The sequence below is a fragment of the Burkholderia sp. PAMC 26561 genome, assembly GCF_001557535.2.
Classification (GTDB): Bacteria; Pseudomonadota; Gammaproteobacteria; order Burkholderiales; family Burkholderiaceae; genus Caballeronia.
Genome location: NZ_CP014307.1, coordinates 802598 through 860268 on the forward strand (window position 1 = coordinate 802598; position 57671 = coordinate 860268).

The window sequence follows — 57671 nt, forward strand, 5'->3', positions numbered from 1 at the left end:
CAGCACCAGATCGATATCCGGATGACGCGCCAGCGCGTCCAGCGCCTCGCGGCCATTGCGCGCAATTTCAAGCTTGGCGCCGAGCGGCTCGATCACGTGCGACAACGCGAAGATATTGCGGACATCGTCTTCGGCGAGAAGGATCGTGCGGCCTTCGAACACGTCGTCGCGCTGGCGCGCTGCGCGCAGCATGCGCTGCTGCTCGGGCGGCAATGCGCTTTCCACGCTGTGCAGGAACAGCGTGACTTCATCGACCAGGCGTTCCGGCGACTTCGCGCCCTTGATGATGATCGACTTGGAATAGCGGCGCAGACGCTGCTCTTCGTCGGGCGACAACACGCGCCCCGTGTACACGATCACCGGCGGCGATGCATGTTCCTGCGACGTCGATACCCGTTCCAGCAAGTCGTAGCCGGAGCCATCGGGCAGCGCCAGATCCATCACGATGCAATCAAACGTGCCGCGATTGATCTCGTCCATGGCTTCGGCAATCGTTCCCGCTTCGACGATCTCCACGGTCGTGCTTTGCAGCAGTGCGTGGATGCTCTGGCGCAGCGCGGGATCGTCCTCGACCACGAGCACGCGCCGCGTGCCCTGTGCGGACCGCGCTTCGAGCTTGCGGATCGCGCCCGCGAGCGTGTCGCGGGCGCTCGGTTTCAGCGTGTAGCCGATTGCGCCGAGATGCAGCGCGATATCGGCATGATCCGTCGATGAAACCACGTGTATGGGGATATGGCGTGTCAGCGGGTCGTGCTTGAGCCATTCGAGCACGGTCAGGCCCGATTGATCTGGCAGGCCGACATCGAGCAGAATGCCGTTCGGCTGCAACTCGCGGGCGAGTTCCACGCCATGCGTTGCAGTCGTCGCGTGGACGAAGTCGAATTCGAGTTCATGCGCGAGGTCGTGCAGGATTTGCGCGAAACGCAAATCGTCTTCGATCGCGAGGATCACGCGGTCCGGACGCTTGCGGTTGGCGCGGTCATCGGCGATGGGTTGCGGAACATGATGGCTCGCAACCGACGCGCGCCACGACGAAGGCTCGGAGATATTCGATGCCGCCTGCACCGTCAGATGCGCCGGCGCGTGGCTTTGCACGGGCGCTTCCTGATGCTGCGGTTCGGCGAAAGCCTCGGAAGTTTCCACCGGTTCGCCCATGTGCCCGATCACATCCAGCTTTGCAGTAACCGTACCCTCACGCACGCTCAACGGCAGCGTGACCGAAAAGACGCTGCCCTTGCCCGGCTCGCTCGAAACGCTCACCGAGCCGCCCAGCAAACGCGAGAATTCCCTCGAGATCGACAAGCCCAGCCCGCTGCCGCCGTATTTGCGGCTGGTCGTGCCATCGGCTTGCTGGAACGCCTGGAAGATCAGGTCCTGCTTGTCGCGTGCAATGCCAATGCCGGTATCGCGGACATCGAAGCGCAAGGCGTCATCGTCGTCCTCGGCCTTATGCACCGACACCGTCACCTGCCCGCGCTCCGTGAACTTGAAGGCGTTCGAAAGCAGATTGCGCAGCACCTGCTGCAGGCGCTGATTGTCCGTGACGAAATATTCCGGCACGCCTTCGGCGCGCTCCGTCACGAGCTTCAGCCCCTTCAAATCCGCGATCGGCGCGAACGACTGGCGCAGCGATTGCAGCATTCCGTCAATGGCAACCGGCGCAAACTGCACGTCCATCTGCCCCGCTTCCACCTTCGACAAATCCAGGATGTCGTTGATCAGTGACAGCAGATCGCTGTTCGATGAATGAATGGTCGCGGCGTAGCGCACTTGTTCGTCGCTGAGATTGCCGTGCTTGTTGTCCTGAAGGAGCTTCGCGAGGATCAGCGAGCTGTTGAGCGGCGTGCGCAACTCGTGCGACATGTTGGCGAGGAACTCGGACTTGTACTGGCTCGCGCGCTCGAGCGCCAGCGCGTTCGCCTCCAGTTCCTTTTGCGCACGCACGAGTTCCGTTTTCTGCCGCTCGAGACTGTGCGTGTGCTCTTCCAGCCGCACGTTGGTCTGTTCGAGATCCGCCTGCTGCGTTTCGAGCCGCGCCTGCGTTTCCATCAGCGCGCGGCCGCGCTCCTCGAGCTCTTCGTTCGATACCCGCAGCTCTTCCTGCTGTACCTGCAGTTCCTCGCTCTGGCGCTGCGTTTCTTCGAGCAGCTCGACCATGCGCGTGCGGTACTCCGCCGAGCGCAGCGCCATGCCCATCGCTTCGGACGCGTTGTCGAGCAGTTCACGCGTGTCGCTGAAGGCGTTTTCGTCGCCAATGAAACCCAGTTCCAGCACACCGGTCACGTCGCCGTCGGCCATCATGGGTGCAACGACGCTGTGGCTCGCCGCCGCCGATCCGAGCGCTGAACCGATCTTCAGGAATTCCGCCGATGCTCCCGTGACGACGAGGGCCTTTTTCTCATCGAGCACTTGCCCGACGAGTCCCTGTCCTCGTGTGATCCGTTGCGGCACGGCGCTGTCGGCAGGCAGCGCCCACGCCGCGATGCGCTCTAGCACGTCGCCTTTGCGCGCGTACAGCACGCCGACGCGCGCCCCAACGTACGGCACCAGCGAACGAAGGATGCCTTCGCCAATCGCAGCAGGGGTGAGTTCACCGCGAATTTGCAGTCCGACCTCGACTTCGCCCTGCTTGAGCCAGGCGCTGCGTTGCAGGTTCAGCCGCGATTTGATATAGAGATGCCCCACGCCGGCCAGCACGAACATCACGATCACGCCGATCACCCGGTTGATCTGCAGCACGAACGTGGTGACAACGGCGTCGCCGGTTGTGAGGTAAAAACCCAGCACCGTCAGCACGGACGCTGCGCCGGCAGTCATGAACGGCACGTTCGGCCGGTCGACCCACATGCACAGCGCGACCGGCAGCATGTAGAACACCCAGATGGCGATTCTCAGCGGCGTGAGCCAGTCGATGGCGAACACGATCATCAGCATCAAGACGATCGCAAAGTAAAGCCACACGGAGCGGTTTCTGCTGTCTATATGCATTGGCGAGTGAATATTGTTGAGATTTTGTCAGGCGCCGAACAGGCAGCACCGGACCATAGCACGACCCGCCAGCCCTTGTCACATATGGGCCTACGGCCGATTACGACGCTTCGGAAGACGGGCAACTGTTACCTTTCAATACCAATCAGAGGAAAAAATGACTGACGCTGTACATGGTCGCAGTGGGCGCGTGCTGGTTACCGGTGCGTCCGGATTCGTAGGCTCGGCGGTTGCGCGACTGGCGCGGGAACGCGGCCTCGATGTCCGCGTTGTCATACGCAAGACCAGTTCCCGGCAGAACCTGGAAGGTCTCGATGCCGAAGTCGTGTATGGCGACATGCGCGATGAAGCGTCCATGCGCGCCGCCATGAAAGGCGTGCGGTATCTGATGCACGTGGCGGCGGACTACCGGATCTGGGCGCGCGACCCGAGCGAGATCGAGCGCGCGAACCTCGACGGCACCGAAGCCACCATGCGTGCGGCGCTCGCCGAAGGCATCGAACGGATTGTCTACACGAGCAGCGTCGCGACGCTGAAGGTGAACCCGTCGGGTGATATCGCCGATGAAACCAAACCCGCGCAAGCGCATCAGACCATCGGTGCGTACAAGCGCAGCAAGGTGCTGGCGGAGCGCGCCGTCGAGCGCATGGTCGCGAACGACGGCTTGCCGGCCGTGATCGTGAATCCGTCCACCCCGATCGGCCCGCGCGACGTGAAGCCGACGCCGACCGGGCGGATCATCGTGGAGGCGGCGACCGGCAAGATCCCCGCTTTCGTCGATACCGGCCTGAACCTCGTGCATGTGGACGACGTCGCGAACGGTCACTTTCTCGCGCTCGAACGCGGCGTGATCGGCGAGCGCTACATCCTGGGCGGCGAGAATTTGTCGCTGCAACAAATGCTCGCCGATATCGCCGGGCTGGCCGGCCGCAAGCCACCGACCATCAAGTTGCCGCGTGGCCCGCTGTATCCGCTCGCGGCCGGCGCTGAACTCTTCGCCAAGTTCAGCGGCAAGGAGCCGTTCGTCACGATCGATGGATTGCGGATGTCGAAAAACAAGATGTACTTCACGTCGGCAAAAGCGGAACGCGAGCTTGGCTACCGCGCGCGACCCTATGGCGAAGGCCTGAGTCACGCGCTCGACTGGTTTCGTGAAAACGGTTATCTGAACCGCTGATCTGCAGGCGCGCTCAGTGTTTAACGCGCGCCAACACGCATTTTGTTACAACACGTGGCACGACGCAGAGTACGCAGCAGTTAAAATCGCAGGTTCGATGCAAGGCAAGAAAAGGCATACACCGCATGAACTTAACCGACCAGCTCGGCGCGCTGGAATCAAGCCTCGATGAGCTGATTCTGGCCGCTGCCTCCACCCCCGCTGCTGATTCTCCTGTAGCTAGTTCACCCGCAGCCGATGTCGCCGCGACCACCGCGCCCGATCCGGCGCCCACGGCCGATGAAAAACCCACGCTGAATGTCTCGCGTCCCGAGAAAAACGTGATCGAGATGACCATCGGCGGAAAGACCGTGGCGTTGAGTCCCGAAGGCGTGTCGCAATTGATCGAGGAATTGTCGAACGCGCGTGCCTCGATGACCGTCGACCAGCCGAACGGCTTGCCCCCCGGCTGGCGGTATGTCGCGACGAAAAATCCCGTGATGGCGACACAGCGATATCCGAATGGTGACCGCTTGCTGGTGTTGCGCCACACGGGCCACGGCTGGGTGCCGTTCTCGTTTTCGCCGGATATGGTGATCGAGCTGTACGCAATGCTGACGCAACGGTGATGGAAGCAGGCCGTGGTTTTCAGCAACCGTGCCCGCGCAAATCAATGCATCACGGCGCCTGAACCCGCGCCTTCCACTGGCCGCCTTTTCCGCTCCAGAACCTCACTGCCGATCCCACCGTTGCGCTGACATAGAACAGCGCGACGAGCGGCAGCAGCGGCGCCCAGAAAATCGAGCGGCGGTAATACCGCAGCATTGGCGCGTAGGCGCAGCACATGGCGATCCATGCAAGCCACGCCGGCCATCCCTTCGCGCCCATGGATAGCGCAATGACCGGCGGCGCGAGATAGATCACACACATGCCGATCAGCGTGCCCGCCAGCAACAGCGAGGAATAGCGAAGTTGCGTGAAGGCCGTGCGCGCAATCATGTTCCAGACTTCGCGCCAGTCGTCATAGGGACGCAGCGACTCGCTGTCGGCAGCGAGATCCAGACGGATTGGACGCGCCGCATTCACGCCATTGCGAAACTTGATGCGCGAAGCCAGGCTGCAGTCATCGATAAGCTCACCGCGTATCGATTCGATACCCCCCGCCTCCACCAGCGCCGCACGCCTGACCATCATGCAGCCGCCCGCCGCGCCCGCCGTGCGGCTTTGCACGTCGTTGACCCATGAGAACGGATACAGCTTCGCGAAGAAAAATACGAACGCCGGGATCAACGCTTTTTCCCACGTCGAATCGCAGCGCAGACGCACCATCAGCGAGACAAGATCGCGATCCTCCAGAATCGCCCGTGCGACGAGCTGCGACGCGGCATTGGCGGGATGCTGGATATCGGCATCGGTCAGCAACAGGTAATCGGCCGGCAAGCCGAGCTTGTCGATCGCCCCGATTCCCTGCGACTGTGCCCACACCTTGCCCGACCAGCCCGCCGGCAAAGGTGCGGCCGTCAGCACCGTCAGGCGGTCTTCAAGCCCCAGGTCGCGGGCGGCGGCTTGCGCGGCGTCGGCGGTGCCGTCGGTGCTGTGGTCATCGACAACGATCAGATGAAACGATCCTGCGTAATCCTGCGCGAGCAAAGACGCGACCGCTCGGCCGATGACATCGACTTCGTTGCGCGCCGGCACGACCGCGACCACCGCGGGCCAGGCGCCGCGCCGTGCAATTTCGGCCTGTCCGACCGCGTGAACGGTGCTTTCGCTGAGTCGCTCGACAGCTTGCGCACGCCAGAACCCGCCGCGGGCGAACAGCAGGACCATCCAGATGAGAAGGGACAACCAGGCAATCAGGAGCATCGTCAGTTCGGTTCTACAGTTTCGTTGCTAGTTAAACAAACGCAATACCGCCGGGGTTTCGGCGGAACGCTTGGCGGAGCGCAACTTTACGCCCAAACGCTCGAGTAGGCAGGACGAAAGGCTCGCCGACAGGGCACGGCGGGAGGTGTCGCCAGATTGCCGAGGCCCAGTGTCGAGCATGTATCGTGGCAGCGCTTCGTGTCGATATGCCATTCGGCCGACGTAGCAATTCGAGGCACGCACGTCGGTTATATCCGCCAACGAAGCGAACCGCGTGCTGTCCGACGTGGCCAAGAGTGTCAATTTTGTTGGCTAAGCGCAACGACCAACAACCGATAAACCAGACGTCGAAAGTCAAAAGTGCGAATGAAATTCGGCCACTTACGTGCGCGGATACGCGGCTAGCCGTAATAGTCAGGTCGGAACGGACACCGCTGCAACGCCCTCGCACCGCACCATACGGCCCTTTCACGCTGAATTTGCCGCGATCGAAGCGTGATTGAGCGGCATTCGCGCGCTGGCAGCATTCGCCCTGTCCATGAAGACATGCCGAGCACGAGCTTACGGCATCGCCGCCCGGGAAATAATTCGACCCTGCTACATGAAGTGGAACGACCCCGTAACAAGCATCCAAAAAGCGAACGCGTTAGAATACGCGGTCAAGTTCGGCCTTAAAGTTGAAACGAATGATCTGTTTTCAGGCATTTGTTTCGTGAAGCTTTTCGGCGAAGCTTTAATTTTGCTTACAATAAATTGACCGGATTTGATCGAAGCTTATAGCCGGTTCCATTCGAAACCCGCGTCAGTCGGAGTTCGCCCGAATATGCGTATTATCCTTGCTCAACCTCGCGGCTTTTGTGCGGGCGTGGTCCGCGCGATCGAGATTGTCGATCGTGCTCTGGAACGACATGGCGCGCCCGTCTACGTGCGCCATGAGATCGTTCACAATCGGCATGTTGTCGACAATCTGCGAAGCAAGGGCGCGCGTTTCGTCGAGGAACTCGACGAAGTCCCGCACGGCGCCGTCGCCATTTTCAGCGCACACGGCGTCGCGCAAACGGTAGAAGCTGACGCGCTGGCGCGCGGACTGGATGTACTCGATGCAACCTGCCCGCTCGTCACCAAGGTTCACGTGCAAGGGCGGCAATACGTCGCGCAGGGCCGCACGCTGATCCTGATCGGCCACGCCGGGCATCCGGAAGTTGAAGGCACGATCGGCCAGATTCCCGGCACCGTGGTACTGGTGCAGAGCGAGGCCGAAGTTGCAACACTGTCGCTGCCGCTGGACGAACCGGTTGCGTATGTCACGCAAACCACCTTGTCCGTGGACGATACGCGCGGCATTATCGACGCACTGCACCGGCGTTTTAGCGATATTGTCGGGCCGGATACGCGTGATATCTGCTATGCCACGCAAAACCGTCAGGCCGCGGTCCGCGAGCTCAGCACGCAAGTGGACGTACTGCTCGTGGTTGGCGCGACAAACAGTTCGAACTCGAACCGCCTGTGCGAGATCGGCGCCGAAACCGGCGTGCCGAGCTACCTGGTGGCGGACGGTTCGGAAGTGAAGCCTGAATGGTTTGCGGGTGCGCAGGCTGTGGGCATCACGGCTGGCGCGTCGGCGCCGGAAGAAATGGTCAAACACGTAATTGATGCACTGCGCGCGCTGGGCCCTGTCGAAGTGACGACAATGTCCGGCCGCGAAGAAAAAGTTGAATTCAAACTCCCCGCGAAGCTGACAAAACCGCTTGCCGCGGCAACGGCTTCCGCCGGCGCCCTTCGCGAAGATTAAGGAGCACACGCAATTGTCTATTCCGATGCTGCAAAAAGTCCGGGTTGGCGCTTACATCGCGCGCCAGCATTTCATGCGCAACAAGCGGTATCCGCTCGCGTTGATGCTCGAGCCGCTGTTTCGCTGCAACCTGGCGTGTAATGGCTGCGGCAAGATCGACTATCCGGATCCCATCCTGAACCAGCGCATTTCCATGGCGGACTGCCTTGCGGCCGTCGACGAATGCGGTGCGCCGGTTGTTTCCATTGCTGGCGGCGAACCGCTGCTGCACAAGGAAATGCCGCAGATCGTGAAGGGCATCATCGCGCGCAAGAAGTTCGTGTACCTGTGCACGAACGCGTTGCTGATGGAAAAGAAAATGGACGACTACGAGCCGAATCCGTATTTCGTCTGGTCGGTTCACCTCGACGGCGACAAACAGGCGCATGACCATTCGGTCTCGCAAGACGGCGTGTATGAAAAAGCCGTTGCGGCCATCAAGGAAGCGAAGCGCCGTGGTTTTCGCGTAAACATCAACTGCACGTTGTTCAACGACGCCGATCCGGAACGCGTGGCGAATTTCTTCGATACGCTCGGACCGATGGGCGTGGACGGCATCACGGTGTCGCCGGGTTACGCGTACGAACGCGCACCGGATCAGCAGCACTTCCTGAATCGCGAAAAAACGAAGACGTTGTTCCGCGATATCTTCAAGCGCGGCGACAACGGCAAGCGCTGGTCGTTCAGCCAGTCGAGCATGTTCCTCGACTTCCTGGCCGGCAATCAGACGTACGAATGCACGCCCTGGGGCAACCCGGCGCGCACCGTGTTCGGCTGGCAGCGTCCGTGCTATCTGCTCGGCGAAGGTTATGTAAAGACCTTCAAGGAACTGATGGAAACGACCGAGTGGGACAAGTACGGCACGGGCAAGTACGAGAAATGCGCTGACTGCATGGTGCATTGCGGCTTTGAAGCGACTGCCGTGATGGACACGGTTGCGCATCCGTTGAAGGCGGCGCGCGTCGCGTTGCGCGGTCCGCGTACCGAAGGCGCATACGCGAAAGACCTGCCGGTCGACAATCAGCGCCCGGCGGAATTCGTGTTCTCGAAGCATGTCGAGATCAAGCTGGAAGAAATCGGGCGCGCCAAGACTAACAAGGGCGGCAAGCAGACAACGACGGCTGCGGCCTGAGTTTTCAAGCGCGCTTGATTCCTGCGGCAGATCGCAGGGAAGCGAACGGGTGGAAGACGTTGCGTTGAGCGGCGTTTTTCCACCCGTTCTTGTTTTCAAGACGCGCTTCCGGCAAGCCCGTGTAGCATCGCTTGTTTTCAGGCAAACCAAGCAGGACGCTATGGCCGACTTCAACGTAATGATCAACCTCGGCAAGGCCGACCTCGACGACTATCTGCTGCTCGCGAAGACACTGCGCAAATCAGGTTTTAGCGAGACTAAGGCGGCGCAAGTGGCGGCGGATTATCGGCTGCTGCCGGCTTCGTTCCGGTATTCCAGCGCGACCGAAGACATGATCGCAGTGAGGGAGAAGGCGATGAAGTCGGCGAAGAACGTTTCCTCGGCCGCGATGGTGCTTGTGTCAGAGTGCTGATAGCAACAGCCGGAACTTGCTGCGCATAAAGTTTCGCGGGGGGAGTCACTTTGCGTTCCAGTCATCTTCTCCGACAGCGCTCATCGGGGTTTCGTAACGCAATAGCGATCCACGCAACTGGTTGAGCGGGTCTTTACCAATGTCTTCGAGACACGCGCTTTTTTTAAATACAATGGCATCGGGCGCAGCGACTGGTTCAGCTTTCGTTTCTGCTGCAGATTTCAATGGCGTTGACATATCGGTGTGGCCTCGCATTCACGTTCCGTCACGTCGAACCAATATCGGTCCTCATAAAAAACGCAGCCAGCGAAAGCAGGCTGCGTTTTTCTAATCCACTTCGATCGACCTTATTCCGCCGTGCGCGCGTTGTGCGTGGTCAGGAACTTGATCAAGCCATCCACGCCGCCCTTTTGCAACTGGCCGGCAAACTGCGTCTGATACACCTGGATCAGCCACGCGCCCATCATGTCGATGTCGTAGATCTTCCAGCCATCGGGCGTCTTTTCCAGCCGATACCGCACCGGATTATCTCCACCCGTCGAATACACATGCGATTGAACAACAGCGTCTTTGGCGCCGGCGTCGAGCGTGGGGGCATCGAACTTGAACTTGACGTCTTCATCGCGCAGTTGCGAAAGCGACGACGTGTACGTGCGTACCAGCAGCGTCTGGAATTGTTCATAAAGCTGCTTCTGCTGTTCAGGCGTCGCCGTGGTCCACGCCTTGCCGACGGCAATCCGCGTGGTGCGCTGGAAGTCGGTGGCGGGCACGAAACGCGTCTGGACCAGTTGCGTGATCTTGGCCATATCGCCGCCGCGAGCTTGCGGGTCAGCCTTCATCGCGTTGACTGTCCCTTCCACGGCGCTTTTCACCACCGCGTCAGGACTTGTTTGCGCGAACGACGCGCTGGAGAAAAGCGCCGCCGAAAAAGCCAGGGCGACAAGGGCAAAACGAGCGGGCAAATAACGTTTCATACGACCGATAGTTCGAGATTGGAGGGCAATGTCCGGCCGAAAGCAAACGTCACCTGCGTGGCGATCGTTGCATCAGCCTGGACTCGATTCATCGTCAGTATATCGACCGGCGTCCCGGGTGACAGTTCATGGAAGTTTCGAGCCCGCTTCCTGGCGGCGCATCGGCATGGCGTCGATAGTCGATGTCAACTCGCTCGCCGAAATCGGCTTCGGCGAATCGATCTTCACGCCGCCGTCCTTGCCGACCAGCAACGCACGAAAGCTGTGCTGCTTTACGCCGAACCGCTGTCGAAGCGCGTTTGCATTTTCGCTCGCGCCTTTGACCGAGTCGCCGATCACCTCGATCAGCGCCAGATCGCGCTCCTTGAATCCCGAGCCCGTTTTCTCGATGGCCGCGCGCTGGGCGGCAAGCTGCGCCGATTGCGGATCGGCGGCGAAAATCACGAGCAGGCGATCGTGCCACGTGTGTTGATCGATGGAAACAGAGCTTGCGGCGAACCCGAACTGGCTCGCGACGGCCGCGGCGAAAACGGGTGCTAGCAGGGAAAGTTTCATGGCGGCGCCTCCTTGTGCTTCATATTACGGCTCACGAGGAAACTGTGCTGAAGGCCAAGCCACGTCGCCGCGCTATGTCCCCGGCGGCAACTGAGAACGCAATTCCTTGCGCATGACTTTGCCGGTTGGCGTCATCGGCAAGGCATCGACGAAACGAATCTCGCGCGGATATTCATGCGCCGCGAGCCGCGTCCTGACATGTTGCTGAAGCTCGCGCACGAGGGTTTCATCGGCGATAAAACCTCCGTTCAGCACAATGAACGCCATCACGATTTCCGTGCGCGCGGCATCCGGCGCGCCGATGACTGCCGCCATGCTCACCGCCGGATGCCGCAACAGACAATCTTCGATAGGCGCCGGTCCGATCCGATATCCCGCGCTCGTGATCACGTCGTCATTGCGCCCGACGAAGCGGATGAAACCATCGGCATCGTAAAGACCGAGATCGCCGGTCAACAGGAACGGGCCGCGGAATTTATCGCGTGTGGCCGGCTCGTTGTTCCAGTAGCGCAGGAACATGACCGGATCAGGCGATTTGATCGCGATATTGCCAGGCGTGCCGGGCGCGAGTTCCGTGCCGTTATCGTCGACGATTGTCACGCGATGTCCGGGCGCACTGCGTCCGATAGCGCCCGGCCGTGGCTCGAACAACGTCGAGCACGACGACACCACCACGTTGCATTCCGTCTGCCCGTAGAACTCGTTGATGGTCACGCCGAGCGCCGCCCGGCCCCACGCGATCAGCTCCTCCCCAAGCGATTCGCCGCCACTCGCCACCGCGCGCAGGGAAAGCTTCCACTGCTCGGGACGAGCGACCGAGCGCATCATCTTGAGCGCGGTCGGCGGCAGGAACGTATGCGTGACGCCGTGGCGCGCCATCAGGTCGAAGGCGGCGGGGCCATCGAACTTTTCGAAACGCCGCGCCAAAACCGCAACGCCGTGATGCCACGCCGGCAGCAACACATCGAACAATCCGCCGATCCACGCCCAGTCCGCAGGCGTCCACATCAGTTTCGCGTTCGCCGGGAAAAGGCCTTGCGACATCTCGACGCCCGGCAAATGCCCGAGCAATACCCGATGCGCAAGCAATGCGCCCTTGGGTTTTCCCGTCGTGCCGGACGTGTAGATGATGGCGGCGGGGTCATCGGAGGAAGTATCGACTGGCGTGAACGCTTCCGCTTCTGCCCGCAAGGTATCCCAGAACATATGAGCGTATTCCGGCGCACTTTCGTCGTGCTCGCCACCTGCGTAATACGCCGCCTTGAGCTCCGGCAGCGTATCGCGGATCTGCTCGAGTTTCTGGAAGCCCGCGTGATCGGTGATAAGCGCGGCGGCGCCGCTATCGGCGAGCCGATACTGGATTGCATCCACGCCGAAAAGCGCGAACAACGGCACCGCGATGCAACCCGCTTTGTAGATCGCCAGATGCGCGATAGCCGTCTCCGGCGATTGCGGCAGGAAGATCCCGACGCGATCGCCACGTTTCAACCCGGCGCGCATCAACGCATTGGCGAATTGATTGGACAGTGTCTTGAGTTCGTCGAAGGTGAAACGCGTTTGCTCGCCTTCACGCGTTTCGTAGATGAGCGCAAGACGGCCCGAGCCGTCGGCCCATTTATCGCAGACGTCCACGCCGATGTTGTATTGCGCGGGCACCTGCCACTCGAACGCCGCGTTCAGGGCGTCGTATGAATCGGCTGCGGGAAGCATCGTTTCTTCCTTGATTTTGAGTTTTACTCGTCGGCTTGTTGCAAGCCCGAAGGCGGCTGGTATCGCGAAAAACCGTTGAACGCAAGCGTACGCTCAGACGCCGCCAATGGCCACGAATGGCGCGCGTTGGGCACGCCGCCATCGACGCGAATCACCGACCCGCTGATGAAAGCTGACGCCTCCGACAATAAAAATACCGCCGCCGCAGCCAGTTCGGATTCCGTACCAAATCGCTGCAGTGGCACCTTGTGCTTGAGTTCGCGCAGCAACGCACGATACCGCTCGTCGTAGCTGTCCATTCCCGCCGATGCAATCCATCCCGGCGCCACCGCATTCACGCGAACGCCGGCGTAGCCCCATTCGCACGCAGCAGTTTCGGTGAAATTCCACACGCCCGCACGCGCCGCGCCGGAATGTCCCATGCCGGGCATGCCGCCCCAGATGTCCGCGAGCATGTTGACGATCGCGCCGCCGTGATCGCGCATGTGTTGCGTAAAGCATTCGCGCGACATCAGGAAGGTGCCGTGCAGGTTGTTGCGCACGACGGCGTCCCAGCCGTTCAGCGAAATCTTCTCGAGCGGCGCGGGAAACTGACCGCCCGCGCAATTGAAAAGGCCGTCGAGCTGTTTGAACTCCGCAAGCACGGCCGCGACGACTTGCTTGACGCTGGTTTCGTCGCGGATGTCGCAGGGGTGGCAGCCAACGCGGCCCGGGCTTTCCGGATAGTCCGCCGCGAGCTCGTCGCGAACGGCTTCGAGTTTTGCGAGCGTTCGTCCAACCAGCACCACCGATGCACCCAGCGATACCAGTTCATGCGCCGTACATCGGCCGAGTCCGCTGCCGCCGCCGGTGACCATGACGACCTTGTTGGCGAAGAGGCCGGGGCGGAAGACGGAGCGGTATCGATGCGTGGATTCCATGTCGGGTTCGCCGGAAGAAGTGAGGTTGAGTAAAACTCAAATCCTGAGCGCGCGTCAAGTTGGTAGATACCTTTAATATCGACATTCAAGGTCTGTAAGAATTTGAGCTAGACTCAAGATACATCCAGATCTTGCATCGATATGACCCAGCCTAAAGCCCTCCCTGCCCGGCGCGCGCCATCGAGCGTCAAGTCCGAGCAACGCATCAAGGACATCCTCGCCGTCGCGCGGGAAGTGTTCTCGGAGCGCGGGTATTCATCGGCGACGACGATCGAAATGGCGCGGCGTCTGGGGGTATCGGAGGCGACGGTCTTCACGTATTTCGCGGGCAAACGCGATCTGTGCGTGCGCGTGATCTGCGACTGGTACGACGAGATCATCGCGGAGATAGAAGCCACGTTGCCGCATGTCACGGGCACGCGCGCAAAGCTGTTCTTCCTGATCCGCACGCATTTGTACCGGCTGATGATCGACGGGCCGGGACTATGCGCGCTGATTCTCTCGGAGGGACGCGCGAAAGACGACACGTTCGGCAGTGAAATCCTGCAACTCCAGCGCCGTTACACTGCGCCGCTCATGCAGGTGCTGGCGGATGGCGTCGCTGCAGGCGATATTCGCGGCGACATGCCGCTCAGCCTGTTGCGATCGAGCATCTACGGTCCGATGGAACACGTCCTCTGGGACGCGATCAGCAAGAAGACGGTCGATATAGAAGAGACCTCGAACCGGCTGGCACAACTTTTATGGCAAGGCCTTCAGCCGCCGAATCCAGACGCGGCCGCGCTCGAACAATTGCAGCGCGATATGGCCGCCGCCTTGCGGCTTTATGACCAGGCGTCTGCATCGAAAAAATGACGCCCTGCCGTCAGAGCCCGCAGATTTAACGCCCAATCCCTCGTTTTACTCGGAATCCCTCAGCCAGAGCCGCGCTTTTATCAGCGCGGGCCTTGGTGCGTCTGCCATTCGTTAAGTTCATTTTATTCAATTGAAAACCTTTGTTACTTGTGTAATGATATCGATTCGCATTTACACAATCGACAACTTAGGTTGCATCTATCGCTCAAGCGAGGTGCCGGCCGGTCGGCGCTTGTCTGCTCCAAACCCGTCATAACCGCGTCGCGCGTAATCGCGACCCCCCATTTTCGGCTTGCGTCATGCGCGGCCATTAACCATCCAGTATCGGGAACGCCCATGTTGAGGAAGACACCGCTTGCCGCCGCGATCATGAGTTTCGTGGCTGTACCCGTTGCCGCACCGCTTTACGCCTACGCGCAAACCGCGCCGATCGCTCAGGTTCAAACGCCAGCCCCGGCGCAGCCCGAAGCGGCCGCGCCCGCAGAAAACGCGACGTTGCCGCCGGTCCAGGTGAACGGGCAAGCGGATACGTCGAATGATTTCCAACCGGAAAAATCGAGCGTCGGCGCCAAGGTGCCCACCGCATTACGCGATATTCCTCAGGCCGCCGTGGTCGTCCCCAAGTCCGTGCTGCAATCCCAGGCCGCGACGTCTTTCTCCGATGCCCTTCGCAACGTGCCCGGCGTGACCATCGGCGCGGCGGAAGGCGGTCAGATCGGCAACAACATCAACTTGCGCGGGTTCTCGGCTCGTACGGATATTTATCTGGATGGGTTCCGCGATCGCGGCCAGTACTATCGGGACACGTTCGACCTCGAATCCATCGATGTGCTGTACGGCCCGTCATCGCTTTATTTCGGGCGCGGTTCCACAGGCGGCGTGATCAACCAGGTGAGCAAGCAGGCCGGACTCAAGGCGCACGCGTCCGTCTCCGCGATGGTCGGCACGGACGATCGCTACAGGGGCACTTTCGACATCAACCAGCCGCTTTCCAGCACGTCGGCCATCCGGCTGAACGCATTCGGCCAGGATCTGGGCTCGACGCGCGATGTGATGAAAAGCAAGGACTACGGCTTTGCCCCCACGGCGACTTTCGGTATTGGCACGCCGACGGAAATCACGTTGTCCGCGCTGATCCAGCACAACCGCGACCAGCCGGATTACGGCATTCCGCCGGTCAACGGCGCACCGGCGCCGGTCAGCAAAAGCCAGTTCTACGGCTTCGAAGGCGACCGCACGATGCAGGATGTGCAGACGGTGTCGGCGCGTTTCAAACACCGTTTCAGCGATGACCTCACGCTGCGCAACCAGACGCAGTTCAGCCACTACAGCACCGAAGCCCGCGCAACAAATGCCGCGGCCGTGCTGACCGGGCCGCTCGGAACATCGCCGGCGCTGGCAAACGGCAACTTCACGTCGCTGCCACTGTCTTCGCTTTTCGTCAGATTGCAGGGCAAGGACCGCAATATCAACGACCACTCGGTCTACAACACGACCGATATCGACTACAAGTTCAACACCGGCTTCCTCAAGCATGAGGTGATCGCGGGCGTCGACCTGAGCCACGAGACCTACAGCAACCAGTCATTCACCGCAACCACGCCGGGCTTGCCGTCGAACACCATCGCGATCGTGCCGCTGCTCAACCCGCAATACACCGAGCGTCCGGCCAACATGAAGGAAGTCGCGACCAACCTGGTGGAATCGAGCGCGAACGGAATCGGCGTTTATGCCAACGATACGGTGTCCATCGGCCAGTACTGGAAGGTCGTGGGCGGCGTGCGCTGGGACCGTTACGAGGCGTCGATCAAGAACACGATCAATGCGCCGTCGTATGGCACGCAGACCAACTTCTTTACGAGCGTGCGCGCCGGGATCATTTTCCAGCCGACCGACTGGCAGTCGTACTACGTGTCGTACGGCACGTCGTTCAACCCGTCGCTCGAAGCGCTGACGCTCACCAACAACCAGCAGAACATTCCGCCGGAATCGAACCGATCGTATGAAATCGGCTCGAAATGGGATTTGCTCAACGGCGGTTTGTCGGTGACGCAGTCGCTTTTCAACATCGATAAAACCAATGCCCGCACGGCCCAGCCCGACGGCAGCTACACACTCGACGGCGACGTGCGCGTGCGCGGTTATCAACTTGGCGTGGCCGGCCACATCACGAACAAATGGCAGGTCTTCGGCGGCTACACGTACATGGACGGCGAGGTCGTGAAGGCGCTGGACAACACGAACGGCAAGACGCTCGCCAACACGCCGCGCAACATGATCACCATCTGGACGACTTACGACCTCACGCCGCAATGGACGTTTGGCGGCGGGCCGGTGTACACGTCGTCACGGTATGCGGCCAGCACGAACTTCGTGCAGGTGCCGGCGTACACGCGCTGGGACGCGATGGCCGCGTATCACCAGAAGCGTTATGACATCCAGTTGAACGTGCAGAACCTGACCAACAAGCATTACTACGATGCGCTGATTCCGTCGGACGGCGGCCGCGCAGTGCCGGGTTACGGCCGCACGTTCCTGGCAACGCTAAACTACCGGTTCTATTGAACTTATTGGTCAGGCGCGGCGGCGCTGTATAAAAATCATGATTCTTTCCATACCCAACGTCCTCAGTCCCGAGGACGCCGCCGCGATGCGCCAGCGGCTCGATGCATCGGACGCCTGGGTGGACGGGCGCGCGACGGCCGGCTACCAGGGCGCGCCGGTCAAGCGCAACCAGCAGATCGAGCAGGAAGCGCCGATTGCGTTCGAACTGGGCGACGCGATCATCGCGTCGCTCGAGCGGCATCCGCTGTTTATCAGCGCAGTGCTGCCGAACAAGGTGTATCCGCCGCTATTTAACCGGTACGAGGGCGGGATGCACTTCGGCAGTCATGTCGATGGCGCCATCCGGCTCGTGCCGGGGCATGGGACGCGAGTGCGCACGGATGTATCGATAACCGTGTTTCTCACGCCGCCCGACGAATACGACGGTGGGGAACTGGTTATCGAAGATACCTATGGCGTGCAGGAAGTGAAGTTGCCGGCGGGATATGCGATTGTTTATCCGGCGACGAGCTTGCATCAGGTCCGGCCGGTGACGCGGGGAATGCGGGTCGCGAGTTTCTTCTGGGCGCAAAGCCTGGTTCGCGACGACACCCGGCGCAGCCTGCTATTCGATATGGATACGGCAATTCAAAGGCTCAACGCCGAAAACGCCGACGACGCCGCCCGGCGCACGCTCGTGGGGTGTTATCACAACTTGTTGAGGCTTTGGAGCGAGACCTGATTGAGTCCGGAGCTCTACCAGGAAAGCTCCGCATCGCTGGAATTGGCAAATTCGCCAACCAGAAGCGCATCGTCTCCTGCTTCTGCAATGTCCTTGCTCGCTTCAGCCCAGCCTTCCCGCGTGGTTTCGGTCTGCTTGCAGGAAACGGCCGCATCATTTTTCGGTTCCATCGTGCCTCCGTTTTATTCCAGGAACCGGACGTTAATACAATCTGCCGCCGCTTTTTGTCATTAACTGTATCTTCCGGAAACGCGCGCAAATCACTCGCACGGCGCCCTTGCCTGCTGCCCGCTCCTTACGACCGGTATACTCACCCGTCGCCGAAAGTCGCCTGAAACGCGCCTTTCGCACTTTGTCCCACAAGAATTACCGAAAAAGCCCTTCGAGGCATCCGTCTTCATGCTCACGCCTCTCATTGCGCGTCTTGTCACCTTGTCCATCCGCCGGCCGGCGTGGATTATCGTTTTATCGCTGCTGGCCGCCGTTTTCAGCGGTTATTACGTGCTGCATCACTTCAAGATCAGCACCGACATCAGCCAGCTCATCGAGACGGAACCCGAATGGGCGGCGCGCAGCCATGCCATCGACGCAGCTTTCCCCGAGCGCGGTTCCACCGTGCTCGTGGTGGTCGAAGCGCAAGCGCCGGAATTCGCCGATGCCGCCGCCAACGAGCTCGCCGCCGCGTTAGCCAAGGACACGAAGCAGTTCACGGCCGTCTCGCAACCGTCGGGCGGCGATTTCTTCGAGCACAACGGCCTGCTGTACCTCTCCACTGACAAAGTCGCCGATACCACCCAGCAACTCGTCAAGGCGCGTCCGCTGATCAACGCGCTGGCCCACGATCCCACGCTGACGGGTCTGGCCGGCACGCTCAACACCAGCCTGAATATCCCGCTGCAGCTCGGCCAGGTGACGCTCGGCCAGATGTCGAAGCTGCTTGGACAAAGCGCCGACGTGCTCGATAAAGTCATCGCCAATCAGCCGGCCGTGTTCTCGTGGCGCAATCTCGTCGATACCTCGGCCACCCAGCCCGCACGCGCGTTCGTCACGGTCCAGCCGGTGGTCGACTACAACGCGCTCGAGCCCGGCGCGAGCGGTTCGAACGCCATCCGCGCGACCGCAAGCGCGCTGAAGTTATCGGAGAATTATGGTGCGGTCGTGCGTCTCACCGGCGAACAACCGCTTTCCGATGAAGAATTCGCTTCGCTGAAAGATGGCGCCGTGTTGAACGGCATCCTGACGTTCATTGTCGTCCTGGTGATCCTCTGGCTCGCGTTGCGCTCGGGGAAGATGATTGTCGCCGTGTTCATCACGTTGTTCGTCGGACTCGCGATCACGGCGGCGCTCGGCCTGCTGATGGTCCACGCGCTCAACCTGATTTCGGTCGCGTTCATGGTGCTGTTCGTCGGGCTCGGCGTGGATTTCGGGATTCAGTTCGGCGTGCGGTATCGCGAGGAACGCTTCAAGGACGACCGGCTCGATGTCGCGCTCGTCAGCACCGCGCGGCACGTCGGCGTGCCGCTGACGCTCGCCGCCGCCGCGACCGCCGCCAGCTTTTTCTCGTTCCTGCCGACGGCATATCGCGGTGTGTCCGAACTCGGGCAGATCGCGGGCGTCGGCATGCTGGTCGCGTATTTCACGAACATGACGCTATTGCCGGCGCTGATCAAGGTGTTCAGCCCGCCGGGCGAAGCGGGTTCGCCCGGCTTTCCGAAGCTCGCGCCTGTCGACGAATTCCTCGCGCGCAATCGCAAGCCGGTGCTGATCGGCACCCTGATCGTCGTGATCGGCGCGCTGCCGCTCCTGACGCATCTGCGCTTCGACTTCAATCCGCTGAACCTGAAGGACCCGAAAACGGAGTCGATGGCCACGCTGATCTCGCTCAAGGACGCGCCCGAAGCGGCCGTAAACGACGTGAAAGTGCTGGCGCCATCGCTTGAAGAAGCGGACAAAATAGCCGCCAGGCTCGCCAAATTGCCGGAAGTCGAGCGCGCGACGACGCTGTCATCGCTGATTCCCACGGATCAATCCAAAAAGCTCGAACTGATCTCGGCCGCGGCAGCGCAGCTTCTGCCGGCGCTGAACCAGCGCGCCGCCGAACCGGCCAACGACGCCGTGCGGGTGGCATCGCTCAAACGCTTGTCGAACTCGCTGGAACTCGCCGCCGACGAACACCCTGGCCCCGGCGAAAACGAAGCGCGCCGACTTGCCGCGACGCTGAAAAAGCTCGCCGCCGCCGACGCCGCCACGCGCGATCGCGCTGAACACGCGATGTCGGAGCCACTGCGCATCGCGCTCGGCCAGATGCGTGCGCTGCTGCAGCCGTCGCCGGTCACGCAGGACTTGCTGCCCAAGTCCATGACCGAAGGCTGGCTCGCCGCCGACGGCCACGCCCTCGTGGAGGCATCGCCAAAAGCGCTGGAAGGCAAGAATCGCGACGACGACCAGATGCTCGCCCGCTTCGCCAATGCCGTGCAGAAGGCAGAGCCGAACGCCATCGGCGGGCCGATTTCGGTGCTGCATTCGGCCAACACGATCATCAAGGCGTTCGAGCAGGCGGCGGTGTTGTCGCTGATCGCGATCACCGTTTTGCTGTGGATCACCTTGCGTCGAGTGGGCGACGTTTTGAGAACTTTGATACCTTTGCTGGTTTCCGCCGTGGTCACGCTGGAATTGTGCGTTGTCTTCGGCATGCCGCTGAACTTCGCGAACATCATTGCATTGCCGCTGATGCTGGGTATCGGCGTGGCGTTCAAGATCTACTTCGTGATGGCGTGGCGCTCCGGGCAGACCGGTTTGCTGCATTCCAGCCTCACGCACGCGGTGATGTTCAGCGCCGCGACCACGGCAACGGCGTTCGGCAGTTTGTGGTTTTCACACCATCCGGGCACCTCGAGCATGGGCCGCCTGCTGGTTTTGGCGCTATTTACGACATTGATTGGCGCAGTGGTATTTCAGCCGGTTCTAATGGGCAAACCCCGGGTGCAGAAGAAGGCCGCTGACACTCTTTAATTCGTACGATCACCAGCAAGATCCAAGGAAACGACTCATGACGATGGCAATCACGCCACGCGCCGCCCGCAACCTGCGCGCCCTGTCCGGCGGCGCGGCATTCGCCGCCGCATTGATGCTGGCGGGCTGCGCGACCGGTCCCGACCGAAAACCGGGCGATCCGCTCGAGCCGATGAACCGCGAGATTTTCAAGTTCAACGACGCCGCCGACAAATACGTCGCACGCCCGATCGCCGAGGGTTACGTGAAGGTCACGCCGAGTCCGCTGCGCACGGCCATCAGCAATTTCTTCTCGAATATCGGCGATATTGGCAACTTCGCGAACAACCTGCTGCAACTCCGGATCACGGACGCCACTGAAGACTTGATGCGCTTTGCGTTCAATTCGACCTTCGGTATTGGCGGTTTGATCGACTGGGCGACGCTCGCCGGCTTGCCGAAGCACAACCAGGACTTCGGTTTGACGCTCGGGCATTACGGCGTGCCGTCCGGTCCGTACCTGGTGTTGCCGCTGCTCGGACCGAGTTCGGTGCGTGACTCCACGAGCTGGATTGCGGGTTATCCGCTTAATCCGGGTACCTATCTGGCCGCCGGGCCGAATGCCGCGCTGTTCGGCGTGCGTTTCATGAGCGCACGGGCCGACTTGCTGGGCGCAACCGACATCCTGTCGCAAGCGGCGCTGGATAAATACGCGTTCGTGCGTGATGCCTACACGCAGCGCCGCCAGTATCTGCTGACGGGCGCAGCGAACGCCACGCTGCCCGACTACGGCGACGAAAGCGGCGCGACTGCCGTGCCGCCCGAAGGCGCGAGCGCCACGACCGCGCCGGCGCAGCCGGGCGCGGGCGGCAGCAGCAAGTCGCAAGGCTTGCCGGATTATTCGGACCCGGCAGCAAAGTAACGCTGATCTACCGCTGAACTCGCGGTACGGCTATCGGGCTGTATCGCGAGGAATCGGCGCCGGCGAGGGTTCTCCAACCAGCCGCGGCATTCCAAGCTGCGCGCGCAACATCCCTCGATCCAGCTCCTTCTCCCAGGCAGCGACCACGATCGTCGCCACGCCGTTCCCCACAATATTCGTAAGCGCCCGGCATTCCGACATGAACCGGTCGATGCCGAGAATCAATACCATCGCCGTCACCGGCACTGTCGGCACCACCGAAAGACTCGCGGCCAGCGTGATGAATCCGGCGCCGGTCACGCCCGTCGATCCCTTCGATGTCAGCATGGTCACCGCCAGCAGCGTGACTTCCTGCATGACGGTCATGTGCGTGTTCGTAGCCTGCGCGAGGAACAGCACGGCGAGCGTCATGTAGATGTTGGTGCCATCGAGATTGAACGAATAACCGGTCGGCACGACCAGACCGACGATCCCGCGCGAACATCCGAGCCGTTCCAGCTTTTCCATCAGTTGCGGCAACGCAGCTTCTGATGTCGATGTCCCCAGCACGATCAACAACTCGTCCCTGATATACGCCAGGAAGCGAAACAGGCTGAATCCGCACAGCTTCGCGACCAGCCCAAGTCCACACGACACGAACAGGAACGCGGTCAGATAGAACGTGCCGATGAGTTTCATCATCGGCAGGAGGGATTCGATGCCGTACCGGCCGATGGTGAACGCCATCGCCCCGAATGCGCCGATGGGCGCAAGACTCGTGATCACGTGGACGATCTTGAAGAACGCCTTCGACAAGGCCTCGATCAGCCCGATCACCGGCTTCGCCGGTTCGCCCATTACGGCAAGCGCAGAGCCGAACAGCATTGCGATCAGCAGCACCGGCAGGATGTCGCCCTGCGTAAATGCGCCAACGAACGTGTCCGGAATGATGTGCATCAGGAAACCGGCCAGACCTTCGCCGTGCTCGGCCTTGGCCGCATATCCGGCGATCGAGCTGGCATCGAGTGTCGATGGATCGACGTTGAAGCCCTTGCCCGGCTGCAGGATATGCGCGGCGAGCAAGCCGATGGCGAGAGCAATCGTCGATACAACCTCGAAGTAGATCAGCGCCTTCCCGCCCACACGCCCGACTTGGCGCATGTCGTGCATGCTCGCGATTCCCGTCACCACCGTACAGAAGATCACCGGACTGATGATCATGCGCACGAGTTTGATGAAGGCGTCGCCAAGCGGTTTCATCGCGATGCCGTCGGCGGGAAGGAAGTGGCCGAGCAATATGCCCGTAATGATCGCGGCGATCACCTGGACATAAAGCACTTTGTAGAAGGGTTTCCTGGCGCGCTTGAAATGCATGTCTCCTCCGTTGTTGAGGCAAAGCGCGTCCCCGCCGCCTTTGGCAAACGCCGAAAAGCAGTCAGGGTCGCGTCGTTTTGAATGCGGCCGAAGCCGCGCGGGCTACATCACGGCAGCCCAGGGATAGCGCTCGAAGTGGCGCTTTTCGAAGGCCTGAATATCGGCAAGTTGTGTAAGCGTCAGGTCGATCGTGTCCATGCCTTCGATCACCATGCGTTTATGGCGCGCCCCCAGCGGGAAGCTGAAAACCTTGCCGCTCGTGTCCGATGTCACGGTCTGCGCTTCGAGATCGATCTTGAGCCCGGATTCCGGATCATTCAGGGACTCACGCAGTAGGACGTCGACCGCCTCACGGTCCAGTTGCACGAGAAGCAGGCGATTGTTCATCGCGTTCGAGTAGAAGATCTCAGCAAAACTCGGCGCAATGACGGCATCGAAACCATATTGCTGAAGGCCCCACACCGCGTGTTCGCGGCTCGATCCACAACCGAAATTCGATCCGCCAATCAGGATGCGTGCGGCTTTGTACTGCGGCTGGTTCAGTACGCAGGATTGGATCGGATCGCCGTGTTCGTCGAAACGAAGGTCGTAGAGAAGGCCTGCGCTCAAACCGGCTTTGTCGATGATCCGAAGGAATTGCTTCGGCATGATCTGGTCAGTGTCCAGATTTTCGATGGGCAACGGCGCAGCGCTGCTTTCGATCATGGTCAACTTAGCCATGGAGGTTCTCCAGCGTGCGGACATCGGTGATCCTGCCGGTCAGTGCGGCGGCGGCGGCCATCGCGGGGCTCATCAGATGCGTGAGGCCGCCGCGTCCTTGCCGGCCTTCGAAATTGCGATTGGTCGTCGATGCACAGCGTTCGCCCGCTTGCAAAAAGTCGTCGTTCATCGCGAGACACATGGAGCAACCCGGCTCGCGCCATTCAAAACCGGCGCTTTTCAACGTGTCCGCGATGCCTTCCGCTTCGGCCTGACGACGCACGGAGCCCGAGCCCGGCACGACCATCGCGCGCACGCCCTGGGCGACCTTTTGCCCGCGAACGATCGCCGCAACAATACGCAAGTCCTCGATCCGCCCATTCGTGCACGAACCGATAAACACGCGGTCAATCGGCGTTCCGGCTATCGGCTGATTCGATTCGAGCCCGATGTACTCCAGCGCCCGGCGCAATGCCGCAGCGGCTTCCGGCGTGGCCTGGGAAGCGGCGTCGGGCACGAGCGCGTCCACGCGCATCGCCTGGTCGGGGCTCGTGCCCCATGTGACGAACGGCGCAATGTCGCTTGCGTTGAAGCGGTGCTCGGCATCGAAGCTTGCGCCGTCGTCCGACTTGAGCTGCGTCCAGTCGGCGAGCGCGGCTTGCCACGCGGTGTCATCGAGCGACGTTGCATGCGCGCGGACGTAGTCGAACGTGGTTTGATCGGGCGCGATCAATGCCGCTCGCGCGCCCGCTTCCACGGTCATGTTGCACAAGGTCATGCGCGCTTCGGCCGAAAGCGTGGCGATCGTCGAGCCGGCGAATTCAACCGCATAACCCCGCGCGCCCTGAGCGCCGATCTGACTGATGATCCAGATGATCAAGTCCTTCGACGACGTGCCGTATGGCAACGCGCCGTCGATCGTGATGCGCATGGTCTGCGCCACGCGATAAACAAGCGTCTGCGTGGCAAGAACATGCTCGACCTCCGACGTGCCGATACCGAACCCCAGCGCCCCAAGCGCGCCGTAGGTAGTGGTGTGGCTGTCGCCGCACAGCACGGCCATGCCCGGGCGAATCAGGCCCAGCTCCGGCGCGATGATGTGCTCGATGCCCTGCAGCGGATCATTCGCGGCGAACAGGCGAATGCCGGCTTTATCGCAATTGCGCGCGAGGTTGTCGGCTTGCAGCAAGGACGCGGCGTCGCGAATCACGCGCGGCGATTCGGCGTGCGTCGGGATGATGTGGCTCACGACCGCGAGCTGCTGCTTCGGACGGCGCACGGGGCGGTGCTTCTCCGTGAGACCGCTGAACGCTTGCGGACTCGTGTACTCGTTCATCAGATGCAGATCGACGTACAGCAGGACGTTCTGGTCATCGATATGCGAAACCGTGTGCGTATCGACGAGCTTTTTATAGAAGGTTGTGGGGGTCGGCATGGCTCTACTCTTTTAGAAACGGCAACGCACATTCGATCAGCAACTCGGGCGCTTCTTCGGGGATGTAATGGCCGCAGGGCAGCGCGTGGCCGGTGACCTTGTCGGAGAACGCGTTCCACTCGGCGATGGGATCGAAGCACTTTTCAATCACGCCTTCCGCACCCCAAAGCGCCAGGAATCCGCATGCGATTTTCTGGCCATTCGCGAGCGACTCGCGGTCGTGCTCGAGGTCGATCGTCACGCTCGCCCGATAGTCCTCGCAGATGCCATGCGCCGTGCCGGGAATCTGCAGGCATCGCAGATATTCGGCGTATGCCTCCGGCGTGAACGGCTTCAGGCCCGCGCTCCGTGCGCCAATGGTCTGCTTGAGGTAAAGGTCGGCGTCGGCGTTGATCAGCGTTTCGGGGAAAGGCGCTGGACGCACGAGGAAGAACCAGTGCCAGTAGGCGCGCGCGAATTCGAACGAGGTCTTTTCGTACATCGCCAGAGTTGGCGCAACGTCGAGCGTGATGAGCCTTGTGACCACGTCAGGGTGATCCAGCGCCATGCGCACCGCAACACGGCCGCCGCGGTCGTGACCCAGCACCGCGAAGGTTTCATGACCGAGCGAGCGCATCAAGTCGACCTGATCTTGCGCAAGGCGGCGCTTCGAGTAGTTGCTGTGATCGGGCAGACCCTGGGGTTTGTCGCTGTCGCCATAACCGCGCAGATCTGCGGCCACCAGCGTGAAGTGCTGTGCCAGCGCGGGCGCAACCTTGTGCCAGATCGCGTGCGTCTGTGGATGGCCGTGCAGCAGAAGCAATGCCGGGCCGGCGCCGCCGGTAATTGCCTTGATTTTGACGCCATCGACAGTAGCCGATACGTCCTTGAATCGATCGAACATCATTGTCTCCAACAGTTTTATGAAGTTTAATTGATGCGTCAGCCGATACAGTTTCTATTCAGGCAATCCAGACTTAACTTCCAGGAACGAATACGATGGACGGGTTTTCCGATCTGAGCCTCTTCACGCTGGTGGCGCGGCATCGCAATCTGGCGGCGGCGGCGCGGGATCTGGGCGTGACGCCGCCATCTATTAGCAAGCGTCTTGCACAACTCGAGCGGCGTCTGGGCGTAAGGCTTCTGAACCGGACGACACGACGCGTCAGTCTGACGCCCGAAGGCGAGTTGTATCTGGCGGACGGCTCCCGGATCCTCGATGAACTCGCGGAACTCGAGCAGTTGGTCACGAAAAGCCGAGGCGAACCGACCGGGTTGCTGCGCGTGAATGCATCGTTTGGATTTGGACGCAGACGCGTGGCGCCGGCGGTATCGAAGTTCATCGCGCGCTATCCGACGATCAAGATCCAACTCCATTTGTCGGACAGGCCAGTGAACTTGCAGGAGGAAGGGTTTGATCTGGGCATCCGTTTCGGCGATGTTCCCGATGCATGGATCAACGCGCGCTTGCTGGTGAAGAACCGGCGGGTGGTGTGTGCATCGCCGGACTATGTGAAGGCGTTCGGCGCGCCCACGACGCCGCATGATCTGACGCGCCATGCGTGTCTCGTGCTTCGGGAGAATGAATCGGCTTACGGGACGTGGCACTTCACGCGCGGGAAGAAGGCTGAGACGGTCAAGGTCGACGGACCGCTAAGCAGCAATGACGGAAGCGCGGTTCTTGAATGGGCGCTCGATGGACGCGGCATTGCCGTTCGCTCGCAATGGGAAACGCAGACGCTGGTACGGGACGGAAAGCTCGTAGTGTTGCTGAACGACTGGGCGCTGCCTAATGCGGATATTCACGCCGTTTATCTCGAACGGCATCAGTTGTCCGCAAAGCTGAGGACGTTTGTGGAGTTTTTAGGGGAAGAGTTAAGGGCGAATCTGGCTTAGCCATTGTTTAACGGCGCGACGGTATTCAAATGGCAATTGGCGAGCGCTACTAAGCGACTCGCCAATTGCCATTTTGGCTTTGACGCATAAAACTCACGCAGCGCGCTCGAAAGCCGGTTGCGCATGGGCATTCCATTCGTCGACTTTTGCCGGGTCGGGGTAAGCGCGCCAGCGTGCATCGATTTCGGTCATGCCGTAGGCCAGCGCAAACTTCCGGGCATCCAGCGCGCACGCAAAGTGCCCGAGGATGCCACTCGCGCGCTGCATGCCGTCGAGTTCCCTGACGATCAGCATTGCAGCATATGTACCATCGTCGTAAGCAGCCAGGGGAATCAGAGTCACGTCTTTATAACTGATCTCTCCGTCGCGCATGTCAGACTCCTCTCAGCTTACGATTCCATCCGCCCAACGTTCTGGGTGGGTCGGGTGCATATTTACCTGTTTAGGCATTATCGATAAACAAAATAACCGAGTCATCAGGATTTGCCCTATTTCGAAATTTTTTAATAGATTTGGCTGTAATTCATCGTTATTTCATACTGCGTCCGATGCGTTTCCTGATCTGTTCAGGATGTGCTTCGTTAATCGTTCCATGTCTGCTGACATTGAAGACGATTGAGAGATCGGTTTATTGCAGCGCGAGGTGAAGAAGCCGGGTGTTTGCGCAGGACAGGCGAGTCCGGGGTTGAATCTCATGTCCGACCTTTTTATCCTGTCGTATTCTGGCTAGACGTTAACTTGACGAACTGAAGGCGTCGAGGCGAACGTTTATTCTGATCAAACGACTTTGGGGGACGTGTGAAAAGAGAATCGACCGAATGGTTTCCGTTGAGCGACCACGCACCCGTTCGCGACGGCTGGTATGAGGTTCAGCTCGTAAGCGGCAATACAGCGTTTGCGAAGTTTGGCGCGGGCGAGTGGACAGAAAAGCCGTTGCTGGTTTTCACGCACTGGAGAGGGTTGGTCGCCGATCCGGGCGTGGCGCGGGAAACCGGGGACATCAGCGGGGAAGTGGTTGCGGCTGAAGGGATGAGAGCGGTGTGGGACAAGCTCTTCCCGGGGTCCGGCGCCGAAAAGCACAAGCCGTTGGAAGCGGGCTAAGCATATTGAAAGTCGCCGTTGCTGTTCGGCGACTGCTCAAGGCCACCGCCCCCAGAACGCCTCCGAACCGCTGCATTCCGTGCGAATGAAATCCGACAGCAGCTTCACTCTGGCAATGTCGCGAGTATCGGCATGTGACACCAGCCAGTAGGAACGGCTCAACGCGATTTCATCAGGCAATATGCGCACGAGCGCCTCCTCCTTGCGCGCGATAAAACATGGCAGCACGCCGATCCCGGCACCGCCGCTCACAGCCGCCGCCTGGCTGATCACATTCGAGATACGCAAGGCCGGCATGAGCGCCGTCGATATCTGCGATAAATAATCAAGCTCGGTGCTCCACATCAGGTCATCGATATAACCGATCCATCGATGCTTGAAGATGTCCTGGAACATATTGATGGGCGCATGTGACTCAAGATATGCGCCCGATGCATAAACCCCCAGCGCATAGTCATTGAGCCGATGCGCATAAACCCGCCCGCGCGTCGGCCGCGTCATGGTCACCGCAATATCGGCTTCCCGCTTCGACAAGCTGAACATGCGCGGATTGGCAACGAGTTCTATCTCCAGATCCGGATGCGCCGCCGTGAGTTTCGCAAGCCTCGGCGCCAGAAAATAGGTGCCGAAACCCTCCGGCGTTCCCACGCGAACCGTCCCGGTCAAACCACCTGAAGGATCGTCGAGACGCGCGTTGATACGCATCGCCAGGCTCTCCATGGCCTCGGCATCGGTCATCAGCCGTTCGCCTTCGGGCGTCAGTAGAAACCCGACCGAACTGCGCTCGAACAACGTCACCCCAATGCTCGCTTCAAGCGATGCAACCCGTCGGCTCAACGTGGAATGGTCAACGCCCATTTGCTGCGCCGCGATAGTCAGGCGTCCTGCCCGGGCAATTGCAAGGAAGGCTTGAAGCGCATCCCAGTCGAATTTTCGCACAGCGCGGTTGTGGAATTGCCCATTCTATTGCAAAAAGCATGCTGCTATCTTTGGATCAAGGACGCTCTCAACACCCTTCCGATCATCACAACAAAGGAGACAGCATGTCGCTCATAGCGAAACTCGAAGCACGCGCTCAAGCAGGCCGGCCGGTTCGCGTCGGCTTGATTGGCGCAGGAAAATTTGGCTCGATGTATCTGTCGCAAGCCCCGCGCACGCCTGGCATTCATCTGGTTGGTATCGCGGACATTTCTCCTGAGCGGGCGCGCAACGCGATGCGTCGCGTAGGCTGGGAAGAAGCGCGTTATTCCGCTGCTTCGTGGTCCGAAGCATTGCGCAGCGGCTCGACGTTCATCACCGACGACGCCGACGCCATGATCGCGAGTGACCACGTGGATATCGTGATCGATGCCACCGGCAGTCCCGCCGCGGGCATCCATCATGCATTGCTCTGCTGCAAGCACAAGAAGCACATCGTGATGGTGAACGTCGAGGCCGACGTACTCGCAGGTCCGTTGCTGGCAAGACGCGCGGCTGAAGCCGGCATCATCTACTCGATGGCATCGGGCGATCAGCCCGCGCTGATTGCGGAAATGGTGGATTGGGCACGCACCATCGGCTTCAAGGTGATCTGCGCCGGCAAAGGCACGAAGTATCTGCCGGTCTATCACCAGTCCACGCCCGACACAGTATGGAGCTACTACGGTTTCACCGAGGAACAAGTCGGATCGGGAGACTTCAACGCGCAGATGTTCAACTCGTTTCTGGATGGCACGAAATCGGCGCTGGAGATGGCGGCTGTATCGAATGCGTGCGACTTGCGGCCGCCTTCCGACGGACTCACGTTCCCGGCATGCGGCGTCGATGACCTTCCGAACCTGTTGAAGCCCGCGTCCGAAGGCGGAATTCTCCCGCATCGGGGAAGCGTGGAAGTGGTGTCATCGCTCGAACGCGATGGACGGCCTGTGTTCCGCGACTTGCGATGGGGCGTGTATGCGGTTTTCGAAGCGCCATCGGATTATGTACGCGACTGCTTTGCGCAATACGGGCTCAAGACCGACAGCAGCGGACGTTTCGCGGCCATGTACAAGCCGTATCACCTGATCGGGCTGGAACTGGGGATATCGATTGCGAGCATTGCCGTGCGCGGTGAAGCAACCGGCGCAACCACCGGCTTTCATGGCGATGTCGCGGCCACCGCGAAGCGCGACTTGCGCGCGGGCGAGCGGCTCGATGGCGAAGGCGGCCACACCGTCTACGGCAAGCTGATGCCCGCGGTCGACTCGCTGATGCAGGGCGCGTTGCCCATCGGCCTGGCGCACAACATGGTGCTGCAGCGGCCCGTTGCCGCGGGTCAGCCGGTTCGCTGGACCGATGTCGCCTTCGATGCCACCAAGGAAGCCGTAAAAGTTCGCCTCGAAATGGAAGCGATGTTCAGGAAGGAACTTGGCGTGGAGGTGGCAGCGGCCAAGCTCGCATCGTAGGAACCCCTTGATCACGCGGGCCTTGTCCGCGTGATTGTTCTCTATAACGCCCGCCAAAGGGCGACGGAGGAGACATGAGCCATATCAGCGACACAATCGTGGTCACGCCAACGGCGCGTACCGACGTCTACCGCAAGATAAGCTGGCGCATCATGCCGTTTATCGTGCTCTGTTATTTGTGCGGGTATCTCGACCGCGTGAATGTCGGCTTTGCGAAACTGCAGATGCTCAGCGCGCTCAACATGAGCGATGCCGTCTATGGCTTGGGCGCGGGCATTTTCTTCATCGGCTATTTCATCTTCGAAGTGCCGAGCAACCTGATGCTTCACAAGGTCGGCGCGCGGCTGTGGATTGCGCGGATCATGATCACTTGGGCGCTCATTTCCGCGGCGACTCTGTTCGTCAAGACACCGGTGCAGTTCTACACCGCGCGATTTTTCCTGGGCGTGGCCGAAGCCGGATTCTCGCCGGGCATCATGCTGTACCTGACGTACTGGTTTCCCGCGCGCAAGCGCGGCTTTGCGCTTGGCGTGTACTACATTGCAATACCGCTCTCGGGCGTCGTGGGCGGTCCGCTGTCGGGCTGGGTGTTGACGCGCTTCGCGCATTCCACCGTCATGGCGGGATGGCAATGGTTGTTTCTTATCGAAGCATTGCCGGCGCTCTTGTGCGGCATCGCCGTGCTTGCGTTGATGGTCGACAAACCCACTCAGGCGAAGTGGCTCACCGATACCGAAAAGAACCTCGTCACCAGCGAGATCGATCGCGAGGACGCCGAGAAAACGACGCACCACAACCTGCGTGCGATCCTCTCCGATAAACATATCTGGAAGCTTTGCGCAGTCTACTTCTGCCAGATCATCGGGCTGTACGGGATCAGTTTCTGGCTGCCGTCGATCATCAAGGATTCCGGACTTACCGATGTCTCCGTCATCGGGTGGTTATCGGCGATTCCTTATCTTGTCGCCATCCCGGCGATCGTGCTGACGGGCATGAGTTCGGACCGGTTCCGCTCGCGCCGCATGCATTTTTCGGTGCTTGCCGTGATCGGCGCGGTTGGGTTCGCGGCGAGCGGTTATGTGGGGCATCACCCCGTGCTCGCCGTGATCTGGCTCAGCGTCGCAGCCGCCGGGATCTTGTCGGCGCTGTCGCTGTTCTGGAGCATTCCATCGTCGTTTCTTGCGGGGACGTCGGTGGCGGTCGGGATTGCCGGGATCAACTGCGTGGGAAATCTGGCGGGGTTTGTCTCGCCTTATGTGGTGGGCTGGCTCAATGTCACCACGCACGATAACCGGATGGGACTGTACTTCGTAGCCGTGTGCCTGGTGCTCGGGGCGTTGCTGGTCAGGACCATATCGGGGAAGCTGGCGGACCGGTGAGTTGAACGTGGCGTAACCGGTTTGTTGCGAGCCGGTTACGCCACGATCACCAGGGAACGACCCGCCCCAGGTAATCCAGGTAATGCAATCCGGAGTGCCCTTCGTAGGCCTCCATTGTATTCAGCAGGTTCGGAATGCTTTCTTCGATAGTCAGACGCGCGCCCGACCCGCCCATGTCCGTCTTGACCCATCCGGGCGCCATCAACAGAAGGGTTTTCGCGTCGTCTTTGTGGCGCGCGGCAAAGCTGCGCATGAACATGTTGAGCGCCGCCTTACTGCCCCGGTAGACCTCGTAATTGCCGTTCGTATTGTTCGTCACGCTCCCCTGCCCCGACGACATCACGCCGATTGTCCCGCCCGGATTCACACGGTCCTGAAACGCTTCGATAACCCTCATCGGACTCAACGCGTTCGTCACCATGACACGCACGAATTCATCGGTCGATACATCGGCGATCGTTTCGCGATCATCGTTCTTGACGCCCGCGTTCACGAAAAGCACATCCAGTCGCCGGCCTTCGAGACGGTCGTGCAACGTGGCGACCTGATCGGGAATGGTGATATCGACTGTTTCGACTTCAAGCGCGCCCTGAGCGCGGTCCGAGAGTTGGCGCAGCTTTTGTGTCGAGCCGTCCCTGCCGGTGGCGATCACGCGCCGGCCGCGCTTGAGGTATTCCTCGACCATCGCGAATCCGAGGCCGCGCGATGCGCCGATCAAAAGGACGGTTTTCTGTTTAGATGTGTCTTGCATGGTTAGCTCCCTGTGTGTCGATACCACACAGCGACTATATCGATGCATCAGACATGGCGGAAGACGCAGCAATTGCACTTATAACCTGCACCAAACGCCATGCTACGATCAAGGCATGGCAGAACCTGATCTGAATCTACTCGTCGCGCTTGATGTGCTGCTCGCCGATGGCAGCGTGGCCGGGGCTGCGCGTCGACTGGGATTGAGCGCGTCGGCAATGAGCCGGACCCTGACCCGGCTCCGTGAGACGACCGGGGATCCGTTATTGGTGCGCGCGGGGCGTGGGATGGTGTTGACGCCCCATGCAGAGACGCTGCGTCAGCGCACGCAGAACGCGGTTCATGATGCGCGCGCCGTGCTCCGTCCATCGACGATGGAACCGGATTTTTCGACGTTGCAGCGAACCTTCACCATTCGCGCCAACGATGGTTTCGTGGAAGCTTTCGGCGCGTCGCTTATTGCTGCGGCGAGTTCCGCTGCGCCGCGCGTATGTTTGCGTTTTGCGCCCAAGCTTGAGAAGACGGCAGCGTATTTGCGGGACGGGTCCGCTGATCTTGAAATCGGCGTTCTGGGCGCGATGGGACCGGAAGTCCGCGTGCAGGCCTTGTTTCGGGACCGCTTTGTTGGCGTTGTCAGGAAGGAACATTCGCTCGCGACAAAACGCAAAGTAACGGCTGAACGATACTTAGCGTTTGGCCATGTGGTTGCTTCTCGGCACGGCCGCACGAACGGACCGGTGGATGAAGCGCTGGCTGCTTTAGGGCTGGAGCGGACGATTGTCGCGGTGGTTCCGAGCTTTCCTGCAGCGCTCGCCGTGGCACGCGCTTCTGACCTGATTGCGCTCGTGCCCGCTTCACTTGTGAACGGTCAGCCCGAATCCGCCAGCATTCATGCTTTCGAGCTGCCGGTGAAGACCGAGGAGATCACGGTCTCGCAGATGTGGCACCCACGTTTGGAAGTCGATCCGGTTCATCGATGGCTTCGGCAGTTGGCGCTGAGTGTGTGTCGGGGAACGGCTGCGCGGGTGGAAAAGTAGCGGACGGCGGAGCTACGCTTTCAACACCCCCGCCATCCCCATCGCATGCCGCGCCTGCACCAGCGACCCCTTCGCCGCCCTGGCATCCCCCGCAATCCTCAACAGAGCCCCAAGCTGCTTCGGCTCCCGTAAAAGCTCCCGCAGAATCGGCAAGATCGTAGTAGTCCCGTCATCCCGCAGCCCGACCGTCGCGGCCTTCGGCAAGCTCCTCCAGGCCGGATCCACAATCGCCCTGCAAACGGCAAACGGCAACCCCCGCGCTTGGGCAATGGCCCCGGCGATATGCGATTCCATATCCACCGCCAGCGCCCCTGTCGACCGATAAAGCGAGCGCTTCTCCTGCTCCCCCGCCAGCGGCGCCGCAACGCCGGCCATCGTCCCTCGAACAGCCTTCGCCTCGACCGGCGTTCCGGCAAAAGCCGCAAACATCCGCGCAGACCATTCGGGATCCGTATCGATAACCCCAAGCGGCCCCGACACGGCGCTCGCAATGATCACCGTCCCCGGCTCCAGCTCCGGCGCAAGACCACCAGCCGTCCCGAAGCTGACGATACCGGAACACCCCCGTGCCAACGCCTCGCTCAATGCGCGCTCGAGCAAATCCGCCCGAGCCGCAAACACCGCCTCGACGCCGGGCCCGCGCGCGATGCGCGCTTCAAACGCCATCCCCGTTACCGCGATAACGGGCAAGCTCACATCGCCGCCATCACGCGCGTGGCGCCATCGCGCAGCATGTTCCGGTAACGAGCCAGCGCCCAAAGCGGGAAGAATTTTCTATAGCCGTGGTATCGCAGATAAAACACGCGCGGAAAGCCGGTCGCCGTGAACCTTGTTTCGTCCCAAAGCCCGTGCTCGCGCTGCGTGGACGTCAGATACTGGACGCCCTTCGCCACCGCCGGATGACCGACAAACCCCGCCGCCATCAACCCGAGCAACGCCCACGATGTCTGCGACGCCGTGCTCGGCGCCGCTTCATACCCGCGATAATCCAGCTTGTAACTCTCGCCGCCCTCACCCCATCCGCCATCGGCGTTCTGGATGCTGATGAGCCATTGCGCGGCGCGCTGCATCCGCGAATCGGTCAGCGGCAATCCAGCCGCGTTCAACGCGCACAACGCGGTCCACGTCCCGTAGATATAGTTCAGGCCCCAGCGTCCGTACCAGCTTCCATCGCGTTCCTGATCGCGCAGGATGTAATCCAGCGAGCGCTTCGCCGGCTCGCTCGTCGCGGGCAACTCGCCAAGCTGCGCGAGCATCGATAGACATCGTCCCGACACATCCACCGTAGGCGGATCGAGCAACGCGCCGTGGTCGGAGAACGGGATGTTGTTGAGGTAATACTGCGTGTTTTCGGGTTCGAACGCGCCCCATCCGCCGTCGCTGCTTTGCATGCCGACGACCCATTCCCGCCCGCGCGCAATCGCTTCGCCGTACAGCGCGGTGCCGTTTTCGCGGTCGGCGCGATCCATTGCCATGGCGACAACGGCGGTGTCGTCGACGTCCGGATAATGCGGGTTCGCAAACTGGAACGCCCAGCCGCCGGGCCGGATAGTCGGCCGGCGCGAGATCCAGTCGCCGCGGACATCGAGGATCTGCAACGGCACGAGCCAGTCCAGTCCACGCGATACCGCCGCCCGCGCCTTCGGTGTATCGGCTTCGAGCAACGCGTGCGCGACGAGCGACGTGTCCCACACGGGCGATAAACACGGCTGGCAGTACGCCTCGCCACCGGGCGCTTCATCGATGATCAAGAGCTTCTCGATCGACTTGCGCGCAATCGCCCGGTTCGGATGGTCTTCGGGATAGCCCAGCACGTCGTACATCATCACGGAGTTGGCCATCGCGGGGAAAATCGCGCCGAGGCCATCCTCGCCGTTGAGCCGTTCATCGACGAAACGCACGGCCGCTTCTATTGCGCGCTGGCGTGTATGACGCGGGAACAGCGGATCGACGGTGCGCAGCACGGCATCCACGCAGCGGAACAACACGAACCAGCCCTGATGCTGATGCGGCGCGCGTGCGGCCATGCCGGTGTTGACAGGGGCATCGAAAAAAAGCTCGTCTATGCGCACGCCCTTCGGATTGCGCGCCTTCGGCCGCTTCGCGTTGAGCACGAGCAAGGGCACGATAACGGTCCGCGCCCAGTAAGACACCTTCGACAAATGGAACGGAAACCACTCGGGCAAGAGCGTGATTTCAACGGGCATCATGGGTACGGCGCGCCATGAAATCACGCCGAACAGCGCGAGCAGGATGCGCGTGAACACGTTCGATTTTTCCGCGCCGCCGGCCGCGATGATCGCCCGGCGCGCGCGCTGCATGTGCTCGGCTTCGGGCAGGTCGCCAATCATCTTCAGCGCGAAGTACGCCTTGACGGTGGCGCTGACGTCCATGGCGCCGTCGGTGAACAGCGGCCAGCCGCCGTCGTCGCGCTGGATGTGGCGCAAGTACCGGCCGATCTTTGCTTCGAGGTCGGGCTTGGGCGTCTCGCCGAGGTAATGCACGAGCAATACGTACTCGGCGGGAATGGTGGCGTCGGCTTCGAGTTCGTAGAGCCAGTAGCCTTCGGGATGCTGATCGGCGAGCAGCGCGTCGGCCGCGCGGGATACCGATGCCTCCAACGCCGCCGCGCTGACTGGCGCGTTTGAGGCATCGGGTGGCTGGACAAAATCGTTCATCAGAGTTCCGTCGGGGGATTCATGAGGAGGTCCGCGGCCTTCTGGCCGGAGCGGATCGAACCTTCTATGGTTGCAGGCAGCCCGGTGGCCGTCCAGTCGCCCGCCAGCATGAGATTGGGCCAGCGGGTGCGGGTCGCCGGCCGGAGATTTTCCTGGCTCGGCAGCGCGGCGAACGTCGCGCGCTTTTCGGTAACGATCTGCCAGGTCGGCATGCGTTCAACCGGCAAACGCGCGGCTTTCGCTACTTCTTGCCACAGCGTGTGGGCAAGGGTTTCGCGCGGGGTATCGGTGAACCTGTCGGCGTCGTGGATGGTCACGGACAGGCGGTCATCGAAGGCGAAAAGCCAGTCGGCCGTGCCGTTGAGCAGACCGGTCATGGATTCGAATGCAAGCGGCGGATCAATGGCGAAATGCGCATTGATGATCGCGCGAAATTCGGTCGGCGCGGTGAGCCCCGGCACGAGTTCCCGCGCGACCTGTGCGGGCACGGCGAGCACGACGCCCTCGTTCGGGCCGAGATCGACGCGCGTTTCATCGAAATCCAGCGTCACCACGCGCGTCTTCGAATCACTGCCGGCAAAACTGATTGCGCTCAAGCGCGACCCGAGCCGTATCTCCGCGCCGCCGTATTGCAGGAGCCTCAAAGCCGGTTCGATAAACGCATGGCCCAGGCCATTGCGCGCCGTTATTGGCCGGCATGCCTGTCCGCCTTGCAGCACCGTTTCTTTCAGCACGTTGCCGGCGAGCACGGCACTGCCTTCACGCGGATCGACGTTGAGCAACGCGAGCAAGAACGGATCGAGCATTGCGTCCCAGAGCCGGCCGTTCGCGCGCAGTGTTTGCCCGATGCTGCGTCCCGGATTGGCAAACAGCAGTCGCACAAGCGCGAAATAATCGGCGGGAATGGTGCCGGGAACGCGCGTGGCGGAATCGAAGATCCAGCCTGGAAACCTTCCCGGCGACATCTTCAGGGTCCAGCGCGAACCGCTGCGCAGGTCCATGAACGGATAGTCGGGCTGGGTCGGACCGATGAGTTCGTCGGCGGCGCCAATGGCTTTGGCAAACCCGAGCGCGGCGTGGTTGCCGGACAGGATCAGGTGGTTGCCGTTGTCGATCGTGGCGTTGAGCTTGATGTCGAAGTACGAGCGGCACCGGCCGCCGGCATGCGGCGCGGCTTCGTGCAGCACGACCCGCGCGCCGCGCCTTTGCAACTGGACCGCGGCGGCAAGCCCGGATAATCCAGCGCCAATGACATGAACTGTCCGTGACATCAGAACACGTTGCGCGCCACGATCCACAACAGCCGTGAACGTGGCGTACGGACGTGATTGCGCGGGAGATCGAAGCCACGCTTCAGGTTCGCCTCGAGAACGCAGCGATACGCGCCCGACATGATCCGCGGCGCCTTGACCTGGGCACGCGGCGCGTTGGCCATGATGGCGTCGGACTGGGCGTAGTGAATGCGGGCGCGTTCGGCAATGGTCAGGCACACACGCGGCAAGCGGGCGTCGCCGACTATGGATGCAATGTCGGTGGTGGAAATGCCTTCGCGTGACAGCAATTCGCGCGGCAGATAAACCCGGCCGATGGCCGCGTCTTCGTCGATATCCCGAAGGATATTGGTCAACTGCAAGGCGCGGCCGAGATGATGCGCGAGACGCCGTCCGGCATCTTCCTGCATCCCGAATATCCTCACCGACAAACGCCCCACCGCGCTCGCCACGCGATCGCAATAAAGGTCGAGGCTGGCTTCGTCGGGCGCAACGATGTCTTCTGAATCCATTGCCATGCCGTCGATCACGGCGATGAAGTCATCGCGCGAAAGATGGAACGCGTGGATGTGCTGCGTGAGCGCGCTCAGCGACTTGCGCGGCTTGCCGGCGTAGCAGTCGTCTATATCCGTGCGCCATTGCTCGAGCGCGGCAGCGCGTTCGTGGCGCGGCATGGTGCCGTCGTCGGCTATGTCGTCCACCGCGCGGCAAAACGCGTAGACCTGGTACATCGCGTCACGCTGCGCAGCCGGCAGGATGCGCATGGCGAGATAGAACGAGCTGCCCGAGGACGCTTTGGCGGCGTCGGGCGCAGGTTCATCGGCGATAAGATTGGAAACGGCCAAGACGGACTCCGCTGTGGCGCCCCCAAGGGCAGTAGTGTTAGATCGGGCGCCGTGCGTGAAACGCCCGGCCGTGTTGTAAAGGCCAAGCGGACGCTCGTGCAAACCGGCGCGAACCGGCTTCTTGCTGCGTTGGAGCAGTTTAAGGAACACGCTCAAACGACGCCTGAAGCGACGAAAAGTATATCAATGTTTGTGACCGATTGCCCCTAGGCGACTTCTGCGGTTCGGAAAACCGCGTCAACCTTCGTACAAAACATCTACCGTCAGCATGTAACCCTCGTTGCAGATCGTGCGGATCAGCGCGCCGTGTCCTTCGGATCGCGTGCATACCACACGGTGGATCGGCTCGATGACCGCGAGGAAATCCCCAACGATTCAGGTCTGACCGCTGATATCAATCGCCAGTTACCCGCTCCCAGCCAAGCATAAAAGCTTGTCGCACCCGAATTAAGGCACCGGTTTTATAAGCGCAGCAAATCGAGAGGACGCCCCCTGTCCGATGAGGCCGCCGTAAAGGCGACTTTGAGCTATTTGTTTGTGACATTTTTGTGGCATAAATATTACTAATAAATGTCGTCATAGCACCGACGCAAATTACATAAGCCGCATGCAGGGGAACGCTCGATTAATGGCTTGCTGGATAAGCGAGAAAATCCAATATGAACGGCTTCGATGCTTCGATCCTTGGTTTTATCGCTCGACACTCGTTCGTTTCCCCCGGAATCAATTTCGCCATTGGCTCTTTGGCGGGACTTTATATCGCAAAAGGATTACTGCTGGTCGCAGCGCTTTGGTGGCTTTGGTTCAGCCCTGACAATCGTGCACCCTGGCGGCGGGAAGTTGTCATCGCGACATTTGCTTCTGGTCTGGTCGCCTTGATTGTGGGCCGCGGTTTGGCCTATTTCCTCCCGTTTCGTTCGCGGCCACGCTTCAATTCCGATCTGCATTTCACCATGCCGGTTGGCGCCAGGTTTGATGAGGTCCTGAGAAGCTAGAGTTCATTCCCGAGTGACCACGCAATGATCTGGATGGCGGTCTCGATGGGAATTTTCATTGTCTGGAAACGCGCGGGCTTTGCCGCTCTTGCCTATACGCTCGTCTTTATCTGCTTGCCGCGCGTGTACCTGGGACTGCATTATCCGACCGATATCATTGCCGGCGCTTTACTCGGAATGATGATCACGTATTTGTTGACGAGAGATGAAATCCGGCCGGCGGTCACACAGCCCGTCCTGCGATTTATCAACCAATACCCCGGCCCGAGTGGCGCGCGGGCGTTCATTATTTGTTTCAAACTCGTCAGCCAATTCGACGAAGTGCGTCAGATTGCGCAATATCTTCTTAAACCCCATTCGCATTAGCACAAGGGCATGCATTGCGCACGGTTTCCCAACTTCCCGCGCAACTCCTCCAAAAAAACCATCCGATTTCAAATAGAATCGCGTCAGGCGCCGACATGGGATAACGGCATGATTTATGCGCGCCAGGTAATCAGCGCGCATCCCGCGCAGCCGGAACCATCCGCACTCAAGTGAAAACGATCCATGACGCCGCATCGCGAGGACTCAGGCGCTGACCACTGGCAAGACGAGCCGCCGTTCCCGGTCGTGCCCGAGCGCAACTTCGCCGCTCAGCGCGCCACGTTGCGGGTCTTGCTGATCGCAGCCATTGTCCTGCCTTGCCTCTACGTGGCGGTCATGTCGTGGAGCGACCTGAAGGCGCGGGAAGCCGATGCCGCCGAGGTGGCCGAGCGCAACGCCCACGTCGCCGAAGAGCATGCGCTGAAAGTCTTCGATATGAACCAGACGCTCAACGCACGCGTAATCGATCTGATCGACGGCGTTGACGACGTCACGCTGCGCCGCGACGAGGCATCCATCCACGACAAACTCAAGGCGATGGGCGGAGGCTATCCGCAGGTGGCATCGGTGAGCATTTTCGGCGCCGATGGACGGCTGATCGCCACCAGCCGGGTGTTCCCGGCACCCGATATATCCATTGCCACGCGCGAGGACTTCGTTGCCGTGCGCGATCGTCCGGCGGTCGAGAATGTCTCGAGCGTCATGCAGGGCAAGGTAGTGGGCGAAAGCGTTTTCAATACCGCCGTGCCGCGCAAGGCGCCGGACGGCCAGTTCGCCGGGATTGTTTCGATCGCGCTGCGTCCGAGTTACTTCGCAGGGTTCTATGAAGAACTGCTCGGCGATAACACCAGCGTTTCCCTCGGCCTGACAAGGGCCGACGGCGCCGTGCTCGCGTGGTATCCGGTGCGCCCGGCGAATCGCATGGAACTCGCGGCCAGTTCGCCGCTGCGCGAAGCGTATTTGTCGGACCGGCACGCGGGCGTCGTGCGTATGCGCTCCGGGCTCGATAACCAGATGAAAGTGGTCGCGTTCCGGCGCGTGGGCACCTACCCCGTTTATGTATCGAGCGGCTACCCCATCGCAACGATCTGGGCCGGCTGGTACAGGCATGTCAGCGTACTGGTGTTGTCGCTGTTCGCGCCTTGCATCGTTTTGTGGGGCGTGATCTGGCTGTCGCTGCGCCGTCTCGCCAACGAAGAAGACGCGTGGGAACGCTGGCAGGCGGAAGCGTCGATGCGCCGGTCCATCGAATCGGCCTACCGGCAGGCGCGCAAGATGGAAGCGCTCGGCAATCTGGTCGGCAGCGTCGCGCACGATTTCAACAACCTGCTGATGATCCTTTCCACCAATGTGCAGATCGCGCGAAGGCGCGGCGCGCCGGGACTCGACCGCGAATTGTCGGCAATGGAACGCGCGCTCAAAAGCGGCCAGTCGCTGACACGCCAGTTGCTCGGCGTGGCGCGCAAGCAGCCGCTGCGCAATGAGACCATCGCGATCGGCAAATGGCTGCCCGCGTGCCGCGAACTGCTGAAGGCATCGCTTGGGGCGAAGGTCGCGCTGACGCTGGAATCGGATTCGGATGTCTGGCCGATTCGCGTCGATGCCGCCGAACTCGAACTCGCGCTGATCAACGTCGCGGTGAACGCCCGCGACGCCATGCCCAACGGCGGCACGTTCTCCGTGCGCGCCGACAATGTGCAGTTTCGCCACGAAGACGGCTTTCCGATAGTCGGCGAGTTCGTGCAACTGACGCTCGAAGATACCGGCGACGGCATGAGCCCCGAGATTCTCGGCCGCGCGTTCGAGCCGCTTTTCACCACCAAGTCGAAGGGCATGGGCACCGGGCTCGGATTGCCGCAAGTATTCGCGTTCTGCGAGCGCGCGGGCGGCGTTGCGACCATCGACAGCGCTGTGGGTGCGGGCACGTCGGTGCGGCTTTATTTGCCGCGGGCGAGTGCATCGGCGGTGCAGACACCCGACGTTCCCAACGAGACCGCCGCGCCCGGCGACTCGGCGGGTTTGCGCGTGCTGCTGGTGGAGGACAACGAGGAAGTGGCGGCTGGCACGGAAGCGTTGTTAACGATGATGAACCATCAGGTCACGCATATCTTCAACGCCGACGGCGCGATCGCAATGCTGGACCTTGCCCGGCAGAATGCCTCCACGGGAGGCGCCTTGCCGTTCGACGTCGTTCTCTCCGATATCCATATGCCCGGCAAGCTGAACGGCATCGACCTGGCGGAGATCCTGCAGACGTGGACGCCGCGCGTGCCCGTGATCCTCGTCACCGGCTACGCGGAAGAACTCGACCGCGCACGTCATGTGGATGCGCGCGTGCTGTCGAAACCATTCGATATCGGCCTGCTCGACTCCCTTCTTCAAGCCATTCGCGAAGACCTGACGGCACGCGCCGAGCACGGCGAGGCCCCGCACTGAGTTTTTTGGCCCGGGTTTTGTAAAAACGTCCGCACTTTTCATGGGAACGCGGGGAATTGGCACTTCCCGCGCCGCCCTGCTGCGCCTGCCGCGCGACCCGGCACGGGAGTTGCGAACCCTAGCGAGACTTGCGGCAGATACGTACAAACATGTACATCGCGTCGCAACTCACTCCAAGGCCACCCAGGGAGGCAGCCATGCGACACACAGTTATCGGTATCTTCGACACCTACGATCAGGCCGAAGTTGCGCGCAGCGCGCTGGTGGCCTCGGGCTTCGCCCACGCTGACATTGAACTCCAGGCCGCGCCGGAGCCGTCTTCGCTGGCCGATCCCGCGCTCGAACCGACGACCAGCGCAATGCAACCGCCGGAAACGGGCGGCGTGCTGGCAAACATCGAACGGTTCTTTTCAATGCTGTTCGGCGGTCGCGATCAGCCGCCTGAAGTCGCACATTATTCGGAAGCCGTGCGGCGTGGCGGAATTCTGGTGGCGGTCGACACGCCGTCGGAAGAGCGCGCCGATGCAGCCCGTCATACGCTCGCCGAGCAAGGGGCAATTGACATCGATGAACGCGCCGCAAGCTGGGGCGCATTGAATCATCCAGGCGCGGGCTTCGGCACTGTTGCCGCTCCCGATGACCGCGATCATTCGTTGCTCGATGAACTCGGCTTGGGTTCGGGCAGTGCCGTGCCGGGACGCGCTCCCGTCAATCCGGCGGCCGATCCGCTCGCAACAGCCCGTGCCGATACCCGTGCCCGCGCCTATCCGCGTGGCAACCTGAGCGAGCCGGCAGCCGTGGATTCGCTTGATCCGATCAGCCCGGTTGCACGCGACCCGTTCGCCGGCAGCAGCGATTCTACGTACCGCGCGACTGGGGGAGATCCGATGACCAGCGGCTCGGTATGGCCGGCAAAAGATGAAGCCCACGAAACGACGCAGGGCTGGCGCCCCGTTACACCGGTTGATCCGCTCGATGAAACCGAAACGTCTTCGCGACGTGCCAGCTTGGCTACGCCCGTTGCTGGGTCGCTTAGCCAATCCGCTGCGGATCCGCTCCGGCCCGACCTGCCGCTGTCGCGCAACTCCATGCCCGACGAATACATGGAGTACGAGGACGACTTCCGCACCGACTATGAATCGCGTTACGCGGCCACCGGCGCACGCTACGAGGAATACGAAGATGCGTATCGTTACGGCGCAACGTTAGGTAACGATGATCGTTATCGCGGCCGAAGCTGGGATGATTCGATGGAAACCGAGCTGCAGCGCGACTGGCAAAACCGTAATCCGCATGGTGAAGATACGTGGGAGCGCTTCAAGCTCGCAGTGCGTCACGGCTGGGACCGCGTGACGGGGCATCATCACCTGTGATGCGTTGATTGCCTTGGCTGTTGACGGCCCGCTTCGGCGGGCCGTTTTTATGGGCCTCAAGCCGCCGAAATCCGTTTGACCCAGGCCACGTATTTATCGACGAAAGCCTGCAGGAACTTGCGGGTGTCGTCGTTGACGATCTTGCCGGCTGCATCGATACGACTTTCGTCGTGCTTGATGAACATTTCCGGCTGGCCCATCAGCGGCACATCTAGATACGCAAGCACGTTGCGCAGATGCGCCTGCGCGAGCGCCGTGCCTATTGCCCCCACCGACGTCCCGATCAACGCGCCCGGCTTGTTGGCCCATGCGCTTTGCCCCCACGGCCGCGAACCCCAGTCGAGCGCATTCTTGAGCACGCCGGGAATCGAGCGGTTGTACTCGGGCGTGACGAACAGCAAGCCATCCGCCTCCGATATCTTCTGCTTGAGCGTTCGCGCGGCTTCGGGAAAATCGGCGTCGTAGTCCTGGCTATAAAGCGGCAGGCTGGCGATATCGAGAAACTCGAACGAGAAATCCTGCGGCGCCAGGGATATCAGCGCGTGCGCGAGTTGCTTGTTGAACGAATCACGCCGGATGCTGCCAACAACAACCGCAATCCTAAAGGCCATGGTTATTCCCTCCGACTGAGTTGATCGAGTTATGAAATGAAGGACTAAACGCGCGGCTTTGCAACGCATCGTCGCAATATCATAGGCGCGGATACGGCCATCAGGCTATGCGACTCGATGTGCACCGGCGGGATCGAAAAGCGTAATCAGCGAGCACTTTGGCCTTGCATTGGGCAATCCAAGCGAGAGCCGCCTGACATGCCCCTTTCAGCGCGTTTTTGAGATGATTTCCACAAAGTTGTCCACAGAATCTGTGGACAACTTTGTGGATGTTTAATAATTCGCACTAAACCGCCAGATGTTTGGCGGCAAAAAGCTGGTTCCCAGCAAAAGGATAAAGGCGAAGTGACAGAGGAAAAATACCGAACACGGAAACGGGTTCTTACCGAACTCGCAACGATGAAACGTTCAGCGCCCCACCGGCCGACATTCATGCGAAAACTACAACAATATGTTTTCTCAATCGACATTGGTCGCCGATAGCTATGTGAATAGACTGATTCATATCGATGGCGCAAGACGTGCCGTCATCCAAATCAGAGGTTCACATGAAACGCGCGCTTATCGGCAGTTTGCTAATTGGTGCGCTGGCTTCTTCAGCCAGCGTCTTTGCTCAATCTTCGAACGTCGCGCCAAGAACGCGTGCCGAGGTGAAGGCCGAACTCATCGCGGCAAGAAACAGCGGTCAACTCGAGACGATTCATTCGGAAAGTTATCCGCAATTGCTGCCGTATCAAACGGCGAAGGCGCTGGATGCATCGCGTACTGCTTCTGTGATGCAGGCGAACAGCGCGCGTATCAGCGCGCAATAATCCGACACGCTTCAAGCACACTCTTCTCACACCTCGCTCCGATGAGGCTTGCCCGGCATCCATATGCCGGGCTTTTTTATGTGCGTCATCGCGTGATGGCGGCGAGACATAACGTCACCGTAACGAGCGATATCAGCGTCGAGAACAGGATGGTGCTCGACGTCACCGACGCTTCCCGCCTGTAGAACTCCGCCAGCATGAACGGCCCCGTGCCCGTGGGCAGCGCGCTGAGTATGACGGCGGTCTTCGCCCACAAGATGGGCAACGCGAACACATGAAACGCCAGCCACCAGGTTAGCAACGGTTGCGCGATCAGCTTGCCGATGACGAGCATCGATGTCGTTCCTGCAGCGCCACCCTTCGACTTCTCGCCAAGGAACAAGCCAAGCGCGACCAGCGCGCAGGGACTTGCCGCTGCACCCAGCAGCTTGAGAAACGTATCCGCGCCGCCCGAGATGGTGAGGCCGGCGCCGCTCAATAACCATCCGGCAAACGGCGCGAACAACAACGGGTTGGTCACGAGCGACTTGATCACCTTGCCTATAGTCGCGGCGAAGTTCTTCTCGGTCTGCAACCCGAGTTCAATCAATACAATAGCCACCGCGAACAGCACGCATACCGTCATGATCAACGCGATCACCGCGGGTGCGAGGCTCGCGTGACCAAACGCAAGCGCACACAAAGGCAAGCCGATAAACCCTGCATTCGGATAGGCGGCATTGAGTGCATCGAGGCTGGCATCGGCGAGATGTTTTGATCGTTTCAAGCTGATCAGCAAGGTCAGCACGAAGATGGCACCCGATGCAATTCCGAACGCAGCGATAAACGCAGGTTGATCGAGTGAGCGCCAGGGTGTGGTGGCCATGATGTCGAAGAGCAGCGCGGGCAATGCGAGATACACGACAAAGCGATTGAGTTCCGACGATGCATTCGGTCCCAATCGATTCGTCTTGCGGCATGCATAGCCGGCGAAGATGAGACCGAACACAGGAAGGATGATGGTGAAAAGCGGCTTGAAAAGCGACGAGACCAACGACGGCATGAGCAGAGCGCAACTGATTGACGAGGGCGCCAAGCATAGCGGTAGATGCGTGTTGGCGCTGAGCGCCAAAAACCAAAGGTGAGCGATTTCGGGACCTGCGTGGAGGTGAGCTTGGTATCCCGCAAAAACTCACGCTAAGGGTGATTACAAGTATCGCTAACTAGATAGGGGATGCCTGCCGAGTTCATCGAATGGCTCAGGTATCGGCTGGAAAGCCTTTTACCATAAGGGCTTGAGAGCTTTCATCACGCGCCGTCTACTTTGCTTCTCTCCATGAGCGATATACAGCGATCAATGCAGAGTACGAGCCATCGTGCGGCGTCGTGCATCTTGAGGTGAGGCAATACGGGACCCTGGTGTGCGGTGATGAGAAAACACATTAAGACTCACTCGCACGCTGCACCTCAATGTTGAACACACATCACTAAAGCGAGCGTGATCAATGGCTTGCGGCCTGTTGTTAAAACAGTTGATACACACGGATACCTTTGCTAACAGGCTTCTCGGCTACCCTTCAACCATGAATCCGGTCGCTAAAGGTGAGCTTATGCGGGACCTGATCAAGCGCGGCAATCAACGGAACGAAGCTTGCTGAGAGTGCCACGCCACTGCATAAACATAACGAGGACATACATGACATTCAAGAGATCCGTCACCATCGGCGCCGCGGCTTTGCTGGTGATCGGCGGACTGGGCGTGCTGGCTGCCTGTGCATCAGCAGGAAGTGGCAAGAGCGGCAACGACGACGTGCCGGAACCTGCGAAGGCGGTCGATCTCGATCGATACCTCGGCCAATGGTATGAATTTGCACGCTACGAAAACCGTTTCGAACGGGGCTGCGAAGCAGTCACCGCGAACTACGCAAAACGGGAAGACGGATTGATATCGGTGATCAACTCGTGCCGCAAGGGAAGTGTGGACGGCACGCCGAAATCGGTCGAAGGCAAGGCCAAGATCGTCGCTGATTCGAATAACGCGAAGCTGAAGGTTTCGTTCTTCGGACCGTTCTATGTGGGCGATTACTGGGTGCTCGATCACGCCGATGACTACACGTGGTCCATCGTCGGTGAACCAAGCGGGCGATATCTATGGATACTCACGCGTGAAGCGAAGCCATCGGCGCATATGCGTACGGCGTTGATCAATCGTGCGCGCAAGCTTGGTTATGACGTCACGCTCTTGCGCGAGACGCTGCACTGAACGTCAGTCATCGATAGCGTCATAGAGATGACGCTCGAAGACAGCAGCCATTGGAAACGGCACGAGGCCGCGCCGCTGGATCATCAAGATGCCGATCATGTCTTCCACTGGATCGGCGAACCAGTTCGTACCCAATGCGCCCGGCCAGCCGAACGATCCCTTCGACCGATAACTTTCCGTGCGTTGCTGCGCGGGGTCATCGACAATCGCAACGCCCAGACCAAACCCCTGCCCCGCCCAAACGACCTGCCCAAACGCGGGAATGCGACGCTGCTCGCGCGTCAGGAAGTTCGTACGCATCAGATCAACAGAACGATGCGACAACAATCGCGGTCCGTTCGCACGCTCGGTGGCATCGCCTTGAAGGCGGCCTCGGCCGAGCAGCATGCGGGCAAAACGCAGATAGTCATCAGCTGTCGATATCAGTCCTCCGCCACCGCTTTGATACCGCTCGGGCTTGGCAAAGCGGCTCGTCGCGGGATGATCTTCCACCACGTGTTCTTGCGTCGATGGATCGATGGCGTAGGAAACAGAGAGCCTTTCGAGTTTTCCGGCCGGCACGACAAAGCCGGTATCCGTCATGCCCAGCGGATCGAAGATGCGCGTGCGGAAAAACGTTTCGAGCGGCACGCCGCTGACACGCTCGATTAACGAACCGAGCACATCGGTCGAAATGCCGTAGTGCCAACGCGTGCCCGGCTGGAACATCAGCGGCAATCTGGCAACGCGTTCGAGCCACACGCTTGAATCGACCGTCGCGTCGATGCCGTTGAATACTTCGTTGTAAGCATCGGCGAGCGCGCCAAAAGCGGTGAAATGGTAAGCAAAGCCGGCGCGATGCGTAAGCAGGTCGAGCAGGGTGATGGGCGCGCGGGCCGGTTCGGTGCGATCGAGTGGACTGCTCGGATCCAGGAGAACTTGCGGTTTGGCGAGTTCGGGCAGCCAGCGGGAGATGGGATCATCCAGCGCGATCAGGCCGTCTTCCACGAGCATGAGCGCGGCGACACTGGTTACGGGCTTCGTCATGGACGCAATGCGAAACAGCGTATCGCGCGACATGGGTTCCCGCGTTTCACGATCCCGGCAGCCGAGTGCGTCGACCATAGCGATTTCGCCGCGCCGCCATATCAGGGATACGCAGCCCGCGACCTCGTCTCGATCAACGAACTCCTGCATTGCACTTCGGGTTTGTTCCAGGCGCGGCGCGCTGAATCCAGCAGCAGACATTCATATCCTTCAAAACGAGCTGTTCAGTGCTGGTATTTAAGCATGGTCGAATCGGTGACGCCTAGGAAGAGTCACCTGGAATAGGGAAGATGTTGGCACTCCCGGAAACGGATTCCGGAATAATCAATTCGATGCCTCAAGTTGCGTAAGCCGTTCGTGGATTCTCTGCATGCGGCTTTGCTGGGCAGGCACAAGCGCGCTGGAAGCCACCGAGTTGATTCGATTACGCCAGTAAGATAAAGGAATACGGTCTTCGGGAGAAATCCTGCCGATGATGCGTTCAAGGTGAAGAATATCTGTCTCGATCTGCCGGTGATTCATTCGCCACTCCATTAGATACGTTATTTTTGCTTTATTTAAAACGAGATTGCTCTTCATGTGGAACGAATAACCGATCCACACCAGGTATCAAAACGCCGGATTGATACAAATGGGCTGTAGCGCCGCTGTTGCCCCGAACGACGCTGCCGCAAACTCTGATCGCAGCATATCTCAATTTGATGAGTGACGTGTATTGCGCGGAGCCAATGCAGTAAGTATGAAACTATGAGCGTGTTCGAGTCGGAAAAATATTCGTGAATACTTAATACTTCGTTAAACAAATGAGCGCAAAGCGGAAATAATGGCGCTGGTAAAGTTTGGATTTGTTTTCAGCTTCCGCGCCGTGAAACTATTCGTGATTACTGCGTATTTGCATCAGCGATCAAAAAATTCCTGTTGAATCGTTTGCGCGGTTTAAACCAAGTCGCCCTATTGGCGTTTTTTGTTGGAATATCAGTTTGCGCGGATCACGGTTCAGCCTTGATTCATTTGGCGTGGGCGAAGCCAGGGCTGCGCACCCACGTTTACTTCGCGCGGCAGGCGATAAGTAATCCGTTCTGGCCGTTCTCGCTGCTTTGATCCAGCACGTCGTAACTGCCTGCACACATGGCACGCGCGTTTTCCTGACAGTTACTCCAGCCGCCGTTCGAGGGGCAATTGATCATCGAGGTCGGGCGGCCGTCGGATGAAAACAGCGGCGGCGCACTGCTGCATGCGGACAATGCAGAAACAGCCGCGAGAAGCGGCACGAGCGCCAGAGAACGCGCGGCAAATACCCAGGAAAGCTTCATCCCATACCCCTTTTTATCGCTGTTTTTATGATAACGCGAGTATGCCACGCGGCGGTTTCGGGGCGCCTTCCAGGCGTGCGTTTGAAGCTCACACCTGACGCGCCGTATCGACCTCGGCTTCGGGCCACAGGCGGGGAAAAAGGTAGCGAAACAACTTGAGCGGCAACGCAAGCTCGACCGGTCCTTTCGGCGTCTTCGAACTGACGATGCCCAGCTTGAAGAGATCGGCCAACGCGCGGTCCGCGGTTCGGCTTGCAAGCCCCGTCATTCCCTTGAACCGCGTCCTGTCGAGAGATCCGACCGTACCCAGGTACGCAAGCGGTTGCGCAGCCTCGACGCGCAGAAAACGGGTATCGGCCTTGGTCGATTCGGCGGCCAGCATTTGGGCGAGCCTTGCTTCGAACGCCTGCATCTGCAGCATGCTGTCCATGAACCTGATCTGATCCAGATAGACGCTCATGCAGAAGTCTATGAACTCCACCAGACCGCTTTCGCTCAGGACGCCCCTGCCGTCAAGATCGCCTTTGCGGCGCTGATCGGCTGCAATCAGATGCTTGTAGTAATCCGCTTGTTCGCGCGCAAAGCCGCGCATGGGAGACCAGAGCCCTTGCGTCAGCCCAAGCGCAGACAGCCCGATATGCGTATGCAACCGCGCCGTGCGCCCGTTGCCATCCAGAAACGGGTGAATCCATGCAAGCCGGTGATGCGCCGCCGTTAGTGCAATGACAGCCGTTTCGCCAGCCCGCGCGTAGCGATATCCGCGTGTCCACTCTTCCATGAACCGCGGCACAGTGGCCGGATCCGGCGGGATATGCGCGCCGACCTCGACGCCTCGGTCCCGCCAGACGCCCGGCGTGATCTTTTCCTCTTCGCCGTCATCGCCCGTCTGGAGCAAGTCCTGCGCCGACAACTGGTCATGCAAATGCCGATGAATCGCCTGGACGACCGAGCTCTCGAAAAACGCTGTGGAATCGAACGCGGGAAAGGTCTCTTCGCCCCAGCGCTCCGTGCCGATATGCGCCACCGCTATGCGCTGCTTAAGCGCCTCTCCCGGCTTGGCCGAGAAATCCTCCTGCAGCGCGCGCTCGATCAGCAGCGGTTCGGTATGCTGCCCTTCGATCTTGTTCGTATAGTAGGAATTCATGGGACGCAACGCTTCGCGCAACAGATCGCGCAAATGAGGCATGCCATGCGCCGCGAGATCCTTCGCCTGACCGATAACATCCGCCGCCAGTGGACGCAATGTATCCATCTTCAGCTCGGAAGGCAGCATTGGATGCATCTGATGGACCGCGTAGTACGGATATTTCGATTCAGCGAGCGTCATGATTGTTATCTGGCGGATTTAATGGCGAATCTTATGGACACTAAAAAACCATAAAAAACCATTATATTCCAAATAGATATCGACTCCATGGCGAATCTGGTGGCGAATCCTTCGGCAAGAAATTGGTTGGTCAGACCGCGATCCCCAGCGCCACGATCTTCTTGTACATCGTCGCCCGCCCAATGCCGATTCGCTGCGCCGCTTCGGCTACTCGTCCACCACTGGCATGCAGCGCATCGGAGAGAAACTGCTTTTCAAACGACGCCATGGCTTCTGCATATGGCACGACCTCGTCTTCCGCAGATGCCCTTAGCGGTTCCGGCTCCGGCGCGATACTTTCCGCACCCATGAACGACCCCAGCGCGCGGGCATCGATATGCTCGCTGTCCGACAACATCACCGCCCGTTCCAGCGCATTGCGCAATTCACGCACGTTCCCAGGCCACGAATACGCGCACAAGAGGCGCAGCGCGTCGTCGTGAAGAACGAACTGGCCGGCGTGACGCGGGCGGGCATCGGCGGAGAGCTCTTCGAGCATGGCGTACACGAGCGCCTCGATATCCCCTATGCGCTGGCGCAACGGCGGCGCATGGATCGCCAGCACGTTCAGCCGATAAAACAAATCCGCGCGAAACCGTCCGCTCGACACAAGCGCCGGTAAATCCGCCGACGTCGCCGCGATGATCCGCACGTCCGCCCGCACAATGCGGTTCGACCCGAGCGGCTCGAACTCCTTTTCCTGCAACACGCGCAACAACTTGCCCTGCAGCGCGAGCGGCATATCGCCGATTTCATCGAGGAATAACGTGCCGCCGTCGGCGAGTTCGAATTTGCCCACCCGCCCCTTGCGATCCGCGCCGGTATAAGCGCCCGCCGCCGCGCCGAAAAATTCGACTTCGAGGAGGGTGTCGGGAATGGCCGCGACGTTCACCGATACCAGCGGCCGCGCCGATCGCGCCGACGCGCCGTGAATGGCGTGCGCGAGCAACTCCTTGCCGGTGCCCGTCTCACCGGACAACAAAACCGGCGAATCGACCTGCGCGGCGCGCCTCGCCTGGCGCTTGACGTCGAGGCTCGCCGTGCTCGTGCCGACAAAACTTGCAAACGTATATTTCGCGCGCCGCGCCTGTGCCAGCGATTGCCGTGTCGCGATCAGTTCCTGCTGCACGCGTGAATAGTGGGAAAACAGCGGCGTGAGCGCTTTCATTTCATCGAAGAGCGCGAAGCCGATCGCGCCGACCGTTTCGCCGAAATCGTCCTTCAGCGGCAAGCGCGTGACGACCAGCGGTTCGCGATCCGTCTCCAGCAAGTCAAGCAGGATCGGTTTGCCGGTCGTCACGACCTCGCGCATCAGGCTGTTCGGAATCACCGCTTCGCAATCCCGGCCAATTGCGTCTTCCGGATCTGCAAACCCGAAACGCGCGGCGTAGCGCTTGTTGATCCAGACGACGCGCGCATCTTTATCGACGATAAACGTGCCTTCGCTGAAATTCTCGAAGGTCTTGAAGAGCGAATCCATCGCGCGGCGCAAAACGTCGCTGTAATCGACGGGGACGTGCGTCCAGTCGTTGAGCATCAGTGTCTCGTGGGTTTTCTCGATATCGAGACAGGGTATCTCGAAACGTGGAAAACCAGCAAGGCATTACACTACCGGCCGTTCGGCCGCGGTTCAGAGGAAATTCAGCAGAAATTTCGGATAGCTTTCCAACGGTTTTCGTCTCGATTCATGGATTTCCGTCATGAATCCGTCGCCAGGACCGGCGATTATTCCCGGAAAGCCTTGCCGCACAACGATTGGCACGGATGCTGCAATAAAGGCGCGCCCTACCCGGACCGTTCATTGCGCGCCGGGATATACAACAAAGTACGGAGACTCAATGTCGTTCATCATCGTCCTCGCCGCGCTGGCGTTTCTCATGCTGGCCGCGTATCGCGGATACAGCGTGATCCTGGTGGCGCCGCTCGCCGCCCTCGCCGCCGTCCTGCTCACTGAACCCGCGGCTGTCGCGCCGGTGTTTTCCGGCATCTTCATGGAGAAGATGGTCGGCTTCGTCAAGCTGTATTTCCCCGTCTTCCTGCTTGGCGCCGTGTTCGGCAAGGTCGTCGAATTGTCGGGATTCTCGGAATCGATCGTGGCCGCCGCCATTCGATACATCGGCAAGACGCGCGTGAATGCGGTGATCGTGGCGGTGTGCGCGTTGCTCACCTATGGCGGTGTCTCGCTATTCGTGGTCGTGTTCGCCGTCTATCCGTTCGCGGCCGAGATGTATCGGCAAAGCAATATCCCGAAGCGCCTGATGCCCGGCGCCATCGCGCTCGGCGCATTCTCGTTCACGATGGACTCCCTGCCCGGCACGCCGCAGATCCAGAACATCATCCCCACGACCTTTTTCAAGACCACGGGCTGGGCCGCGCCGATTCTTGGAACGGTCGGTTCGCTGTTCATCATCGTGGTCGGGCTGACCTTTCTCGAGTGGCGCCGCCGCTCGGTGATGGCGACCGGCGAGGGTTACGGCACGTCGCTTGTCAATGAGCCGGATCGCGTGGAAAGCGCGCAGTTGCCCAATCCGTTGCTGGCGGTCGCGCCGCTGGTGCTGGTCGGCGTTGCGAACTTCGCGCTGACGAAGCTGATTCCCGTCTGGTACGGCGCGAGTTATTCCGTCGCGCCCGATGTGCTGCCGGGCGTTCATGCGGCGATCGTCACGCCGATCAAATCCGTGGTTGCAATCTGGGCCGTCGAAGGCGCGTTGCTGCTCGGCATCTTGCTGGTCGTGCTGACGGCGTTCGGGCGCGTGCGCGAACGTTTTGCCGTGGGTACGAAAGCGGCTGTGGGCGGTGCGTTGCTCGCCGCGATGAACACCGCCTCCGAGTACGGTTTCGGTGGCGTGATCGCGGCATTGCCGGGGTTTATCGTGGTCAGCAATGCGCTCAAGAGCATCCCGAATCCGCTGGTCAACGCGGCGGTTTCCGTGAGTTCGCTTGCCGGCATCACCGGGTCGGCATCGGGCGGAATGAGCATTGCGCTCGCTGCCATGTCGGACACGTTCATCAAGGGCGCGGAAGCCGCGCATATCCCGCTCGAAGTGCTGCATCGCGTGGTCGCGATGGCCAGCGGCGGCATGGACACGCTGCCGCATAACGGCGCGGTGATCACGCTGCTCGCCGTGACCGGGTTGACGCACCGCGAGGCGTATCGCGATATTTTTGCGGTGACGATCATCAAGACCCTGGCGGTGTTTTTCGTGATCGCCGTGTATTACACGACCGGCCTGGTTTAACCCCCGGCGCGACATCTGGCAAACTTGGCGGCATCGACACCTGATGCCGCCATCCAACATCCTTTTCGACAGGACCCGCCCCATGACTTCATCCGCAGCAACTCCGCTCGCCGGCAAGACCGCACTCGTCACCGGATCGACCAGCGGTATTGGCCTCGGGATCGCCAATGCGCTCGCGCAAGCCGGCGCGAATATCGTGCTGAATGGTTTCGGCGACGCCACCGTGATCCAGAACGCGAAATCGCAGATCGAACAGCACGGCGTGAAGGCCGTGCACCACGGCGCGGATATGTCCAAGGCCACCGAGATCGAAGCGATGATCGCGTTTGCCATCGAGCAATTCGGCGCCGTGGATGTACTCGTGAACAACGCGGGCATCCAGCACGTCGCGACCATCGATACCTTCCCGGTCGAGAAGTGGGACGCCATTATCGCGATCAATCTGACCTCGGCGTTTCACACCATGCGGGTTGCGTTGCCGAAAATGCGCGATAACGGCTGGGGTCGCGTGATCAATATCGCCTCGGCGCACGGGCTGGTGGGCTCGGTGGGGAAATCGGCGTATGTGGCCGCGAAGCACGGCATTGTCGGTTTGACGAAAGTAGCCGCCCTCGAAAATGCGCGCACGGGCGTCACGGTGAACGCGATTTGCCCGGGTTTCGTGCTGACGCCGCTGGTGCAAAAGCAGATCGACGATATCGCCGCGAAGGAAAACATCTCGCCGGACGCGGCGCGCTCGAAGCTGCTCGGCGAGAAACAGCCGTCGGAACAGTTCGTGACGCCGGAGCAGATTGGCAAGCTGGCGGTATTTCTCTGCTCGGAAGCCGCCGATGAAATGCGCGGTTCGGCGCTTCAGATCGATGGCGGCTGGACGTCGCAGTAGGCGTGCCGCCTGTCACATCAATTGGTAATATCGGGGTTCCCAGAACGGAGACTCCGATGACTGCCGAACACAATCGAACAGAAGAAGCGCAGGCGATGCAGCGCATCGTGAACGCCACACAGCAGGTCCAGGCGGCGTTCACGGCATTACAGGGGCAGTTTCCGCCGAACGGCGACGGCCGGCCTACGCAGATCGCATTGCAGACTTTCGACGCTGCGTTGCAGGAACTCGAAGAAGCGCAAGGCGCCTTCGACACCATGCTGAACGATCTCTTCGACGGAAATCGATAAGCGGCATTCAGGCGCCGCGCAAGACGGGAACCACCGCCGGCGCCTTTCCCGAATCTGCAACCGGCACGGGTTCTTCCGGGTTCAGGCCTTCCCAGGAGACGCCATTGGTAGTCTGTAGCCGCGCAGCAGCCACGCACGCCTCGACCAGTTCCTTGAACGAAGTCGCCGCCGATGTCTTCCTGATTACCGCCTCGCCTTCCAGCGCGCTGTCCGGCACGACCAGCCCGACAATCAGATCCGCCGCCCCTGCCCGCTGATGCAATCGGCGCAGCAGATTGCGCAAGTAAGGCGGCGATTCGGCGGCATCGAAAGAAATCACGCAGATCAGCGAAACGCCGGTCAGGTCGACTTCATCGAAACGGGTACGGGAAAAACGCTCGTACGGCGCGAGATCGGCGCCCAGTCCGTGCTTGCGAAACAGTTGCACGGCAATCGTCGCGGCCAGATCGTCCAGCACGCCGCGCCCCGCGATGCACAGCACGGACGACGTATGCCCTTCGCTGGCAGCATCGAAATGAGCAGGCGGCGCTTCGTGGAAAATGCCCGCCTCGCGATCCGACATCTCCAGGCTTGCCGGCGGTTCTTCATCGGGGCGGGCGGCCATCACCACGTCCTCGACCTCTTCCAGCCCTTCGATGATATCCATCGCAGATTCGTTGATGCGCTTCAACTGGTCCGCCGTCACCACGCCGCGCAGCACGTCCTGATGCGCGATCCGCAAACCCTCCAGCGCGACCTCGTCGTAATACGCGCTGAGCGAGCGCTCCTTGAGTAGCGATTCGGCCTGTACGAGCGCTTCGTCGGGATCGTTGGCGAGCAGCCGCTGATAAAAATTCTCCGCCGGCGTCAAGGCTGGACGATCACCGAAAAGCACGTCGAGAAATTCCAGCCGATCCACATGACGCCCGAGAATCACGAGACACAGCGTCAATGGCGTAGATAAAACCAGCCCGATCGGCCCCCAGATCCAGCTCCAGAACACCGCCGCGACAATCACGGCAAAGGGCGAAAGACCCGTGCTGTGGCCATAAAGCATCGGTTCGACGATCTGGCCCGCGACGATGTCGGTGACCCCGAAGAGCACGATGGTCCAGATCATCATCGACCAGCCGGGACCGACGGCTGTCGCGAAGACAACGGCCAGCAGCGCCGCGATCCACGTCCCCACATAGGGCACGAACCGCAGCAATCCGGTCAGCACGCCGAACAGCAACGCGCCGGGCACGCCGATGATCGCAAGGCCAATCGAAATCACGATACCCACACCCATGTTGATACCGAGCTGCGCCAGGAAATATCGCGACAGCCGCCGCGCGGCTTCGTCCATGGCGGTCGTTGCGCGGTGCAGGTCGCGCGATCCGAACAGCCGGATCAGCCGGTCGCGCAGGTCTTCTCGCTGCAACAGGATAAATATCGCCACGACAAGGACAATGCCCGTGGTCTCGAGCGGACTGATGATCGGCGACAGGAAGCGCTGGGCAAGTTCCACTGGCGAAGGGGATGGCTCGTGGACTTCGACGGGCATGGGTGCGTCGATAGGAGACGCTGTCTGGTTCTCCTGGCTCTTGCGGATTTCCTCCTGCCGGTTCGGCGATATCCGTTTCAGCGCGGTTGCCGCCTTGCCAAGGAACGCATCGGCGCGGCCGACTGTCTTCTCCTGCACGGCATCGATTTTCCGTTCTACGGCGACCTGATAACGCGGCAGGTCGCTGGCGAGCTGCGCCACTTGCGCACCGATCAGCGCGCCAACCGCCGTCAGCACAGACAACGCAACGAGCACGGCCAGGATCACCGATGGCACTTGCCCCAGTTTCAACCGCCGCAACAAATCGACGAAAGGCGCAACCAGGAAGCTCAACAACACCGCGAGAATGATCGGGATAAGCACCGCGCGCCCAAAATACAGCGCGCAGATCACCACCACGCCGGTGACCAGCGAAAGCAACGCCCGCATGCCCGGCGCCTCGGGAGGCAAGACCTTCGACGCGGGCCGGCGCGGGACGGGATTTGGTGTCATCACATCTTTCTCTTATTGGCTTTAGCGGGGTTCATGATGCGGTCGCGCCGGCGATCCATCAAGGATCTCCGGCCAAGCGTTGCGCTGGTTTGTAGAGTTGTCAGCCGCGAGCCGGTGTCCTGCGGTCTCGGGAAACGCACACGCCCGCCATGCATGAGCAAAGACCATGCCATTCGGGCGGGTATTTGACGGTGAGGCAATACGGGAGCCGCAATCAGCCCGCCATGGTCACCATGCGGCGGATGCGGCTCGCCATGG

Annotated in this window: 53 protein-coding genes (2 of these 53 running past the window's edge); 25 read left to right on the forward strand and 28 right to left on the reverse strand. The window is 60.6% G+C overall.

Translation table 11 applies throughout. The features are described 5' to 3' along the window. On the reverse strand, window positions 1–2928 hold the 5' portion of the coding sequence (locus AXG89_RS19315; RefSeq protein WP_062172597.1) for a response regulator. 219 nt of this gene lie to the left of the window's left edge; only the first 2928 of its 3147 coding nucleotides appear in the window; the start codon lies at window positions 2926–2928; the stop codon falls past the left edge of the window. Between the two features lie 217 nt (window positions 2929–3145). On the opposite strand from AXG89_RS19315, the gene hpnA reads away from it, so the two are divergent. Together hpnA and AXG89_RS19325 are read left to right on the forward strand one after the other, a co-directional pair. Further along, a complete protein-coding gene (gene hpnA, locus AXG89_RS19320; RefSeq protein ID WP_062171716.1) occupies window positions 3146–4165 on the forward strand; it encodes a hopanoid-associated sugar epimerase in 1020 nt (339 codons plus the stop codon). 125 nt (window positions 4166–4290) lie between these two features. Beyond that, window positions 4291–4773, forward strand: a complete 483-nt coding sequence (locus tag AXG89_RS19325) for a hypothetical protein (protein WP_062171718.1) — start codon at window positions 4291–4293, stop codon at window positions 4771–4773. A gap of 49 nt (window positions 4774–4822) precedes the next feature. Here the strand turns inward: AXG89_RS19325 and AXG89_RS19330 are convergent, their stop codons facing one another. After that, a complete protein-coding gene (locus AXG89_RS19330) occupies window positions 4823–6010 on the reverse strand; it encodes a glycosyltransferase (protein ID WP_062171721.1) in 1188 nt (395 codons plus the stop codon). A 499-nt stretch (window positions 6011–6509) separates the two neighbouring features. Between AXG89_RS19330 and AXG89_RS19335 the strand changes: the two genes are divergently transcribed. The 4 genes from AXG89_RS19335 (at window position 6510) to AXG89_RS19350 (ending at window position 9385) form a co-directional block, all read left to right on the forward strand. Then, window positions 6510–6767: a hypothetical protein gene (locus AXG89_RS19335; RefSeq protein ID WP_062171723.1), complete on the forward strand. Its 258-nt coding sequence runs from the start codon at window positions 6510–6512 to the stop codon at window positions 6765–6767. Between the two features lie 66 nt (window positions 6768–6833). Continuing rightward, window positions 6834–7802, forward strand: coding sequence for a 4-hydroxy-3-methylbut-2-enyl diphosphate reductase (ispH, locus tag AXG89_RS19340; protein WP_062003459.1), 969 nt, complete (start codon window positions 6834–6836; stop codon window positions 7800–7802). 13 nt (window positions 7803–7815) lie between these two features. Further along, window positions 7816–8973, forward strand: coding sequence for an adenosyl-hopene transferase HpnH (gene hpnH, locus AXG89_RS19345; protein WP_062003752.1), 1158 nt, complete (start codon window positions 7816–7818; stop codon window positions 8971–8973). Window positions 8974–9133: 160 nt separating this feature from the next. After that, a complete protein-coding gene (locus AXG89_RS19350) occupies window positions 9134–9385 on the forward strand; it encodes a hypothetical protein (RefSeq protein WP_062003460.1) in 252 nt (83 codons plus the stop codon). Window positions 9386–9430: 45 nt separating this feature from the next. Here AXG89_RS19350 and AXG89_RS19355 read toward each other — a convergent pair whose 3' ends face one another. The 5 genes from AXG89_RS19355 to AXG89_RS19375 all read right to left on the reverse strand — a co-directional run bounded on the left by AXG89_RS19355 (window position 9431) and on the right by AXG89_RS19375 (window position 13544). Further along, window positions 9431–9640 carry a hypothetical protein gene (locus AXG89_RS19355; protein WP_062171730.1) on the reverse strand — a complete coding sequence of 70 codons (210 nt, stop codon included), beginning with the start codon at window positions 9638–9640 and terminating at the stop codon, window positions 9431–9433. 92 nt (window positions 9641–9732) lie between these two features. Next, entirely contained in the window at window positions 9733–10359 is a 627-nt protein-coding gene (locus AXG89_RS19360; RefSeq protein WP_062171733.1) for an MlaC/ttg2D family ABC transporter substrate-binding protein, read from the reverse strand. Window positions 10360–10485: 126 nt separating this feature from the next. Then, the gene (locus tag AXG89_RS19365; protein ID WP_062171735.1) at window positions 10486–10914 is read right to left on the reverse strand and encodes a DUF4174 domain-containing protein; all 429 of its coding nucleotides are present in this window, start codon (window positions 10912–10914) and stop codon (window positions 10486–10488) included. Between the two features lie 72 nt (window positions 10915–10986). Beyond that, the gene (locus AXG89_RS19370) at window positions 10987–12624 is read right to left on the reverse strand and encodes an acyl-CoA synthetase (RefSeq protein WP_062171738.1); all 1638 of its coding nucleotides are present in this window, start codon (window positions 12622–12624) and stop codon (window positions 10987–10989) included. A 23-nt stretch (window positions 12625–12647) separates the two neighbouring features. After that, window positions 12648–13544 carry an SDR family oxidoreductase gene (locus tag AXG89_RS19375; protein ID WP_062003464.1) on the reverse strand — a complete coding sequence of 299 codons (897 nt, stop codon included), beginning with the start codon at window positions 13542–13544 and terminating at the stop codon, window positions 12648–12650. 141 nt (window positions 13545–13685) lie between these two features. Here AXG89_RS19375 and AXG89_RS19380 point away from each other — a divergent pair, with 141 nt between their 5' ends. From AXG89_RS19380 to AXG89_RS19390, 3 genes are all read left to right on the forward strand, one after another. Beyond that, window positions 13686–14399 carry a TetR/AcrR family transcriptional regulator gene (locus tag AXG89_RS19380; protein ID WP_062171740.1) on the forward strand — a complete coding sequence of 238 codons (714 nt, stop codon included), beginning with the start codon at window positions 13686–13688 and terminating at the stop codon, window positions 14397–14399. A 336-nt stretch (window positions 14400–14735) separates the two neighbouring features. Next, window positions 14736–16964, forward strand: coding sequence for a TonB-dependent receptor (locus AXG89_RS19385; RefSeq protein ID WP_062171744.1), 2229 nt, complete (start codon window positions 14736–14738; stop codon window positions 16962–16964). Between the two features lie 37 nt (window positions 16965–17001). Further along, complete coding sequence (locus AXG89_RS19390) at window positions 17002–17685, forward strand: Fe2+-dependent dioxygenase (protein ID WP_062171746.1); 684 nt, start codon at window positions 17002–17004, stop codon at window positions 17683–17685. Between the two features lie 14 nt (window positions 17686–17699). Here the strand turns inward: AXG89_RS19390 and AXG89_RS19395 are convergent, their stop codons facing one another. Then, window positions 17700–17855 (reverse strand): hypothetical protein, encoded by a 156-nt coding sequence (locus AXG89_RS19395; protein ID WP_236873425.1) that lies wholly within the window; start codon window positions 17853–17855, stop codon window positions 17700–17702. Window positions 17856–18084: 229 nt separating this feature from the next. Here AXG89_RS19395 and AXG89_RS19400 point away from each other — a divergent pair, with 229 nt between their 5' ends. Both AXG89_RS19400 and AXG89_RS19405 read left to right on the forward strand, forming a co-directional pair. Next, window positions 18085–20697, forward strand: a complete 2613-nt coding sequence (locus tag AXG89_RS19400; protein WP_062171750.1) for an MMPL family transporter — start codon at window positions 18085–18087, stop codon at window positions 20695–20697. A 43-nt stretch (window positions 20698–20740) separates the two neighbouring features. Then, entirely contained in the window at window positions 20741–21598 is an 858-nt protein-coding gene (locus AXG89_RS19405) for an MlaA family lipoprotein (RefSeq protein WP_086381289.1), read from the forward strand. A 30-nt stretch (window positions 21599–21628) separates the two neighbouring features. On the opposite strand, the gene AXG89_RS19410 is transcribed toward AXG89_RS19405, so the two are convergent. The 4 genes from AXG89_RS19410 to AXG89_RS19425 form a co-directional block, all read right to left on the reverse strand. After that, window positions 21629–22951 carry a dicarboxylate/amino acid:cation symporter gene (locus tag AXG89_RS19410; protein WP_062171752.1) on the reverse strand — a complete coding sequence of 441 codons (1323 nt, stop codon included), beginning with the start codon at window positions 22949–22951 and terminating at the stop codon, window positions 21629–21631. A gap of 102 nt (window positions 22952–23053) precedes the next feature. Next, on the reverse strand, window positions 23054–23671 hold the full coding sequence (leuD, locus tag AXG89_RS19415; protein WP_062171755.1) for a 3-isopropylmalate dehydratase small subunit: 618 nt from the start codon (window positions 23669–23671) through the stop codon (window positions 23054–23056). Continuing rightward, complete coding sequence (leuC, locus tag AXG89_RS19420) at window positions 23664–25085, reverse strand: 3-isopropylmalate dehydratase large subunit (RefSeq protein WP_062171759.1); 1422 nt, start codon at window positions 25083–25085, stop codon at window positions 23664–23666. Before leuC ends, leuD begins: the two co-directional genes overlap by 8 nt. Before the next feature lie 4 nt (window positions 25086–25089). Continuing rightward, window positions 25090–25968, reverse strand: coding sequence for an alpha/beta fold hydrolase (locus AXG89_RS19425; protein ID WP_062171762.1), 879 nt, complete (start codon window positions 25966–25968; stop codon window positions 25090–25092). A 95-nt stretch (window positions 25969–26063) separates the two neighbouring features. Between AXG89_RS19425 and AXG89_RS19430 the strand changes: the two genes are divergently transcribed. Further along, window positions 26064–26960 carry a LysR family transcriptional regulator gene (locus tag AXG89_RS19430; protein WP_062171765.1) on the forward strand — a complete coding sequence of 299 codons (897 nt, stop codon included), beginning with the start codon at window positions 26064–26066 and terminating at the stop codon, window positions 26958–26960. Between the two features lie 93 nt (window positions 26961–27053). Here AXG89_RS19430 and AXG89_RS19435 read toward each other — a convergent pair whose 3' ends face one another. Continuing rightward, window positions 27054–27332: a hypothetical protein gene (locus AXG89_RS19435; protein ID WP_062171766.1), complete on the reverse strand. Its 279-nt coding sequence runs from the start codon at window positions 27330–27332 to the stop codon at window positions 27054–27056. 426 nt (window positions 27333–27758) lie between these two features. On the opposite strand from AXG89_RS19435, the gene AXG89_RS19440 reads away from it, so the two are divergent. Beyond that, entirely contained in the window at window positions 27759–28061 is a 303-nt protein-coding gene (locus AXG89_RS19440; protein WP_062171769.1) for a hypothetical protein, read from the forward strand. 36 nt (window positions 28062–28097) lie between these two features. Here the strand turns inward: AXG89_RS19440 and AXG89_RS19445 are convergent, their stop codons facing one another. Then, window positions 28098–29000, reverse strand: a complete 903-nt coding sequence (locus AXG89_RS19445) for a LysR family transcriptional regulator (protein ID WP_062171771.1) — start codon at window positions 28998–29000, stop codon at window positions 28098–28100. Between the two features lie 104 nt (window positions 29001–29104). On the opposite strand from AXG89_RS19445, the gene AXG89_RS19450 reads away from it, so the two are divergent. After that, window positions 29105–30484, forward strand: a complete 1380-nt coding sequence (locus tag AXG89_RS19450) for an NAD(P)H-dependent oxidoreductase (protein WP_062171773.1) — start codon at window positions 29105–29107, stop codon at window positions 30482–30484. Window positions 30485–30558: 74 nt separating this feature from the next. Continuing rightward, window positions 30559–31863, forward strand: coding sequence for an MFS transporter (locus AXG89_RS19455; protein WP_062003477.1), 1305 nt, complete (start codon window positions 30559–30561; stop codon window positions 31861–31863). A gap of 46 nt (window positions 31864–31909) precedes the next feature. Here the strand turns inward: AXG89_RS19455 and AXG89_RS19460 are convergent, their stop codons facing one another. Continuing rightward, window positions 31910–32614, reverse strand: a complete 705-nt coding sequence (locus tag AXG89_RS19460; RefSeq protein ID WP_062171775.1) for an SDR family NAD(P)-dependent oxidoreductase — start codon at window positions 32612–32614, stop codon at window positions 31910–31912. 115 nt (window positions 32615–32729) lie between these two features. Between AXG89_RS19460 and AXG89_RS19465 the strand changes: the two genes are divergently transcribed. Continuing rightward, complete coding sequence (locus AXG89_RS19465; protein ID WP_062171778.1) at window positions 32730–33650, forward strand: LysR family transcriptional regulator; 921 nt, start codon at window positions 32730–32732, stop codon at window positions 33648–33650. Window positions 33651–33662: 12 nt separating this feature from the next. Here the strand turns inward: AXG89_RS19465 and AXG89_RS19470 are convergent, their stop codons facing one another. From AXG89_RS19470 to hpnD, 4 genes are read right to left on the reverse strand one after another with little or no spacing between them, the layout of a single operon-like run. Further along, the gene (locus AXG89_RS19470) at window positions 33663–34316 is read right to left on the reverse strand and encodes a phosphorylase (RefSeq protein WP_062172598.1); all 654 of its coding nucleotides are present in this window, start codon (window positions 34314–34316) and stop codon (window positions 33663–33665) included. A gap of 26 nt (window positions 34317–34342) precedes the next feature. Then, window positions 34343–36328 carry a squalene--hopene cyclase gene (gene shc, locus AXG89_RS19475; RefSeq protein WP_062171781.1) on the reverse strand — a complete coding sequence of 662 codons (1986 nt, stop codon included), beginning with the start codon at window positions 36326–36328 and terminating at the stop codon, window positions 34343–34345. Next, window positions 36328–37599: a hydroxysqualene dehydroxylase HpnE gene (hpnE, locus tag AXG89_RS19480; RefSeq protein ID WP_062171784.1), complete on the reverse strand. Its 1272-nt coding sequence runs from the start codon at window positions 37597–37599 to the stop codon at window positions 36328–36330. Before hpnE ends, shc begins: the two co-directional genes overlap by 1 nt. Continuing rightward, window positions 37599–38444: a presqualene diphosphate synthase HpnD gene (gene hpnD / locus AXG89_RS19485; RefSeq protein WP_062003754.1), complete on the reverse strand. Its 846-nt coding sequence runs from the start codon at window positions 38442–38444 to the stop codon at window positions 37599–37601. Before hpnD ends, hpnE begins: the two co-directional genes overlap by 1 nt. A 659-nt stretch (window positions 38445–39103) precedes the next feature. On the opposite strand from hpnD, the gene AXG89_RS44345 reads away from it, so the two are divergent. The 4 genes from AXG89_RS44345 (at window position 39104) to AXG89_RS19500 (ending at window position 43614) form a co-directional block, all read left to right on the forward strand. Next, a complete protein-coding gene (locus AXG89_RS44345; protein ID WP_305954601.1) occupies window positions 39104–39439 on the forward strand; it encodes a hypothetical protein in 336 nt (111 codons plus the stop codon). A 45-nt stretch (window positions 39440–39484) separates the two neighbouring features. Continuing rightward, complete coding sequence (locus AXG89_RS44350) at window positions 39485–39805, forward strand: phosphatase PAP2 family protein (protein ID WP_335671961.1); 321 nt, start codon at window positions 39485–39487, stop codon at window positions 39803–39805. 183 nt (window positions 39806–39988) lie between these two features. Further along, the gene (locus AXG89_RS19495) at window positions 39989–42241 is read left to right on the forward strand and encodes a hybrid sensor histidine kinase/response regulator (RefSeq protein ID WP_062171787.1); all 2253 of its coding nucleotides are present in this window, start codon (window positions 39989–39991) and stop codon (window positions 42239–42241) included. Window positions 42242–42438: 197 nt separating this feature from the next. Then, window positions 42439–43614 carry a hypothetical protein gene (locus tag AXG89_RS19500; protein ID WP_062171790.1) on the forward strand — a complete coding sequence of 392 codons (1176 nt, stop codon included), beginning with the start codon at window positions 42439–42441 and terminating at the stop codon, window positions 43612–43614. Window positions 43615–43670: 56 nt separating this feature from the next. On the opposite strand, the gene AXG89_RS19505 is transcribed toward AXG89_RS19500, so the two are convergent. After that, entirely contained in the window at window positions 43671–44225 is a 555-nt protein-coding gene (locus AXG89_RS19505; protein WP_062003486.1) for an NADPH-dependent FMN reductase, read from the reverse strand. A gap of 548 nt (window positions 44226–44773) precedes the next feature. Here AXG89_RS19505 and AXG89_RS19510 point away from each other — a divergent pair. Then, the gene (locus AXG89_RS19510) at window positions 44774–45037 is read left to right on the forward strand and encodes a DUF4148 domain-containing protein (RefSeq protein WP_069638398.1); all 264 of its coding nucleotides are present in this window, start codon (window positions 44774–44776) and stop codon (window positions 45035–45037) included. An 85-nt stretch (window positions 45038–45122) separates the two neighbouring features. Here AXG89_RS19510 and AXG89_RS19515 read toward each other — a convergent pair whose 3' ends face one another. Next, window positions 45123–46079: an AEC family transporter gene (locus tag AXG89_RS19515; RefSeq protein ID WP_062171793.1), complete on the reverse strand. Its 957-nt coding sequence runs from the start codon at window positions 46077–46079 to the stop codon at window positions 45123–45125. A gap of 633 nt (window positions 46080–46712) precedes the next feature. On the opposite strand from AXG89_RS19515, the gene AXG89_RS19520 reads away from it, so the two are divergent. Beyond that, complete coding sequence (locus tag AXG89_RS19520; protein ID WP_062171796.1) at window positions 46713–47279, forward strand: lipocalin family protein; 567 nt, start codon at window positions 46713–46715, stop codon at window positions 47277–47279. Window positions 47280–47282: 3 nt separating this feature from the next. Here the strand turns inward: AXG89_RS19520 and AXG89_RS19525 are convergent, their stop codons facing one another. The 5 genes from AXG89_RS19525 to AXG89_RS19545 form a co-directional block, all read right to left on the reverse strand. Beyond that, window positions 47283–48506, reverse strand: coding sequence for a serine hydrolase domain-containing protein (locus AXG89_RS19525; protein ID WP_062171799.1), 1224 nt, complete (start codon window positions 48504–48506; stop codon window positions 47283–47285). A 123-nt stretch (window positions 48507–48629) separates the two neighbouring features. Then, a complete protein-coding gene (locus tag AXG89_RS19530) occupies window positions 48630–48827 on the reverse strand; it encodes a hypothetical protein (protein ID WP_062003755.1) in 198 nt (65 codons plus the stop codon). A gap of 524 nt (window positions 48828–49351) precedes the next feature. Then, complete coding sequence (locus tag AXG89_RS19535) at window positions 49352–49618, reverse strand: hypothetical protein (RefSeq protein WP_062171802.1); 267 nt, start codon at window positions 49616–49618, stop codon at window positions 49352–49354. An 88-nt stretch (window positions 49619–49706) separates the two neighbouring features. Further along, window positions 49707–50945, reverse strand: a complete 1239-nt coding sequence (locus AXG89_RS19540) for a Fic family protein (RefSeq protein WP_062171804.1) — start codon at window positions 50943–50945, stop codon at window positions 49707–49709. Between the two features lie 130 nt (window positions 50946–51075). Then, window positions 51076–52521, reverse strand: a complete 1446-nt coding sequence (locus AXG89_RS19545; protein WP_062171806.1) for a sigma-54 interaction domain-containing protein — start codon at window positions 52519–52521, stop codon at window positions 51076–51078. Between the two features lie 301 nt (window positions 52522–52822). Here AXG89_RS19545 and AXG89_RS19550 point away from each other — a divergent pair, with 301 nt between their 5' ends. The 3 genes from AXG89_RS19550 to AXG89_RS19560 all read left to right on the forward strand — a co-directional run bounded on the left by AXG89_RS19550 (window position 52823) and on the right by AXG89_RS19560 (window position 55396). Next, on the forward strand, window positions 52823–54223 hold the full coding sequence (locus AXG89_RS19550; RefSeq protein ID WP_062171808.1) for a GntP family permease: 1401 nt from the start codon (window positions 52823–52825) through the stop codon (window positions 54221–54223). A gap of 82 nt (window positions 54224–54305) precedes the next feature. Beyond that, window positions 54306–55106, forward strand: coding sequence for a 3-hydroxybutyrate dehydrogenase (locus AXG89_RS19555; RefSeq protein ID WP_062171810.1), 801 nt, complete (start codon window positions 54306–54308; stop codon window positions 55104–55106). A 56-nt stretch (window positions 55107–55162) separates the two neighbouring features. Beyond that, entirely contained in the window at window positions 55163–55396 is a 234-nt protein-coding gene (locus tag AXG89_RS19560) for a hypothetical protein (RefSeq protein WP_062003494.1), read from the forward strand. Window positions 55397–55403: 7 nt separating this feature from the next. On the opposite strand, the gene AXG89_RS19565 is transcribed toward AXG89_RS19560, so the two are convergent. Both AXG89_RS19565 and AXG89_RS19570 read right to left on the reverse strand, forming a co-directional pair. Beyond that, window positions 55404–57413 (reverse strand): AI-2E family transporter, encoded by a 2010-nt coding sequence (locus AXG89_RS19565; protein WP_082771507.1) that lies wholly within the window; start codon window positions 57411–57413, stop codon window positions 55404–55406. A gap of 214 nt (window positions 57414–57627) precedes the next feature. Continuing rightward, window positions 57628–57671, reverse strand: partial view of a PAS domain-containing protein gene (locus tag AXG89_RS19570; RefSeq protein ID WP_062171812.1) — the 3' portion only. 2455 nt of this gene lie beyond the right edge of the window; 44 of the gene's 2499 nt are visible here — the last part of the coding sequence; its start codon lies off the right edge, out of view — the gene reads right to left on this strand; it ends in the stop codon at window positions 57628–57630.

Coding starts and splice junctions, on each gene's coding strand:
- hpnA (WP_062171716.1), top strand. CDS start 3,146: ATGACTGACGCTGTACATGGTCGCAGTGGGCGCGTGCTGGTTACCGGT.
- AXG89_RS19325 (WP_062171718.1), top strand. CDS start 4,291: ATGAACTTAACCGACCAGCTCGGCGCGCTGGAATCAAGCCTCGATGAG.
- AXG89_RS19330 (WP_062171721.1), bottom strand. CDS start 6,010: ATGCTCCTGATTGCCTGGTTGTCCCTTCTCATCTGGATGGTCCTGCTG.
- ispH (WP_062003459.1), top strand. CDS start 6,834: ATGCGTATTATCCTTGCTCAACCTCGCGGCTTTTGTGCGGGCGTGGTC.
- AXG89_RS19350 (WP_062003460.1), top strand. CDS start 9,134: ATGGCCGACTTCAACGTAATGATCAACCTCGGCAAGGCCGACCTCGAC.
- AXG89_RS19355 (WP_062171730.1), bottom strand. CDS start 9,640: ATGCGAGGCCACACCGATATGTCAACGCCATTGAAATCTGCAGCAGAA.
- AXG89_RS19360 (WP_062171733.1), bottom strand. CDS start 10,359: ATGAAACGTTATTTGCCCGCTCGTTTTGCCCTTGTCGCCCTGGCTTTT.
- AXG89_RS19365 (WP_062171735.1), bottom strand. CDS start 10,914: ATGAAACTTTCCCTGCTAGCACCCGTTTTCGCCGCGGCCGTCGCGAGC.
- AXG89_RS19370 (WP_062171738.1), bottom strand. CDS start 12,624: ATGCTTCCCGCAGCCGATTCATACGACGCCCTGAACGCGGCGTTCGAG.
- AXG89_RS19375 (WP_062003464.1), bottom strand. CDS start 13,544: ATGGAATCCACGCATCGATACCGCTCCGTCTTCCGCCCCGGCCTCTTC.
- AXG89_RS19380 (WP_062171740.1), top strand. CDS start 13,686: ATGACCCAGCCTAAAGCCCTCCCTGCCCGGCGCGCGCCATCGAGCGTC.
- AXG89_RS19385 (WP_062171744.1), top strand. CDS start 14,736: ATGTTGAGGAAGACACCGCTTGCCGCCGCGATCATGAGTTTCGTGGCT.
- AXG89_RS19390 (WP_062171746.1), top strand. CDS start 17,002: ATGATTCTTTCCATACCCAACGTCCTCAGTCCCGAGGACGCCGCCGCG.
- AXG89_RS19395 (WP_236873425.1), bottom strand. CDS start 17,855: ATGGAACCGAAAAATGATGCGGCCGTTTCCTGCAAGCAGACCGAAACC.
- AXG89_RS19400 (WP_062171750.1), top strand. CDS start 18,085: ATGCTCACGCCTCTCATTGCGCGTCTTGTCACCTTGTCCATCCGCCGG.
- AXG89_RS19405 (WP_086381289.1), top strand. CDS start 20,741: ATGGCAATCACGCCACGCGCCGCCCGCAACCTGCGCGCCCTGTCCGGC.
- AXG89_RS19410 (WP_062171752.1), bottom strand. CDS start 22,951: ATGCATTTCAAGCGCGCCAGGAAACCCTTCTACAAAGTGCTTTATGTC.
- leuD (WP_062171755.1), bottom strand. CDS start 23,671: ATGGCTAAGTTGACCATGATCGAAAGCAGCGCTGCGCCGTTGCCCATC.
- leuC (WP_062171759.1), bottom strand. CDS start 25,085: ATGCCGACCCCCACAACCTTCTATAAAAAGCTCGTCGATACGCACACG.
- AXG89_RS19425 (WP_062171762.1), bottom strand. CDS start 25,968: ATGTTCGATCGATTCAAGGACGTATCGGCTACTGTCGATGGCGTCAAA.
- AXG89_RS19430 (WP_062171765.1), top strand. CDS start 26,064: ATGGACGGGTTTTCCGATCTGAGCCTCTTCACGCTGGTGGCGCGGCAT.
- AXG89_RS19435 (WP_062171766.1), bottom strand. CDS start 27,332: ATGCGCGACGGAGAGATCAGTTATAAAGACGTGACTCTGATTCCCCTG.
- AXG89_RS19450 (WP_062171773.1), top strand. CDS start 29,105: ATGTCGCTCATAGCGAAACTCGAAGCACGCGCTCAAGCAGGCCGGCCG.
- AXG89_RS19455 (WP_062003477.1), top strand. CDS start 30,559: ATGAGCCATATCAGCGACACAATCGTGGTCACGCCAACGGCGCGTACC.
- AXG89_RS19460 (WP_062171775.1), bottom strand. CDS start 32,614: ATGCAAGACACATCTAAACAGAAAACCGTCCTTTTGATCGGCGCATCG.
- AXG89_RS19465 (WP_062171778.1), top strand. CDS start 32,730: ATGGCAGAACCTGATCTGAATCTACTCGTCGCGCTTGATGTGCTGCTC.
- AXG89_RS19470 (WP_062172598.1), bottom strand. CDS start 34,316: ATGGCGTTTGAAGCGCGCATCGCGCGCGGGCCCGGCGTCGAGGCGGTG.
- shc (WP_062171781.1), bottom strand. CDS start 36,328: ATGAACGATTTTGTCCAGCCACCCGATGCCTCAAACGCGCCAGTCAGC.
- hpnE (WP_062171784.1), bottom strand. CDS start 37,599: ATGTCACGGACAGTTCATGTCATTGGCGCTGGATTATCCGGGCTTGCC.
- AXG89_RS44345 (WP_305954601.1), top strand. CDS start 39,104: ATGAACGGCTTCGATGCTTCGATCCTTGGTTTTATCGCTCGACACTCG.
- AXG89_RS44350 (WP_335671961.1), top strand. CDS start 39,485: ATGGGAATTTTCATTGTCTGGAAACGCGCGGGCTTTGCCGCTCTTGCC.
- AXG89_RS19495 (WP_062171787.1), top strand. CDS start 39,989: ATGACGCCGCATCGCGAGGACTCAGGCGCTGACCACTGGCAAGACGAG.
- AXG89_RS19500 (WP_062171790.1), top strand. CDS start 42,439: ATGCGACACACAGTTATCGGTATCTTCGACACCTACGATCAGGCCGAA.
- AXG89_RS19505 (WP_062003486.1), bottom strand. CDS start 44,225: ATGGCCTTTAGGATTGCGGTTGTTGTTGGCAGCATCCGGCGTGATTCG.
- AXG89_RS19510 (WP_069638398.1), top strand. CDS start 44,774: ATGAAACGCGCGCTTATCGGCAGTTTGCTAATTGGTGCGCTGGCTTCT.
- AXG89_RS19515 (WP_062171793.1), bottom strand. CDS start 46,079: ATGCCGTCGTTGGTCTCGTCGCTTTTCAAGCCGCTTTTCACCATCATC.
- AXG89_RS19520 (WP_062171796.1), top strand. CDS start 46,713: ATGACATTCAAGAGATCCGTCACCATCGGCGCCGCGGCTTTGCTGGTG.
- AXG89_RS19525 (WP_062171799.1), bottom strand. CDS start 48,506: ATGTCTGCTGCTGGATTCAGCGCGCCGCGCCTGGAACAAACCCGAAGT.
- AXG89_RS19530 (WP_062003755.1), bottom strand. CDS start 48,827: ATGAATCACCGGCAGATCGAGACAGATATTCTTCACCTTGAACGCATC.
- AXG89_RS19535 (WP_062171802.1), bottom strand. CDS start 49,618: ATGAAGCTTTCCTGGGTATTTGCCGCGCGTTCTCTGGCGCTCGTGCCG.
- AXG89_RS19540 (WP_062171804.1), bottom strand. CDS start 50,945: ATGACGCTCGCTGAATCGAAATATCCGTACTACGCGGTCCATCAGATG.
- AXG89_RS19545 (WP_062171806.1), bottom strand. CDS start 52,521: ATGCTCAACGACTGGACGCACGTCCCCGTCGATTACAGCGACGTTTTG.
- AXG89_RS19550 (WP_062171808.1), top strand. CDS start 52,823: ATGTCGTTCATCATCGTCCTCGCCGCGCTGGCGTTTCTCATGCTGGCC.
- AXG89_RS19555 (WP_062171810.1), top strand. CDS start 54,306: ATGACTTCATCCGCAGCAACTCCGCTCGCCGGCAAGACCGCACTCGTC.
- AXG89_RS19560 (WP_062003494.1), top strand. CDS start 55,163: ATGACTGCCGAACACAATCGAACAGAAGAAGCGCAGGCGATGCAGCGC.
- AXG89_RS19565 (WP_082771507.1), bottom strand. CDS start 57,413: ATGACACCAAATCCCGTCCCGCGCCGGCCCGCGTCGAAGGTCTTGCCT.